This window comes from Ruegeria sp. G12 (genome assembly GCF_056533565.1).
Genome location: NZ_JBQFOO010000002.1, coordinates 615,108 through 672,778 on the forward strand (window position 1 = coordinate 615,108; position 57,671 = coordinate 672,778).

Annotated in this window: 54 protein-coding genes and 1 pseudogene (2 of these 55 cut by a window edge); 24 read left to right on the forward strand and 31 right to left on the reverse strand. The window is 60.8% G+C overall.

Going from position 1 to position 57,671, the window contains the following annotated elements:
* The 3 genes from topA to ACR0JN_RS06910 all read left to right on the forward strand — a co-directional run.
* Positions 1-2,534: the 3' portion of a type I DNA topoisomerase gene (gene topA, locus ACR0JN_RS06900; RefSeq protein ID WP_480884881.1), read on the forward strand. 85 nt of this gene lie to the left of the window's left edge; 2,534 of the gene's 2,619 nt are visible here — the last part of the coding sequence; the start codon falls outside the window, past its left edge; the stop codon is at positions 2,532-2,534.
* 92 nt (positions 2,535-2,626) lie between these two features.
* Complete coding sequence (locus ACR0JN_RS06905; RefSeq protein WP_480884882.1) at positions 2,627-3,331, forward strand: CoA transferase subunit A; 705 nt, start codon at positions 2,627-2,629, stop codon at positions 3,329-3,331.
* On the forward strand, positions 3,331-3,957 hold the full coding sequence (locus ACR0JN_RS06910; RefSeq protein ID WP_480884883.1) for a 3-oxoacid CoA-transferase subunit B: 627 nt from the start codon (positions 3,331-3,333) through the stop codon (positions 3,955-3,957). The genes ACR0JN_RS06905 and ACR0JN_RS06910 overlap by 1 nt, the downstream gene beginning before the upstream one ends.
* Before the next feature lie 34 nt (positions 3,958-3,991).
* On the opposite strand, the gene ACR0JN_RS06915 is transcribed toward ACR0JN_RS06910, so the two are convergent.
* The gene (locus ACR0JN_RS06915; protein WP_480884884.1) at positions 3,992-4,858 is read right to left on the reverse strand and encodes a lytic transglycosylase domain-containing protein; all 867 of its coding nucleotides are present in this window, start codon (positions 4,856-4,858) and stop codon (positions 3,992-3,994) included.
* A 353-nt stretch (positions 4,859-5,211) separates the two neighbouring features.
* Between ACR0JN_RS06915 and ACR0JN_RS06920 the strand changes: the two genes are divergently transcribed.
* The 15 genes from ACR0JN_RS06920 (at position 5,212) to pdeM (ending at position 20,882) form a co-directional block, all read left to right on the forward strand.
* On the forward strand, positions 5,212-5,448 hold the full coding sequence (locus ACR0JN_RS06920) for a Flp family type IVb pilin (protein ID WP_480884885.1): 237 nt from the start codon (positions 5,212-5,214) through the stop codon (positions 5,446-5,448).
* A gap of 332 nt (positions 5,449-5,780) precedes the next feature.
* On the forward strand, positions 5,781-6,017 hold the full coding sequence (locus ACR0JN_RS06925) for a hypothetical protein (RefSeq protein ID WP_480884886.1): 237 nt from the start codon (positions 5,781-5,783) through the stop codon (positions 6,015-6,017).
* 252 nt (positions 6,018-6,269) lie between these two features.
* Complete coding sequence (cpaB, locus tag ACR0JN_RS06930) at positions 6,270-7,166, forward strand: Flp pilus assembly protein CpaB (RefSeq protein WP_480817234.1); 897 nt, start codon at positions 6,270-6,272, stop codon at positions 7,164-7,166.
* A 193-nt stretch (positions 7,167-7,359) separates the two neighbouring features.
* On the forward strand, positions 7,360-8,766 hold the full coding sequence (locus ACR0JN_RS06935) for a type II and III secretion system protein family protein (protein WP_480884887.1): 1,407 nt from the start codon (positions 7,360-7,362) through the stop codon (positions 8,764-8,766).
* A 17-nt stretch (positions 8,767-8,783) separates the two neighbouring features.
* Positions 8,784-9,413 (forward strand): OmpA family protein, encoded by a 630-nt coding sequence (locus tag ACR0JN_RS06940; RefSeq protein ID WP_480817232.1) that lies wholly within the window; start codon positions 8,784-8,786, stop codon positions 9,411-9,413.
* A gap of 200 nt (positions 9,414-9,613) precedes the next feature.
* Positions 9,614-10,849 carry a CpaE/TadZ family protein gene (locus ACR0JN_RS06945; protein WP_480817231.1) on the forward strand — a complete coding sequence of 412 codons (1,236 nt, stop codon included), beginning with the start codon at positions 9,614-9,616 and terminating at the stop codon, positions 10,847-10,849.
* A gap of 24 nt (positions 10,850-10,873) precedes the next feature.
* On the forward strand, positions 10,874-12,313 hold the full coding sequence (locus ACR0JN_RS06950) for a TadA family conjugal transfer-associated ATPase (RefSeq protein WP_480817230.1): 1,440 nt from the start codon (positions 10,874-10,876) through the stop codon (positions 12,311-12,313).
* 11 nt (positions 12,314-12,324) lie between these two features.
* A complete protein-coding gene (locus tag ACR0JN_RS06955) occupies positions 12,325-13,293 on the forward strand; it encodes a type II secretion system F family protein (protein ID WP_480817229.1) in 969 nt (322 codons plus the stop codon).
* A 10-nt stretch (positions 13,294-13,303) separates the two neighbouring features.
* A complete protein-coding gene (locus tag ACR0JN_RS06960) occupies positions 13,304-14,278 on the forward strand; it encodes a type II secretion system F family protein (RefSeq protein ID WP_480884888.1) in 975 nt (324 codons plus the stop codon).
* A 69-nt stretch (positions 14,279-14,347) separates the two neighbouring features.
* On the forward strand, positions 14,348-14,872 hold the full coding sequence (locus ACR0JN_RS06965) for a tetratricopeptide repeat protein (RefSeq protein ID WP_480817341.1): 525 nt from the start codon (positions 14,348-14,350) through the stop codon (positions 14,870-14,872).
* A 29-nt stretch (positions 14,873-14,901) separates the two neighbouring features.
* Positions 14,902-15,753 carry a tetratricopeptide repeat protein gene (locus tag ACR0JN_RS06970; RefSeq protein ID WP_480817227.1) on the forward strand — a complete coding sequence of 284 codons (852 nt, stop codon included), beginning with the start codon at positions 14,902-14,904 and terminating at the stop codon, positions 15,751-15,753.
* A 3-nt stretch (positions 15,754-15,756) separates the two neighbouring features.
* Positions 15,757-16,302: a prepilin peptidase gene (locus ACR0JN_RS06975; RefSeq protein WP_480884889.1), complete on the forward strand. Its 546-nt coding sequence runs from the start codon at positions 15,757-15,759 to the stop codon at positions 16,300-16,302.
* A gap of 116 nt (positions 16,303-16,418) precedes the next feature.
* Positions 16,419-17,726 (forward strand): ATPase, encoded by a 1,308-nt coding sequence (locus tag ACR0JN_RS06980; protein ID WP_480817225.1) that lies wholly within the window; start codon positions 16,419-16,421, stop codon positions 17,724-17,726.
* Positions 17,727-17,766: 40 nt separating this feature from the next.
* Positions 17,767-20,178: a ligase-associated DNA damage response DEXH box helicase gene (locus ACR0JN_RS06985; protein ID WP_480884890.1), complete on the forward strand. Its 2,412-nt coding sequence runs from the start codon at positions 17,767-17,769 to the stop codon at positions 20,176-20,178.
* Between the two features lie 41 nt (positions 20,179-20,219).
* Positions 20,220-20,882 (forward strand): ligase-associated DNA damage response endonuclease PdeM, encoded by a 663-nt coding sequence (pdeM, locus tag ACR0JN_RS06990; protein ID WP_480884891.1) that lies wholly within the window; start codon positions 20,220-20,222, stop codon positions 20,880-20,882.
* A gap of 2 nt (positions 20,883-20,884) precedes the next feature.
* Here pdeM and ACR0JN_RS06995 read toward each other — a convergent pair whose 3' ends face one another.
* The 18 genes from ACR0JN_RS06995 to ruvC all read right to left on the reverse strand — a co-directional run bounded on the left by ACR0JN_RS06995 (position 20,885) and on the right by ruvC (position 37,315).
* Entirely contained in the window at positions 20,885-21,625 is a 741-nt protein-coding gene (locus tag ACR0JN_RS06995; protein ID WP_480884892.1) for a LytTR family DNA-binding domain-containing protein, read from the reverse strand.
* A gap of 206 nt (positions 21,626-21,831) precedes the next feature.
* On the reverse strand, positions 21,832-22,722 hold the full coding sequence (gene folD, locus ACR0JN_RS07000) for a bifunctional methylenetetrahydrofolate dehydrogenase/methenyltetrahydrofolate cyclohydrolase FolD (protein ID WP_480884893.1): 891 nt from the start codon (positions 22,720-22,722) through the stop codon (positions 21,832-21,834).
* 52 nt (positions 22,723-22,774) lie between these two features.
* Positions 22,775-23,080, reverse strand: coding sequence for a chorismate mutase (locus tag ACR0JN_RS07005; protein ID WP_480817221.1), 306 nt, complete (start codon positions 23,078-23,080; stop codon positions 22,775-22,777).
* Between the two features lie 57 nt (positions 23,081-23,137).
* On the reverse strand, positions 23,138-24,814 hold the full coding sequence (locus ACR0JN_RS07010) for a formate--tetrahydrofolate ligase (RefSeq protein ID WP_480817220.1): 1,677 nt from the start codon (positions 24,812-24,814) through the stop codon (positions 23,138-23,140).
* A gap of 186 nt (positions 24,815-25,000) precedes the next feature.
* Positions 25,001-25,576, reverse strand: coding sequence for an MOSC domain-containing protein (locus ACR0JN_RS07015; protein WP_480817219.1), 576 nt, complete (start codon positions 25,574-25,576; stop codon positions 25,001-25,003).
* Positions 25,577-25,669: 93 nt separating this feature from the next.
* Positions 25,670-27,586 (reverse strand): ATP-dependent zinc metalloprotease FtsH, encoded by a 1,917-nt coding sequence (ftsH, locus tag ACR0JN_RS07020; RefSeq protein WP_480817218.1) that lies wholly within the window; start codon positions 27,584-27,586, stop codon positions 25,670-25,672.
* A gap of 75 nt (positions 27,587-27,661) precedes the next feature.
* Positions 27,662-28,921 (reverse strand): tRNA lysidine(34) synthetase TilS, encoded by a 1,260-nt coding sequence (gene tilS / locus ACR0JN_RS07025; RefSeq protein ID WP_480884894.1) that lies wholly within the window; start codon positions 28,919-28,921, stop codon positions 27,662-27,664.
* Positions 28,912-29,736, reverse strand: coding sequence for a tol-pal system protein YbgF (gene ybgF, locus ACR0JN_RS07030; protein WP_480817216.1), 825 nt, complete (start codon positions 29,734-29,736; stop codon positions 28,912-28,914). The genes tilS and ybgF overlap by 10 nt, the downstream gene beginning before the upstream one ends.
* Positions 29,737-29,740: 4 nt before the next feature.
* Entirely contained in the window at positions 29,741-30,247 is a 507-nt protein-coding gene (pal, locus tag ACR0JN_RS07035) for a peptidoglycan-associated lipoprotein Pal (RefSeq protein ID WP_480817215.1), read from the reverse strand.
* 84 nt (positions 30,248-30,331) lie between these two features.
* Positions 30,332-31,651, reverse strand: coding sequence for a Tol-Pal system beta propeller repeat protein TolB (gene tolB / locus ACR0JN_RS07040; RefSeq protein WP_480817214.1), 1,320 nt, complete (start codon positions 31,649-31,651; stop codon positions 30,332-30,334).
* The gene (locus tag ACR0JN_RS07045) at positions 31,648-32,760 is read right to left on the reverse strand and encodes an energy transducer TonB (RefSeq protein WP_480817213.1); all 1,113 of its coding nucleotides are present in this window, start codon (positions 32,758-32,760) and stop codon (positions 31,648-31,650) included. Before ACR0JN_RS07045 ends, tolB begins: the two co-directional genes overlap by 4 nt.
* A gap of 15 nt (positions 32,761-32,775) precedes the next feature.
* Positions 32,776-33,246, reverse strand: a complete 471-nt coding sequence (gene tolR, locus ACR0JN_RS07050; protein ID WP_480884895.1) for a protein TolR — start codon at positions 33,244-33,246, stop codon at positions 32,776-32,778.
* A gap of 3 nt (positions 33,247-33,249) precedes the next feature.
* The gene (gene tolQ, locus ACR0JN_RS07055; protein ID WP_480817211.1) at positions 33,250-33,945 is read right to left on the reverse strand and encodes a protein TolQ; all 696 of its coding nucleotides are present in this window, start codon (positions 33,943-33,945) and stop codon (positions 33,250-33,252) included.
* A 109-nt stretch (positions 33,946-34,054) separates the two neighbouring features.
* Complete coding sequence (gene ybgC, locus ACR0JN_RS07060) at positions 34,055-34,438, reverse strand: tol-pal system-associated acyl-CoA thioesterase (protein WP_480884896.1); 384 nt, start codon at positions 34,436-34,438, stop codon at positions 34,055-34,057.
* Positions 34,435-35,058 (reverse strand): hypothetical protein, encoded by a 624-nt coding sequence (locus ACR0JN_RS07065; protein WP_480884897.1) that lies wholly within the window; start codon positions 35,056-35,058, stop codon positions 34,435-34,437. The genes ybgC and ACR0JN_RS07065 overlap by 4 nt, the downstream gene beginning before the upstream one ends.
* Positions 35,059-35,122: 64 nt before the next feature.
* Positions 35,123-36,142, reverse strand: coding sequence for a Holliday junction branch migration DNA helicase RuvB (ruvB, locus tag ACR0JN_RS07070; RefSeq protein ID WP_480702675.1), 1,020 nt, complete (start codon positions 36,140-36,142; stop codon positions 35,123-35,125).
* A 4-nt stretch (positions 36,143-36,146) separates the two neighbouring features.
* A complete protein-coding gene (ruvA, locus tag ACR0JN_RS07075) occupies positions 36,147-36,821 on the reverse strand; it encodes a Holliday junction branch migration protein RuvA (protein WP_480884898.1) in 675 nt (224 codons plus the stop codon).
* Positions 36,818-37,315: a crossover junction endodeoxyribonuclease RuvC gene (gene ruvC, locus ACR0JN_RS07080; protein ID WP_480884899.1), complete on the reverse strand. Its 498-nt coding sequence runs from the start codon at positions 37,313-37,315 to the stop codon at positions 36,818-36,820. Before ruvC ends, ruvA begins: the two co-directional genes overlap by 4 nt.
* A gap of 332 nt (positions 37,316-37,647) precedes the next feature.
* Between ruvC and ACR0JN_RS07085 the strand changes: the two genes are divergently transcribed.
* A complete protein-coding gene (locus ACR0JN_RS07085; RefSeq protein WP_480884900.1) occupies positions 37,648-37,863 on the forward strand; it encodes a DUF1127 domain-containing protein in 216 nt (71 codons plus the stop codon).
* A 103-nt stretch (positions 37,864-37,966) separates the two neighbouring features.
* On the opposite strand, the gene ACR0JN_RS07090 is transcribed toward ACR0JN_RS07085, so the two are convergent.
* The 4 genes from ACR0JN_RS07090 to ACR0JN_RS07105 form a co-directional block, all read right to left on the reverse strand.
* Positions 37,967-38,311 carry a hypothetical protein gene (locus ACR0JN_RS07090; RefSeq protein ID WP_480817204.1) on the reverse strand — a complete coding sequence of 115 codons (345 nt, stop codon included), beginning with the start codon at positions 38,309-38,311 and terminating at the stop codon, positions 37,967-37,969.
* A 101-nt stretch (positions 38,312-38,412) separates the two neighbouring features.
* Positions 38,413-39,291, reverse strand: a complete 879-nt coding sequence (locus ACR0JN_RS07095) for a 50S ribosomal protein L11 methyltransferase (protein WP_480884901.1) — start codon at positions 39,289-39,291, stop codon at positions 38,413-38,415.
* A 66-nt stretch (positions 39,292-39,357) separates the two neighbouring features.
* The gene (locus tag ACR0JN_RS07100; RefSeq protein WP_480884902.1) at positions 39,358-40,590 is read right to left on the reverse strand and encodes an MFS transporter; all 1,233 of its coding nucleotides are present in this window, start codon (positions 40,588-40,590) and stop codon (positions 39,358-39,360) included.
* 80 nt (positions 40,591-40,670) lie between these two features.
* Positions 40,671-42,866: a primosomal protein N' gene (locus tag ACR0JN_RS07105; RefSeq protein WP_480884904.1), complete on the reverse strand. Its 2,196-nt coding sequence runs from the start codon at positions 42,864-42,866 to the stop codon at positions 40,671-40,673.
* A gap of 88 nt (positions 42,867-42,954) precedes the next feature.
* Here ACR0JN_RS07105 and fsa point away from each other — a divergent pair, with 88 nt between their 5' ends.
* From fsa to ACR0JN_RS07125, 4 genes are all read left to right on the forward strand, one after another.
* A complete protein-coding gene (fsa, locus tag ACR0JN_RS07110; protein WP_480884905.1) occupies positions 42,955-43,608 on the forward strand; it encodes a fructose-6-phosphate aldolase in 654 nt (217 codons plus the stop codon).
* Between the two features lie 194 nt (positions 43,609-43,802).
* On the forward strand, positions 43,803-44,510 hold the full coding sequence (locus tag ACR0JN_RS07115; RefSeq protein ID WP_480817200.1) for a DUF484 family protein: 708 nt from the start codon (positions 43,803-43,805) through the stop codon (positions 44,508-44,510).
* On the forward strand, positions 44,507-45,427 hold the full coding sequence (locus tag ACR0JN_RS07120) for a tyrosine recombinase XerC (protein WP_480884906.1): 921 nt from the start codon (positions 44,507-44,509) through the stop codon (positions 45,425-45,427). Before ACR0JN_RS07115 ends, ACR0JN_RS07120 begins: the two co-directional genes overlap by 4 nt.
* Positions 45,428-45,492: 65 nt before the next feature.
* Positions 45,493-46,185 (forward strand): CDP-alcohol phosphatidyltransferase family protein, encoded by a 693-nt coding sequence (locus ACR0JN_RS07125; RefSeq protein WP_480817198.1) that lies wholly within the window; start codon positions 45,493-45,495, stop codon positions 46,183-46,185.
* A 10-nt stretch (positions 46,186-46,195) separates the two neighbouring features.
* On the opposite strand, the gene ACR0JN_RS07130 is transcribed toward ACR0JN_RS07125, so the two are convergent.
* The gene (locus ACR0JN_RS07130) at positions 46,196-46,663 is read right to left on the reverse strand and encodes a hypothetical protein (RefSeq protein WP_480817197.1); all 468 of its coding nucleotides are present in this window, start codon (positions 46,661-46,663) and stop codon (positions 46,196-46,198) included.
* A 76-nt stretch (positions 46,664-46,739) separates the two neighbouring features.
* Positions 46,740-47,195: a methylated-DNA--[protein]-cysteine S-methyltransferase gene (locus ACR0JN_RS07135; RefSeq protein ID WP_480817196.1), complete on the reverse strand. Its 456-nt coding sequence runs from the start codon at positions 47,193-47,195 to the stop codon at positions 46,740-46,742.
* Between the two features lie 113 nt (positions 47,196-47,308).
* Between ACR0JN_RS07135 and ACR0JN_RS07140 the strand changes: the two genes are divergently transcribed.
* Positions 47,309-49,291 carry an alpha/beta hydrolase family protein gene (locus ACR0JN_RS07140; protein WP_480817195.1) on the forward strand — a complete coding sequence of 661 codons (1,983 nt, stop codon included), beginning with the start codon at positions 47,309-47,311 and terminating at the stop codon, positions 49,289-49,291.
* A gap of 30 nt (positions 49,292-49,321) precedes the next feature.
* On the opposite strand, the pseudogene ileS reads toward ACR0JN_RS07140, so the two are convergent.
* The 6 genes and pseudogenes from ileS to ACR0JN_RS07170 all read right to left on the reverse strand — a co-directional run.
* Positions 49,322-52,172, reverse strand: a pseudogene (gene ileS, locus ACR0JN_RS07145) (isoleucine--tRNA ligase).
* Positions 52,173-52,334: 162 nt separating this feature from the next.
* On the reverse strand, positions 52,335-55,037 hold the full coding sequence (locus ACR0JN_RS07150; RefSeq protein WP_480884907.1) for a DUF2339 domain-containing protein: 2,703 nt from the start codon (positions 55,035-55,037) through the stop codon (positions 52,335-52,337).
* 206 nt (positions 55,038-55,243) lie between these two features.
* Entirely contained in the window at positions 55,244-55,954 is a 711-nt protein-coding gene (locus tag ACR0JN_RS07155; RefSeq protein WP_480884908.1) for a VIT1/CCC1 transporter family protein, read from the reverse strand.
* Between the two features lie 59 nt (positions 55,955-56,013).
* Complete coding sequence (locus ACR0JN_RS07160) at positions 56,014-57,003, reverse strand: YcjF family protein (RefSeq protein WP_480884909.1); 990 nt, start codon at positions 57,001-57,003, stop codon at positions 56,014-56,016.
* A complete protein-coding gene (locus tag ACR0JN_RS07165) occupies positions 56,996-57,451 on the reverse strand; it encodes an N-acetyltransferase family protein (RefSeq protein WP_480884910.1) in 456 nt (151 codons plus the stop codon). Before ACR0JN_RS07165 ends, ACR0JN_RS07160 begins: the two co-directional genes overlap by 8 nt.
* A protein-coding gene (locus ACR0JN_RS07170) for a YcjX family GTP-binding protein (RefSeq protein WP_480884911.1) crosses the window boundary here: on the reverse strand, positions 57,448-57,671 show its 3' end. The gene runs 1,192 nt beyond the window's last position; only the last 224 of its 1,416 coding nucleotides appear in the window; its start codon lies beyond the right edge, outside the window; the stop codon is at positions 57,448-57,450. The genes ACR0JN_RS07165 and ACR0JN_RS07170 overlap by 4 nt, the downstream gene beginning before the upstream one ends.

Here is a 57,671-nt window from a genome sequence, read left to right on the forward strand (position 1 = left end):
ATGGCCATGTGCGAGACCTGCCGCCCAAGGACGGATCGGTTGATCCGGACCACGAATTCTCGATGAAATGGGAGGTCGGGAATGACAGCCGCAAGCATGTCAAAGCGATCGCCGACGCGCTGAAAGAGGACAACGCCCTGATCCTCGCCACTGACCCCGATCGCGAGGGTGAGGCGATCAGTTGGCACCTGCAGGAGGCGCTGACCAAACGACGGTCAATCAAAAAGGACACGCCGGTCAGCCGCGTGACCTTTAACGCGATCACCAAGGATGCCGTGACCGAGGCGATGCAGAACCCGCGCGAGGTCGACATGCCTCTGGTCGAGGCCTATCTGGCCCGCCGGGCGCTGGACTATCTGGTGGGGTTCAACCTGTCGCCGGTACTGTGGCGCAAGCTGCCCGGCGCGCGGTCTGCGGGTCGCGTGCAATCGGTCTGCCTGCGCCTGATCGTCGAACGCGAGATGGAGATCGAGGCGTTCAAACCGGTCGAATACTGGTCGGTCAGGGCGCTGTTCGAAACCCCGCGCGGCCAAACCTATGAAGCACGGCTTGTCACTCTGGCGGGCAAAAAGCTGGACAAGCACGATCTGGCCAATGCAACGCAGGCCGAGCTGGCGGTGCAGGCCATCACCAGCCGCGCGCTGAGCGTCACCTCGGTCGAGGCCAAGCCCGCCGCGCGGAACCCCTCTGCCCCGTTCATGACCTCGACCCTGCAGCAAGAGGCCAGCCGCAAGTTCGGCATGGGCGCGCGCCATGCGATGCAGGTGGCGCAGCGGCTGTATGAGGCGGGCTACATTACTTATATGCGGACCGACGGCATCGACATGGCTCCCGAGGCTGTCGCGGCCACCCGCGATGCGATCTCGGACCGGTATGGCGCGGAATACGTGCCCGGCAGCCCGCGTATCTATAAGAACAAGGCTAAGAATGCGCAGGAAGCGCATGAATGTATCCGCCCCACGGATATGACGCGCGACGCCAAGGCGCTGAAGGTGACGGATGAGGACCAGCGCAAGCTGTACGATCTGATTTGGAAGCGCACCATCGCGTGCCAGATGGCCGCCGCACGGTTGGAGCGCACGACGGTCGAGATCGGCAGCGATGACGGTCAGGTCGGCCTGCGCGCCACCGGTCAGGTGGTGCTGTTTGACGGGTTCATGCGTGTCTATGAGGAAGGCCGCGATGACGTGGCTGATGACGACGAAAAGCGCCTGCCGCAGATTATGCAGGGCGATCCGGCGCGCTTTGCCAAGACCTCGCTGAAGGATCAGTTTGCAAAGGCCGAGGACAAGGCCGCGATCCTGTCCGAAAACGAAGCCGTACTGGCCCTGCAACACCACACCCAACCACCGCCACGTTATACCGAGGCCACGCTGGTCAAGCGGATGGAGGAGTTGGGGATCGGGCGACCCTCGACCTATGCCTCGATCGTGACCACGATTCAGGACCGCGAATATGTGCGCAAGGACAAGAACCGGCTGATCCCCGAGGAAAAGGGCCGGATCGTCACGATCTTTCTGCTGAATTTCTTCCGGCAGTACGTGGGCTATGAGTTCACCGCCAATCTGGAGGAAGAACTGGACGATGTCAGTGCAGGCGACCGGGACTATAAGGACCTGCTGGGCAAGTTCTGGCGCGATTTCTCTGCGGCGATTGGCGAGACCTCGGAACTGCGCATCTCGGAAGTGCTGGACAAGCTGGATGAGGCGCTGGCCCCGCAGCTTTATCCGCCGCGCGAGGATGGGTCAGACCCGCGCATCTGCCCGAAATGCGGCGTCGGACAGTTGCACCTGAAGACCTCGCGCACCGGCGGGTTTGTGGGCTGTGGCAACTACCCCGAATGCACCTATACCCGCCCCATCGCGGGCGAAGGGGCTGAAGGCGACGAACGTCTGCTGGGCGAAGATGCTGGCGATGAGATCTGGCTGAAATCCGGTCGCTTCGGGCCTTACGTTCAGCGCGGCGAGCCTACGCCCGAGAACAAGAAGCCACCGCGTGCCTCTTTGCCCCGGGGGTGGAGCAAGGATGACATGGATCTGGACAAGGCCCTGACGCTCTTGTCGCTGCCCCGCCAGATCGGTGAACATCCCGACGGCGGCATGATCACCTCGAACTTCGGGCGGTTCGGCCCCTATCTGATGCATCAACTGGCTGATGAGGCCAAACCGGTCTACGCCAACCTCAAGGACCCCAACGATGTGTTCGAGATCGGCATGAACCGCGCCGTGGAACTGCTGGCCGAAAAGCGCGCCAACCCGGGACGCGGACGGCGGGCAGCCGCGAAACCGCTGAAAGAGCTGGGCGAACACCCCGATGGCGGCGCGATTCAGGTTCTGGATGGTCGGTATGGGCCTTATGTGAAATGGGAGAAGGTCAACGCTACCCTGCCCAAGGACATCAAACCCGAGGACGTGACGCTGGAAATGGCGGTCGAACTGGCCAACGAGAAGGCGGCCAAGAAGGGCGCCAAACGGAAAGCGGCCCCCAAGAAGAAGGCCGCCGCGAAGAAGACCACCAAGAAAGCGGCCAGTTAGGTAGAAATACCACTGACCCTCTGGTTTCATTGACTTCCCCGTGACGTGGCGGCACAAATCGGCCCAACACCATGTCATTGGGGGAGTTTTCCATGAAAAAAGTCTATGCCAATGCCACCGAAGCGCTGGATGGCGTGCTGTCGGATGGCATGTTGATTGCCGCGGGCGGGTTCGGCCTGTGCGGCATACCGGAACTGCTGCTTGAGGCGATCCGGGAATCGGGTGTGCAGGACCTGACCTTTGCATCGAACAACGCCGGCGTGGATGATTTCGGTATCGGCATCCTGCTGCAGACCAAACAGGTCAAAAAAATGATCAGCTCATATGTCGGCGAGAATGCGGAGTTCATGCGCCAGTACCTGAGCGGCGAGCTTGAGCTGGAATTCACCCCGCAAGGCACGCTGGCCGAACGGATGCGCGCCGGTGGCGCGGGCATCCCCGGCTTCTACACCAAAACCGGCATGGGCACCGTGATCGCCGAAGGCAAGGAACACAAGGACTTCAACGGCGAAACCTACATCATGGAGGAAGGCATCTTTGCCGATCTCTCCATCGTCAAGGCGTGGAAGGCCGACGACACCGGCAACCTGATTTTCCGCAAGACTGCCCGCAACTTCAACGTACCTGCCGCGACCTGCGGTAAGATCTGCATCGCCGAAGTTGAAGAGATTGTCCCGCGCGGCTCGCTGGATCCCGACGGCATCCACCTTCCCGGCATCTATGTGCATCGCATCATTCAGGGCGACCACGAAAAGCGCATCGAACAGCGCACCACCCGCCAGAAGGAGACCGCATAATGCCCTGGGACCGCAATCAGATGGCCGCCCGCGCGGCGCAGGAACTGGAAGACGGCATGTATGTGAACCTCGGCATCGGTATTCCGACGCTGGTGGCGAACTATGTGGGCGACAAGGATATCACTCTGCAATCGGAAAACGGCATGCTCGGCATGGGCCCCTTTCCTTTCGAGGGTGAAGAAGATGCCGACCTGATCAACGCAGGCAAGCAGACGATCACCGAATTGTCCCGCACGTCGTATTTCGACAGCGCAACCTCGTTCGCGATGATCCGGGGCGGCAAGATCGCTGCCGCCGTGCTGGGCGCGATGGAAGTGGATGAAGAGGGCGATCTGGCCAACTGGATGATCCCCGGCGTGCTGGTCAAAGGCATGGGCGGTGCGATGGATCTGGTGGCCGGTGTGGGCCGCGTGATCGTGGTGATGGATCACACCAACAAGCACGGCAAGTCCAAGCTGCTGAAGAAATGCACCCTGCCGCTAACCGGCAAGCAGGTGGTGAATCGCATCATCACCAATCTGGGGGTGCTGGACGTGGTCGAAGGTGGCCTGAAGATCATCGAGGTCGCCGAGGGCGTGACCGAAGACGAAATCCGCGGCGCGACCGAGGCCAATATCGTCAACTGATCCAACGAAAAGCCCGCCAAATCGGCGGGCTTTTTCAGTTCAGGGCCTGAAACACGCATCCATCCGAGACAAGATCGGGTGGCGTGGTGCACAGCGCTCGCGCCACCTGAAAGGCCGCCAGCACTTTGGGGACATAGTCACGGGTCTCGGCATAAGGCGGCACGCCACTATGTTTGCGCACGGCCCCCTCGCCCGCGTTGTACCCGGCCAGAACCAGAATCGGGTCGTTGCCGAACTCTCCCATCAGCCAGTTCAGGTATTTCACGCCGCCCGCGATGTTCTGCGACGGTTTGAAACTGTCTTGGACCCCAAAACGGGCGGCTGTGGCGGGCATCAACTGCATCAGCCCCTGCGCGCCCGCAGAGCTGACGGCATCTGCTCGACCGGCCGATTCTACCGAGATCACGGCCAGAACCAGTGCGGGCGACACATTGGTGCCGACGGTCGAGCGCAAAATCTCGACCCCCTGTTCCTGCGCGATGGTCTGCAGCGTCTGCAGGCGCGGCGACCTTACGCTGGTTGCGGCCAGAGCCTTGATCGCATCATCCAGCCGCCACGCCCCGGCTTGTGCAAGTTCGGGTGATATCTTCTCCCAAAAGGCTTTGTAGGCTCCTTTGGGCTTGTTCTTACCGTTGTTATCGGGCGCGACCGGTGGCGCGACTTTGGTGCGAGCGATGATTTCCGGCACAACAATCGCCGTCCCCGTGCTGGGGGCCGAGGGGCGGGTTGCATGCTCTTCGGGCGTGATCTGAATGGTCACGCGCGGGCGCTCACCCGGTTTTGGGGGTTTGATTCTCTTGTAAACGCCGCGTGGCTCAACCTCGGTGGCGACGGCGGGCGCGATGCCTGACGTCAGAAACGCCAACACACCGGCGCATTTAAGTGCGTCCCGGAGATTCATTTTTGCCTGCCTCATGCTTTCGTTTTAGGTGATTTGAACCTCGAATCTTCCCGCAAAGCCAGAAAAACAAAGCGAAATGGGGCAATTTCGCCTCATTTGGCGCAATTTTACATCGCCCCGGATCGTTGCAAACACATTGATTGATTTTTTTACCATTATTTTTCATAGGGTTACGTAAAATGTCACCAAAAAGTTAAGCGATCCGGAAAAAAATCTGCGTTTGGCCCAATTCCTGCCACGCGTAACCGTCAAACATTAGGTCATACCGAGACGGTCGGGAGCGGACTGAGAGAGAAAGCTCTGGAAGACGCCAAGGTTTAATTGACTTTTAGATCCTTTAGGAGGGACGTAACATGATCAAGTTCATCAAGAACTTCCGCAAAGACGAAGACGGCGCCGTAACAGTTGACTGGGTTGTTCTGACCGCAGCAGTCATCGGCCTGGGCACCGTGGCATACCAGCAGATCGCAGATGGCGCATCGGGTCTGGCGGCAGACGTGAACACCGCTCTGTCCTCGGCAACCCTGAGCACCGGCACCAGCGACGGCACCGTTGCAGGCGGTATCACCGGCGCCGGCACCAGCAACTAAGTTACCACTTCCATTCGGAAGCGAAGCCGCGCCAGGTTTGGCGCGGCTTTTTTTTGGTTACGAGAAGCAAACCAGAAAATCTTGGGGTTAATCGCTTTCTCCAGCCGGGTCCTATCCTGCGCGCAATGCCCCCAGCTTAGCTCGGGCAAATCTTTGCCCGACAGACCCAGCTACCAATATTCAACAAAAAAAATTAGTGATTTTGGCGTGATAATCTATGTTTGGCCTAATTTCCGCCATGCAAACAGGTCAAATTCATTGCAACAGATATTAGTTGCGGAAGATCGGAAGAAACCGGCCCGCCAGAAAAATTGCGGTTGAAGGGGTGACGAATGATCAGGTTCTTTAAGGACTTTAGGCAAAAGGAAGACGGGGCGATCACCGTCGACTGGGTTGTCCTGGTCGCTTTGATACTTGCACTGGGTGCAGCTTTGGTCGCCGCGATCCAATCCGCAACCGACAATGTTGGTGGCAATGTGAACACGACGCTCAGCTCGGCGACGATCAGCACCGGTACAACCACCGGGGATGCCGGCGGGATTACCGCAGCCGGAACGGTCAGCAACTAGCGGGCCAGCGGGCAACAATACAGCCAACGGACAAAGACAAGGATCGCCGCAACGCCAGGTTGCGGCGATTTTTCGTTCGCTCAACTGAAGCTGCCCGGATCAATTGGGCACAAACGCAATAGAGCCTGACAAATCTTTGCAAAAAACAGATTTGTCCCACATTTCGACACAATTCAGATTTAGAAAATATGCTGTTTCAAAGTGGTTCATTGGCTGTCGAGCCGTCGGCCAATCCAAATAAGAGGTGAATGTATGCGAGCGGTATTCGGACTTGTCCTGATTGTCGGGGTGGCTCTGGCCGGGGGGGCCGTCTATATGGCGCGCAACTACATCTCGGCTTACCAGCAAGAGCTTGCCCGCCAAAAGCAAGCAGCGGCGGAAGCCTTGGCAAATGCCAACAAACAGGTTGAGGTCATCCCCACCGTTGGCGTCCTCGTTTCCAACCGGACGCTAAAGTACGGTGAAAAACTGGCCGAAGAAGATGTTCGCATCGTCGAGTGGCCTGAAACCGCAATCCCCGAGGGGACCTTTACCGAAATGACTGCCCTGTTCCCGGAAACCGGCAACCGGGATCGTTTCGTCCTGCGGACGATGGAAAAAGACGAAGCCCTGATGGCAGTGAAAGTTACCGAACCGGGCGGGAAGGCTGGCCTGACCTCGCGCCTGGAAAAAGGAATGCGGGCCTTTGCGATCAGCGTCGATGTCGCCTCGGGCGTTTCGGGTTTTCTGCGGCCGGGTGACAATGTTGATATCTATTGGACCGGGTCCAGCGGAACCACCGAAGGTGCGAGCGGAGGTATTACGCGTCTGATTCAAACAAGCATCGAACTGATCGCTGTCGATCAGACTACCGGCTCGGACGTCACCGGGACCACAATCGCCCGGACCGTGACGGTCGCGGCAACCCCGGAACAAGTCGCAGCTCTGGCGCAGGCGCAAAACACCGGTCGACTGTCGCTTGCCTTGGTCGGCATCCAGCAAGACGAAGAAATTGCAGCGGCGGTCGAGGTCATCGAAGTGGACCAGAGAACCCTGCTGGGCATCGAAGAGGTCGCACCGGCACCTCAGGCCGCCCCCAAGCAGATCTGCACTACGCGAATCAGAAAAGGGGCCGACATTATCGAAGCCCCGATTCCTTGCACAAACTGACGGGATTTCAATTCGTTACAGGCACAGGGCCGCGCGAACAGCGCGGCCCTTTCTTATGGCATTGTTGCGCATTATCCACATAAGGAAAATTCCAGAAACCATTGATTATTGCAATAAATTCGGTTTTCGCGCAGTCTTTCTCATCATAGGGCAAAAGACCCAAAAACGAGGCGTGATCGGAGAGGCAGGTCACATGACAATACGTTCCTGGATCAGCGCAACCCTGCTGGGGTTGTCGCTTGTTATGGGCCCGGTCGGCGATGCCGCCTGGGCTGAAACCCTTCGCGTGGTGAAAAAGGGCACGGTGGAAACACTGGATGTGCCCATGAATCGCGCGATCGTCGTGGAAAGCGAAGAACCCTTCGCGGAACTCAGCATTGCCAATGCCGGTATCGCTGATATCTCATCGCTTTCTGATCGCACCATCTACATTCTGGGTAAGGCCCCTGGCCTGACAACCCTGACCCTGTTTGACGGTGTCGGCAACCTGATCGCCAACGTGCGCGTGCGCGTTGCACCGGATGTGACCGAGTTCAAAGAGCGGCTGCGTCAGATTCTGCCCAACGAACCGGTCGAGGTTCGCACGGCAAATGATGGCATCGTGCTGTCGGGCACCATTTCAAGCTCGGCCAAGCTGGCCCGCGCGCTTGAACTGGCGGAACGCTACGCGCCCGAGCGTGTATCGAATCTGATGTCAGTGGGCGGCGTTCAGCAGGTGATGCTGAAAGTCCGCTTTGCCGAGATGAACCGGTCGGTGGCCAAAAGCCTGTCCGCGTCACTGGGCTTTGCCGGAACCGACGTAACTGCGGGCTTCAACACTCTGAACAACCAGGGGGCTCTGACCAATGCGCTGAACGGCGGTATTCCGTTTGTTCAAGAGAACAACGGTGCCATCCTGTTCGGGTTTGGTGCAGGATCGACGCAGATTCGCCTGTTGCTGGAAGCCCTTGAAACAAAGGGGCTGGCGCGCAATCTGGCCGAGCCGAACCTGTCGGCCCTGTCTGGACAGGAAGCTACCTTCCTGGCTGGTGGCGAGGTTCCGATCCCGGTTCCGCAAGATGACGGCGTCGTGGCCATCGAATACAAAGCGTTCGGCGTTGAGATGGCCTTTGTTCCCCGCGTGGTGGACGGCGACCTGATCAACCTTGAAATGGCAACAGCTGTGTCGGCAATCGACTCAAGCTCGGACTTCACCATCAACGGTGACACGGTTCCAAGCTTCATCACCCGCCGCGCCAAGACGACGGTCGAACTGCGGGACGGGGAAAGCTTTGCTATCGCCGGATTGCTGCAGGACGATTTCGCTGACCTGAGCAGCCAAGTGCCGTGGTTGGGTGATGTCCCAGTTCTGGGCGCGCTGTTCCGTAGCGCGGAATATCAGCGTGAGCAAAGCGAATTGATCATCATCATAACCGCCCATCTTGTGTCCCCCGTCCGTGGCGAGGCCCTAGCCCTGCCGACCGACCGGGTCAAACCGCCCAGCGAATTTGATCTGTTCGTGAATGGCCGGGTCTCGCGCACGGCACGTTCCGGCGCAGGTGGCGCATCGGAAGTCGCAAGACAGGACTTCGGCAACTCTTACGGCTACGTCCTAGATTGATCAGGAGGATCGGACCAATGCAGAAGTGGATCATCACACTCGGTCTGACGGTCGCTGTCGCCGCATGCACGCGAGAGGCCGGATACGAGATCGACCAGGGCACCTTCGGAAATGCCGCCCTGAACAACACCCAGGTCATGACCGGAGAACTGACCTATGCACAAATTCTGGGACGGCGCTTTGCCTCTGAGGTGCCGAGCCAGGTGAACTTTGCCTTCAACAGCTCTCAGTTGGATGCGTCCGCCCAGCGGATACTCTTGCAGCAGGCGGACTGGATCAAACAGTTCCCCGAAGCACGGTTCCGGGTTTACGGGCATACGGATGCGGTCGGCTCGGACGGGTACAACAAAAGTCTGGGTCTGAGGCGCGCTCAAGCTGTCGTGAATTTCTTCTCGCAGCAGGGTATCTCGCGCTCACGGCTTGAAGCGGTTGTCTCGTTCGGCAAAACGCAGCCGTTGGTGGCAACGCCGAATCGGGACCGCCGGAATCGCCGCACCGTGACCGAGGTCGCAGGCTTTGTTGACAGCCGGTCGCAGACTCTGGACGGCAAATATGCCGAGGTCATCTACCGCGAGTACATCGACAGCGCGACGACCGTCAGCGCGATCCAGGAAGTCAAAGCCACCGAGGGCGCCGAAGGTGGATAATACTTGTGGAATGGGCGACATCGTCGCCCATTTCCCTACAATTGGTTCTTTTGCGCCAAATTCTCGCCCAACTTCAAAGTGACATTGTGAACAATAGGGTGACCTGCGGCTTGAATTGACCGCATCGGGGCGACAGCAAATCAACCTGAACGACCGACGTTCGCACGAGATGCTGGGCCCTCACGACGAGGATTGTGTTTATGACCAGCGCTACGCCGCAAGATGACAATACCGCCATTCTGGCCTGCACGATCAGCAGGGACGTGCAGAATTTTGACCTGCTGATCGAAGACATGGAGGCGGTTCTGGGCGAGCGTTGGGGAGACCTTGGTTTCGCCGAAGCGCTCGCGTTCTTCACCCAGCCCGAAGCCGATTCGCTGCAATTCGTTGCCTTGGCCATTGATGGCGAAGATGAAGATAACCTGACGCTGATGGGTGAAATCATCGCTCAGGCCAAAGATAAGAAAATAAAAGTTGTGCTGATTGCCGAGGACGTGACCCCCGCCTCGTTGCATCAGTTGCTGCGCAAAGGCGCGGATGAATTTGTCCCCTACCCTCTTCCCGAAGGCGAACTGGCGGAAGCCATCGAGCGGATGAACCAGCCCGACCCGGTTGCCGTTGCCCCTACAGCAGCAGCCACTCTGACGGATGGCGCATCGAAAGAAGGCGCGTTGTTCGTGGCCCACGGGCTTGCTGGCGGCGTGGGATCGACCACGTTGGCCGTCAATCTGGCCTGGGAACTTGCCAGCGTATCCGACAAAGAGGCCCCCTCGGTCTGCCTGATCGATCTGGACCTGCAATATGGCACGGTTTCGACTTACCTCGACCTGCCGCGGCGCGAGACGGTGTTCGAGATGCTGTCGGACACCGATTCGATGGATGATGAAGTTTTCTCGCAAGCGCTTCAAACCTATGAAGAAAAGCTGCAGGTTCTCACCGCACCTTCCGACATGGTACCGCTGGATCTGATCACGCCCGAAGACATCCAACGGGTGATCGATTTGGCGCGGAAGCACTTCGATTACGTGATCGTCGACATGCCCAAAACGCTGGTTCTGTGGTCGGAAACGATTCTGCAGGCTGCGCATGTGTATTTCGCCGTGATCGAACTGGATATGCGGTCGGCACAGAACGCCCTGCGTCTGAAACGCGCGCTGCAAGCCGAAGAACTGCCATTCAACAAGCTGCGCTTTGCCCTGAACCGTGCGCCCAAGTTCACCGACCTGAACGGCAAAAGCCGCGTGAAACGCATGGGCGAAAGCCTGGGCATTTCGATTGACCTGCAACTACCTGATGGCGGCAAACCCGTCATGCAAAGTGGCGATCATGGTCTGCCGCTTGCCAACTCGGCCGCGAAAAACCCGCTGCGCCGGGAAATCGCGAAGCTGGCGAAGTCTCTGCACAGCCTTGGCAGCAACGACGCAGAAGCCGCGTAACATCATCCCAAGGGGGGAGCCGCCGTGTTTTCAAGATACAAGAAGCAACCTGCCGCTCAGCCGGTACAAACGCCCGACAAAACCCCCGAGGCCGCATCAGCCCCGGCGGCAGCCTCTGCCGCCACCGCGATTGTGCGCAAGCCCATCCAGAAAAAAACGGCCGAAGTCGTCGGGTCCGATCGTGAGCGCAAGCGCAAAGAACGGTTGGGCGAGATCAAGATCGAACTGCACCGGGAATTGCTGGAAAACCTGAACCTTGCCGCGCTGGAAAACGCAGGTGAGGCTGAATTGCGCTCGGAAATCAGCGCCATCGCCAGCGAGGTGCTTGAGGCCAAGAATATCGTTCTGAACCGGGACGACCGGTCTCAGTTGAACAAGGAACTCTATGACGAGGTCACCGGCCTTGGTCCGCTGGAAACGCTGCTGCAGGACGAATCGGTTAACGATATTCTGGTAAACGGCCCGCAACAGATTTTCGTGGAACGCGCCGGTAAGCTGGAACTCAGCGACATTACGTTCAAAGACGAAAAGCACCTGATGCGGATCATCGACAAGATCGTGTCAGCCGTGGGTCGTCGTGTTGATGAATCAAACCCTTACGTTGACGCCCGTCTGGCAGATGGGTCGCGTTTCAACGCCATGGTGCCGCCGATCGCGGTGGACGGTTCGCTGGTTTCGATTCGTAAATTCAAGAAAGACAAGCTGGGCATCGACGATCTGGTCAATTTCGGCGCGTTCACCGAGGAAATGGCCGCCTATCTGCAGGCCGCCGTCTCGACCCGTCTGAACATCATCGTCTCGGGCGGTACCGGTTCGGGTAAAACGACCACGCTCAACGCCCTGTCCAGTTTCATCGACGACGCCGAGCGCATCCTGACCATCGAGGATACGGCGGAACTACAACTCCAGCAGACTCACGTAGGCCGGATGGAAAGCCGCCCGCCCAACGTTGAAGGCAAAGGTGAGGTCAGCCCCCGCGACTGTCTGAAAAACGCCCTGCGTATGCGCCCCGACCGCATCATCGTCGGCGAAACGCGTGGCGCCGAGGTGATCGACATGCTGCAGGCCATGAACACCGGCCACGACGGCTCGATGACCACGATTCACGCCAACTCGGCCCGGGATGGTATCTCGCGTCTGGAAAACATGATCGCAATGGCCGGGATCGAGATGCCGATCAAGGCGGTCCGCAGCCAGATTTCCTCGGCTGTGAACCTGCTGGTTCAGGCCAGCCGTTTGCAGGACGGCTCGCGCCGCATGACCTCGATCACCGAGATTACGGGCATGGAAGGCGACGTGATCTCGATGCAAGAAATCTTTCGGTTTCAACGTGTTGGCCTGACGCCGGACAACAAGATCATCGGTCACTTCACTGCAACAGGTGTGCGCAGCCACTATTCGGAACGCTTCCGCCTGTGGGGCTTTGACCTGCCTGCGTCGATCTACGACCCCACCACAATGTAGGAGATCTGGGTATGCAACTTCCTATGGAGGCCCTTATCTATATCGCCATCTTCGTGGGGGTCCTGGCCCTGGTCGAAGGTATCTATCTGGTCGCATTCGGCAAATCCATCAGCCTGAACAGCCGGGTCAACCGCCGTCTGGACATGCTCGACAAGGGCGTCGGGCGCGAACAGGTTCTGGAACAGCTGCGCAAGGAAATGCAGCAGCATATGAAAACGCAGAGCATCCCTCTGTATTCATTGCTGGCAGACAAGGCGCAAAAGGCGGCGATTGCGTTCACGCCCCGCCAGTTGATTATGATCATGGGCCTTGTGTCTGCGGTGGCCTTTATGGGGCTCAGCATTGGCACGCCAACCGACCTGCCGCTGCGGATTGCAATCTCGGTCGCGATTGGCGTGGGCGCTGTTTATGCCTGGGTCAACCACAAAGCCAAAAAGCGCATGTCGATGATCGAGGAACAACTGCCTGACGCGGTTGAACTGATGGTACGGTCGCTGCGCGTTGGTAACCCGTTCGTGTCCTCGGTCCAGATCGTCGCGAATGAGGTGCAGGACCCGCTAGCAACCGAATTTGGCGTTATTGCCGACGAATGCGCCTATGGCCGCGACGTGGGTGAGGCGCTGAAAGACATGGCAGAGCGCCTGGATATGCAGGATTTGCGTTTTCTGGCCGTGGCCGTGGGCATCCAGCAGCAATCCGGTGGTAACCTGGCCGAGATTCTGGCTGGTTTGGCGCAGGTCATTCGCGCCCGGTTCCGCCTTTTCCGCCGCGTGAAAGCCATCACTGCCGAGGCGCAGTGGTCCGGCAAATTCCTATCCGGCTTCCCGCTGGCCTGTCTTGCGTTCATTCTGGTGAAGGACCCCGGCTATTATGACGAGGTTCTGGACCACCCCTACTTCATTCCGATGTGCTTCTTTGTCGGCATCATGCTGACCCTGAACCTGATCGTCATGAAGATCATCACCAACATCAAGGTCTGAGGGCAGCACGATGGAATTCCTGACCAACATCAACGACCTGTTGACCCAGCACCTGGGAGAGTTTGGCCCCCTGATCGTTGTCGGCGTTCTGGGGATGGTCATGATCCTTGTGGCCGTTTCGCTGATGATGAATCAGCCCGAAGACCCCCTGAAGAAACTGCAACGCTCGAACACGCAGCCGAAGAAAAGCAAGAAGGACAAGAAAGAACAGCTTCGCAATGCTGGCCGCAACGAGCAGCTTGAAAAGTTCGCGACCTTTCTTGAGCCGAAGAACGAAGAAGAGCTTTCGGCCATTCAGCTCAAGATGCGGCAGGCGGGATACCAGTCCAAGGACTCGGTCCGGTTTTACCACTTCGCTCAGTTTGCCCTAGGGATCATCGGCATCGTCGTCGGCGTTTTGATGGTCACCGTCTTTGCCGGCGACCAGGAATTTACCGGCCAGCAAATCCTGATCCGGGTCCTCGTCCCTGGCGGCATTGGCTATATGCTGCCCAGGTACTGGATCACCCGCCGCGTGGAAGAACGCAAAGAGGCGATCATCGCCGCCTTCCCCGACACGCTAGACCTGATGCTTGTCTGCGTTGAAGCCGGGCAGTCGCTGGATCAGGCCATCGTCCGTGTGGCCGCGGAAATGAAAAGCTCGTACCCCGAGATTTCTCAGGAATTCGAAGTCGTCGCCTATGAGATGAAGGCCGGTAAGGACAAAGACACCGTTCTGCGGGATTTCGGAACCAGATGCGGCGTTCAGGACGTCAACGCTTTTGTGACCGTGATGATCCAGTCGGCAACTTTCGGTACATCCATTGCCGAAGCTCTGCGGGTTTACGCCTCGGAAATGCGGGACAAGCGGGTTATGCGCGCGGAAGAGGCCGCAAACAAGTTGCCCACCAAGATGACACTGGTCACAATGGGCCTGACCGTTCCGCCGCTTCTTGTTATTCTGGTCGGACCATCTTTCAACGTCATCTCGACCTTCGGACGCTGAGGTTGCAGCCAAATGAGACCACTCCGCCGGTGTGACCTTTCAGGGTTTCGCCAAGTGCTTAAGGCCATCATGGTGTTTACCGTGATGGCCTCTTGCACTGAAAGCACCCAGTCCAACGGGCTGGATGCGCCGGGGGTGGACCCCAAAGGACAAGCTGCGGACAATATCACCGTCGGAAATCGCCTGATGGCGGCAGGGGAATATGAACTTGCGCTGGAAACCTTTACTCGGGCAGCACTTGAGGAGGGGCTGACCACTCAGATCCTCACATCCATGGGCACCGCCAACCTTGGCCTGCGCCGGTTGGGACAGGCCGAAACCCTGCTGCGCCGCGCGGTTGAGGAGGACACGGATTGGCCTGTAGCCTGGAACAATCTCGGCGTTCTTCTGATGGAAACCGGAGAATACCCCGAGGCCGCGCAGGTCTTTCGCCGCGCCTTTGCGCTGGACAATGGCGAAAGTGACGCAATCCGTGACAATCTGCGCTTAGCACTCGCAAAAATGGAAAATCCTGTTAATAATACCGCACAAGAACAAGAATATACGCTGGAACAGCTTGGCGACGGGCAATTTTCGCTGCGCAAAATCCAGTAACCGAGGCAAGAGCAGTAAAGGACGCAAAAATGCGCCAACAATTCTTGATTCCATCCATCATTCTTGGCGGGCTGGTTCTGGCTGGCTGCGCAAAAGAGACTGAAGAGGAAAAAGTCGAACGCACATTTCAGGAAGTGAACGTCATTGACGAAACCAACCTGAATGACGTTCTGCTCAGCGCGGCCGACCCGAACGAGGCCGTGACCTATTTCCATGGTGCGGCCAGCAAGAACCCTGACCGGATCGATCTGCAACGGGGGCTGGCCATATCGCTGGCCCGTGCCAAGCGCACTACCGAAGCCGCTGCCGCATGGAAGCGGGTGACAACCATGAAGGGCACCAATAGCGCCGACAAGGTTGAATATGCCGACGCGCTGGTGCGTAACGGGGACTGGAAAAAGGCCAAAACCGTTCTGGACTCGGTCCCTCCTACCTATGAGACTTTCAAGCGGTATCGGCTCGAGGCGCTGGTAGCGGATTCCCAGAAAGACTGGAAGCGTGCGGATCACTTCTATGAAACCGCCGTCGGGCTGACGACTCGCCCGGGCAGTGTCATGAACAACTGGGGCTACTCTAAACTGAGCCGCGGTCAATATGACGAGGCCGAGCGGCTGTTTAACGACGCGATCCGTCAGGACAATTCGCTGTTCACCGCCAAGAACAACCTGGTTCTGGCACGTGCGGCGCAGGGCAATTACAGCATGCCGGTTGTCCCCATGTCGCAGGTCGAACGCGCCAGGTTGTTGAACACAATGGGAATTTCTGCGGTCAAACAAGGGGATGTGAACACGGCCAAGAACCTGTTCCGCGAGGCGATTGCCACCCACCCGCAGCATTTTGACGAGGCGGTCCGGTCGCTTCGCGCGCTCGAGGCAAGCTGATCCATGCAAATCCCAGCGGCTGCCGCGCTCTGGTTCCTGCCTTTCGTGTTGCCGATCTGCTTTTATGTCGCCTTCACTGACATGCGTGAGATGCGGATCAAGAACCACGCGGTTGTGACGCTGGCCTTGGTGTTTGTCGTTATCGGTTTGATAGCGCTTCCGCCCTGGTCCACCGGGGCGGTCAGCGGAAACATCGGGCCACTTTCCCTGACGCTGCCGATCTATTTCTGGCAGCTTTTGCACATCGTCATTGTCCTGATTGTCGGCATAATCCTGAACGCCGCAGGGACGATGGGCGCGGGGGATGCGAAGTTTCTGGCGGCGGCCTCGCCCTTTGTCTGGACGGGGGATATCCTTGTGTTTTTGCCCGTCATGATCGCCTGCCTGCTGGCGGCTGTCGCGACCCATCGCATTGCGAAACACAGCCGTTTGCGCACCATCGCCCCCCATTGGGACAGCTGGGACACGGGCAAGAAATTCCCGATGGGCCTCGCCCTTGCGGGCTCACTTGCCATGTATTTGATATTGGGCACTGTTCTCGGATCGTAAACTATCATCAGCGCGCCTTTTCGCTGCCTTGGTCCCGCCACAAAGCTGGGCCAGATTTCACCGTGGTTGCCCGGTAAAGGGCTTTTGCGTGACATTTGAATAAACGGGCAACGCTTATGAATATGCAGACCTCATCCGTTATGGCCCCCCCTGCCCCCAAGGGGTTGGGCGAAATGAAGCTTCCGCTGGTGATGATGCGGGACATTATGCTGAAAACCGTTTTCCGCAAAAACGTTGACACGGTTTCCGAAGTCGCCGCCGCCATATGCCTGCCCGGTTCGGTCACACAGGAGCTCATCGACATCGCGCGCGAGCAAAAGCTGCTCGAGGCGACCGGGACGCTAAACGCCAACAGCGGCAATGAGATGGGATACCAACTGACCGACGCCGGAAAAGCCCGCGCGCTGGACGCGCTAAGCCAGTCGGAGTACTTCGGCGCGATGCCGGTGCCGCTGGATGTCTACCGCGAGCAGGTCAAGCGGCAATCGATCCGTAACATTCAGGTCACGCGCGAACAGTTGACGGGTGCCATGGGCCATCTGGTTCTGCCCGACATGCTGCTGGATCAGCTTGGCCCTGCGGTTAGCGCCGGCCGTTCGGTCCTGATGTATGGCCCTCCGGGCAACGGTAAATCCTCGATCTCGAACGGGATCAGGGATGCGCTGGGGGATAATGTCTATGTCCCGCGCGCCATCGAATATGCCGGTCAGGTGATCACCGTTTACGACCCGATCGTGCATACCGCGATTGAACAGGAAGAAGACGACCCAAACAGCCTGCGCCGCCGTAAGCGGTTCGACACGCGCTACGTTCAATGCGAACGCCCGACCGTGGTAACAGGTGGTGAACTGTCGCTCAGCATGCTAGATCTGGTCTATAACCCCACCGCGCGGACCTACCAGGCCCCGCTGCAATTGAAATCCACCGGCGGCATCTTCATTGTGGACGACCTTGGACGTCAGGCCGAACCCCCTCAGGCCCTGATCAACCGCTGGATCGTTCCGCTGGAGGAAAGCAAGGATATCCTTGGCCTCCAATCGGGTGAGAAGTTCGAGGTGCCGTTTGACACTCTGGTCATCTTCTCGACCAACTTCCACCCGAACGAAATCTTCGACCAAGCCGCCCTGCGCCGGATCTTCTTCAAGATCAAGATCGATGGCCCAAATCAGGAGAACTTCCTGAAAATCTTCGCCATGGTGGCCCGCAAACGCGGCATGCCGCTGGACGAAGCCGCACTGGTGCATCTGCTTAAGGTCAAATACCCGACCATCAACAATATCTACGCGAACTATCAGCCGATCTTCCTGATCGACCAGATGATCTCGATCTGCGAGTTCGAGGGCATTCCCTATCAGATGAGCCCCGATTTGATCGACCGCGCCTGGGCGAACATGTTCGTCAAAGACGAAACAATCGTCAAATAACGCCGTGCCATTCCCACGCTGAGGCGGGTAGTCTGCGTCCATGACGCAGATTCCCGCACGGATTGAGGCCTGGTTCACAGCCAAAGGCTGGTCCATCCACCCCCATCAGCAACAGATGTTTGACCGGGCCAATGACCCGGCCAATCTGCTGATTGCCCCGACCGGCGGCGGCAAGACGATGGCGGGGTTTCTGCCTTCTCTGGCTGAACTTGCCGACGGCGCGCATGCGGGGTTGCACACGATTTATGTCTCGCCACTCAAGGCTCTGGCGGCAGATATCAAGCGCAACCTGCGCACGCCCGTGGATGAAATCGGCCTGCCCATCCGTATCGAGGACCGCACCGGCGACACCTCGGCCACGCAAAAGAAACGCCAGCGCGTCGACCCGCCCCATATCCTGCTGACCACGCCGGAAAGCCTCGCTTTGCTGACGTCGTACGAAGACGCGCCGCATATGTTCCAAGGAGTTCAGCGCGTTGTCGTGGATGAAATTCACGCTCTGGCCGAAAGCAAGCGCGGGGATCAGTTGATGCTGGCGCTGGCCCGTCTGCAGCGCCTTTGCCCAGACATGCGCCGCGTTGGCCTGTCGGCCACGGTCGAGGACCCCGACGCTATTGCCCGCTTTCTGGCCCGCCACCCGGATCCCTGCCGGATCATACAAGCCGACCCCGGCCCCGATCCGGATATCCGGATGCTTGAGACCGAAGAAATGCCCCCCTGGTCCGGCGGCGGCGCGGCTTACGCGATCCCGGCGGTGCTGGAGCAAATCCGGCAGCACAAGACGACGCTGATCTTTCACAACACCCGCGCGCAGGCCGAGATTTTCTTTCACAATCTGTGGCTTGCCAATGATGAGGGCCTGCCCATCGGCATCCACCACGGCAGCCTTGACCGGCAACAACGCGAAAGAGTCGAGGCCGCCATGGTGCGCGGCGATCTGCGCGCCATCGTCTGCACCGGCTCTCTGGATCTGGGCATCGACTGGGGGGATGTGGATCTGGTGATCCAGATCGGCGCGCCCAAGAATGTTAAACGTCTGGTCCAGCGGATCGGGCGTGCGAACCACCGCTACAACGCCCCGTCCAAGGCCTTGCTGGTGCCCGCAAACCGCTTTGAAGTGGTGGAATGCGTCGCAGCACTTGAGGCCGCAAAGGCGCATGAGCTTGACGGCGAACCGCGCGGTCCCGGCCCGCGCGACGTGCTGTGCCAGCACATCCTGATCGCCGCCGCTGCCGGGCCTTTTGAGGCGGATGCGTTGTTTCAGGAGATGACTTCAGCCGGACCATACGCGCGGCTGACGCGCGATGAATTCGATGCCTGTCTCGATTTCTGCGCCACCGGCGGCTACGCCCTGCGCGCCTATGACCGCTGGCAACGGCTGCAGCAGCGCCCTGACGGGCTGTGGCAGTTGCGCGATCCCCGCGCGCCGCAGCGTATCCGTATGAATCTGGGGACAATTCAGGACACAGACACATTGAAAGTGCGGCTGAAGCGCAACCGGGGCGGCAAACCCTTGGGTGAGGTCGAGGAAGGCTTCGCGGCCTCGCTTACCCCCGGTGACACTTTCCTGATCGGCGGTCAGATCGTGCGCTATGAAGGCCTGCGCGAAATGGTGGTCGAGGTCAGCCGCCGCGCCGACAAAAAACCCAAGGTCGCCGTGTTTTCGGGCACGAAATTCGCGACTTCCACGCAACTGAGCGACCGCATCCTGCGCATGTTTTCGCGGGACAACTGGCCGCAACTGCCGACCCACACCGCCGACTGGCTGGCCCTGCAGCGCGAGATTTCCCACCTGCCCCAACGCGACCGTCTGCTGATCGAAAGCTTTCCCAATGACGGGCGTGAAAACCTGTGCGTCTACGGCTTCGCCGGACGCAACGCGCAGCAAACGCTGGGGCTGCTGCTGACCAAACGGATGGAGGAAACCGGGCTGGCCCCGCTGGGATTTGTCGCAACAGATTACGCGACCCTGATCTGGGGGCTGGACGCCGTAACCGACCCGCGCCCCCTGTTCCAACTGGATGCGCTGCGCGAGGGGCTGGACACCTGGCTGGCGGGGAATGCCGTGATGAAGCGTACCTTTCGCGCCTCGGCCACCATTGCCGGGCTGATCGAACGCAACACCGGCGGTCAGCGCAAAAGCGGGCGGCAGGCGACGTTTTCCTCGGACATCCTGTATGACACGCTGCTGAAATATGATCCCGATCACCTGCTGATGCAGATCACCCGCGAAGAGGCCATGCGCGGCTTGGTCGATTTCGGGCGGATCGAAGCCATGGTCGCCCGCATCGGCGACCGGATCGACCTGTTGCGCCTGGACCGCGTATCCCCGCTGGCCGCGCCGCTGTTTCTGGAGGTCGGCAAGGTTCCGGTCAAAGGCGCTGCCGAGGAACGGTTGCTGGCCGAAGAAAGCGCGCGGCTGTTGCAGAAGGCCGGATTAGAGCCCTCGTGATTCACCTTGCGTAGCGGGGCGAAACCGGCAAAGAACGTATCATGAACGGACTAGAGTTTTCATTTGCCGGTCAGCGCCTGTCCGCCCTTGCCTCGGGTGCGCTGTGGTGGCCGGATCAGCGCTTGCTGTGCGTCTCGGACCTGCATCTGGGTAAATCCGAGCGGCTGGCCCGGCTCGGCGGCCCCGCGCTGCCGCCTTATGATAGCCGCGACACGCTGGATCGGCTGGCCGCAGATTTGGACCGGACAGGGGCCGAGACGGTTCTGTGCCTCGGTGACAGTTTTGACGATCTGCTCGCCTCGACCTCGCTGGCAGCATCCGAGACGCTTCGGATCGCCGCGATGCAGGCAGGTCGGGACTGGATCTGGATTGAGGGCAACCACGACCCCGGCCCCATTGAGTTGGGCGGCACGCATCGGGCCGACTGGTCTTGTCAATCACTACACTTTCGGCACATCGCCGAACCCGGCGCGCAGGGTGAGGTCTCGGGGCATTATCACCCCAAGGCGACATTGCGAGCGAGGGGGCGGGCAATCACCCGTCCGGCCTTTTTGTTGGACAGCAACCGCCTCATCTTGCCCGCCTACGGGGCCTATACCGGCGGGTTGCGCAGCTCGGATCAGGCATTGACGGGGCTTATGGGCACGGATGCTCGGGCCATCCTGACCGGACCTACCCCGCAGATGATCCCGATGCCGCGATAGGCTCAGATCAGGCCATCCTGCTCAAGCCTTGGTCGGTACTTCCGACTGACCGGAACCAGATCGCCATTCACCAGCCGCAGCCAGATTTTGCCATCCGTTCTCTTGGCAGCAATGATGGCGTCATCACTCACCCAGTGGGACCTATGCGCACAATGTCCGGGCACAGGTTCCATCTCGGCGATGGCGTCGGTCAGGCGGGACCGGATGGTAAAGGTGCCCTCGGAGGTGACGACATCAACATAGTGGTCGCGTACAGTCAGGTGAAAAATCCGCCCGGTGAAAGAGGCCGGAAGCCGCCGTATCAGGCGCGGCGTAGCGGGCAAAACCTGCTCCGCTACATCCCGTTCATTTCGGCGCACCAGAAACAACCCGGCGGAAAACAGAATTCCATAGTTCGCGACAGTGGTCAGCGCGGGGGTCATATGACCGCCGAAGGTGAACAGAACCCAGGCCAGAAGCCATAGCGACGGGGTCAGCAAGGCAAGCACCAGCGCCGCAAATGCCAGGTCACGCAGGTGAAGATTGGCCTCGGCCAGTTTGTCCCCCACCAGCCTGCGCGCCACCCAAGTCGCCGCCAGCGCCAGCGCCATCACTCCGGTCCAAAACAGCAGCCGCAAGATGAATGGCAGGTCTGCCACCAGAAACGGCGGAAAAGCATAGGCCAACACTGGAAGGAATATTGCTGCAGCAACCACCCGCTGGGGCGTACACAGGCTGCGAACCAGAACCAACTTCGACGTCATACCAACTAAACGATCCACTCCCTATCCCGATCAGCCGGCGCAGGGCGGCAAGCGCCTTCACCTCGTAACTGACTGGGAACGCAGAAATATCACGATCCTAGACGTGTTAAAAGTTAATTCACTGGGAATAATCCGGCGCGCGCATCAGTTTGAGCGTCGCAGGAAAATGCCGGTCGGACCGAAATGAACGGCCCGACCGTCGGATATCAGGCCGTCAGCCCTTCGGGCTCGGGCAGGCCGTTGGAGCGGCAGCACGCGGTCAGAGTGTTGGCCAGCAGGCATGCAATTGTCATAGGTCCCACGCCGCCCGGAACCGGGGTGATCGCGCCCGCATGCTCGGCCGCGCTGGCATAGTCGACATCTCCGACCAGCTTGTTCTTGCCGTCGCGTTCAATCCGGTTGATGCCCACATCGATCACGGTCGCGCCTTCCTTGATCCAATCGCCGGGCACCATTTCGGGGCGGCCAACCGCGGCCACCACGATATCAGCGCGGCGCACCACATCCGGCAGGTCCTTGGTGCGCGAATGCGCGATGGTGACGGTACAGCTGTCGCCCAGCAAAAGCTGTGCCATCGGCTTGCCCACGATGTTCGAGCGGCCGATGACAACCGCATCCATGCCCGACAGCGAGCCGTGATGGTCGCGCAACATCATCAGACAGCCCAGCGGCGTGCAGGGCACCATCGATTTCTGACCGGTACCCAGCAGACCCACGTTCGAGATGTGGAAGCCATCCACATCCTTGGCCGGATCAATCGCGTTGATCACCAGATCTTCGTTCAGATGCTTGGGCAGAGGCAGTTGCACCAGAATACCATGCACAGCCGGATCGTTGTTCAGCTTATCGATCAGCGCCAGCAGGTCCGCTTCGGATGTATCGGCGTCCAGCTTGTGCTCATACGAGTTCATGCCAACCTCGATGGTCATCTTGCCTTTCGAGCGGACATAGACCTGACTGGCCGGGTCTTCGCCCACCAGAACCACGGCCAGACCGGGAGTGATGCCGTTTTCCTCTTTCAGCTTTGCGACCTGATCGGCCACCTGCGCGCGCACTTTGGCCGCAAAAGCCTTACCGTCGATGACTTGAGCTACCATCCTGTGATCCCTTCTTCCCAATAACATCTCGGGCGCATGGGCACCCGATCATTCAGTCAGGTCCGAGCACGCGCTCTTCTCGTGCAATCGACCAATCAATCAATATGCGCCACAGCTGTTCGGCCAGATCCGGATCCAGTCCCAGATCATCCGAATGGGCGCGTACGTTTTGCACCACTTCTTCGACCCGTTCCAGTATGCGAGCCGGAAGGCCCTCGCCCGGTTTCAGCTCGGACGCGCGGTCGATATACCCCGCCCGCGTCACCAACAACTCGATCAGTTGGCGGTCCAGCTTGTCGATCTGAACCCGCAACTCCTGCATAGATCGGCAGTCTTGCGGCGGTGTCAGAGTGGGCATCGTGATCTCCTCATGGCCCGGGGATTCCCCGGACCACGAGATGTCCTATTCGGCGGCTTAGAACAAGCCCTCGATCTCACCTGCGTCGTTAAGGCAGATGGTTTCCGCAGCCGGTTTGCGCGGCAGACCGGGCATGGTCATGATCTCTCCGCAGACAACCACGATGAAACCAGCACCTGCGGACAGGCGAACCTCGCGCACGGGAACCGAGTGGCCGGTCGGCGCACCGCGCAGGGTCGGATCGGTCGAGAACGAGTATTGGGTTTTCGCCATGCAGACCGGAAGGTTGCCATAGCCCGCATCTTCCCACTCGCGCAGTTGGTTGCGGATCTTGTTGTCGGCCAGCACTTCGTCAGCACGGTAGATGCGCTTGGCGATGGTTTCGATCTTCTCGAACAAAGGCATATCATCGGGGTAGATCGGCGCAAAGTTCGCAGAGCCACCTTCGACGATTTCGACAACCTTTTCCGCCAGCGGAGCCGAGCCGTCCGAGCCCAGTTCCCAGTGACGCGACAGAACGGCTTCGACGCCATGATCGGCGCAATAGTTTCTGACCGCTTCCACCTCGTCATCGGTATCGGTGACGAAGTGGTTGATGGCGACAACGACGGGCACGCCGAACGATTTGACGTTTTCGATGTGGCGACCAAGGTTGGCGCAGCCGGATTGAACCGCGTCGACGTTCTCCGCGCCCAGATCGGCCTTGGCGACGCCGCCGTTCATCTTCATCGCGCGAACGGTGGCAACCAGCACCACAGCCGACGGAGCAATCCCCGCCTTGCGGCACTTGATGTTCATGAATTTCTCGGCCCCCAGATCGGCCCCGAAACCCGCTTCGGTGACGACATAATCAGCCACTTTCAGCGCGGTCTTGGTTGCGATGACCGAGTTACAGCCATGCGCGATGTTCGCGAACGGGCCACCGTGAACAAAGGCCGGGTTGTTTTCCAGCGTCTGCACCAGGTTCGGCTGCATCGCGTCTTTCAGCAGAACGGTCATAGCACCTTCGGCCTTGATGTCGCGGCAATAGACCGGGGTCTTGTCACGGCGGTAAGCCACGATGATATCGCCCAGACGCTTTTCCAGGTCCTTCAGGTCATTGGCCAGGCACAGGATCGCCATAACCTCGGACGCCACGGTGATGTCGAAACCAGCCTCACGCGGGTAGCCGTTCGACACACCGCCCAAGGACGCCGTGATCTGACGCAGCGCGCGGTCGTTCATGTCGACCACGCGACGCCATGCAACGCGGCGTGTGTCGATTTCCTGCTCGTTGCCCCAATAGATGTGGTTGTCGATCATCGCCGACAGCAGCGAGTGGGCGCTTGTGATGGCGTGGAAGTCCCCGGTGAAGTGCAGGTTCATTTCCTCCATCGGGACAACCTGCGCGTAACCGCCCCCTGCAGCGCCGCCTTTCATACCGAAGTTCGGGCCCAGCGAGGCTTCGCGGATACAAATCATCGCGTTTTTGCCGATGCGGTTCAGACCGTCCCCCAGACCCACGGTGGTGGTGGTTTTGCCCTCACCCGCCGGGGTCGGGTTGATCGCGGTCACAAGGATCAGCTTGCCGTCTTCGCGATCCTGCACCGAATTGATGAAGTCCTGACTGACCTTCGCCTTGTCATGGCCGTAAGGCAGCAGATCGTCGCTGGAGATGCCCAGCTTGGCACCGATTTCCTGGATCGGCTTCTTGTTCGCCTCGCGGGCGATTTCGATGTCGGATTTATAGCTCATTGGGCAGGGTCCCTGATTGAATGCCGTGCGAAACCGACGCAAAGCGTCAGCGCTGAGAAATCCATACCGTTGTGCACAATCGCAGTGGATATAGATTCCGACATATTCATGCCGTGAAACGGCGTAGCGTCAATTACAGGGTGGCGTCACGCAACTTTGATCGTTTCTGATCGGAAAACCTGTGTCTTAAGTTGCCCAGGCGCGCTGATCGGGAACGAACAGCTTCATCCGGTCACCCAGTTCTAACTCTCCGGGCCGTTCGACCCACGCCGTCACACCACGCCGCCCCTTCGCCGCCGGTTTGAACGCGGCACCGTGGCCGGGCAGATCAGCTTCGACCTCGCGACCGGGAATCACGCAGGGGCGGTTCTCCATATCTACCGTGATCGTCACGCCGTCGGGTCCCTGCAGCCGTGACGAGGGCGGGACGTGGGTAAAATCCGGAATGCCGCGCAACAGGATGCTGACCCCCAGATAGGACGGGTCCAGCCCGTCCAGCCCCATCTCGGCCGCCGTCGCCTGCATCTCTTCTTCGGACAGCACCGATAGTTGCCGCACGTTGCGGATTTCGGTGCCCTTGGGGTAGATGTTCTGCATCCGCACGCAGGAGGCGCGGTTGACGCCTTCGTGCCGCTCTCCCCGGCTGCCGGAAAAATCAAGGGACAAGGAATTGACAGCATCAGCCCGTATGCTTTTTCCCGCCGGGACATGGCCCAGCCAGACGACCTCGCCCGTAAATTCCGTTTCGCGCAAAACCGGCATGATCGTCCCTTTCCGAAGCCCTTTTCAAGCGGCCACTAGAATTCAAACCGGGCGAAAAGAAAAGACCCGGGATAGGGCCCGGGTCTGGTTTGGTTATGCCGTTGGTTCCGGCTCCATCCCGCCATCCGGCGGAGACTTCTTGACCTTGGTCTTGGGAATGGCGGTCACGCTGGGCGCGCTGCCCTGGTCGGGGTTATCGCCTTCGTCGTCGCCCTCGGTCGGAGATTCGCCGTTCATGACGCGCTTGATCTCGTCGCCCGTCAGGGTTTCGTACTCCAGCAGACCTTGCGCCAGACGCTCCCATTCCTCGTTCTTTTCCGTTAGAATCTGGTGCGCGCGCTCATATCCCTGCTGGATCAGGCGCTTCACCTCTTCCTCGATCAGTTCCTTGGTGTGGGCCGAGACCGAGAAGCCTGCGGTGTTGCCCGAATACCCCTCATGCGCTTCGGCATAGTCGATATTGCCGACTTTGTCCGACATGCCCCAACGCATCACCATCGCACGCGACAACTGGCTGGCCTGCATGATGTCACCGGCGGGGCCGTTGGACACATGATCCTCACCGTATTTGATGACCTCGGCGGCCTTACCGGCCATGGTCATGGCCAGTTTCTGCTCACACTCATCACGGTGATAGTTCAACTGATCCATCTCGGGCAGGCTGACCACCATGCCCAAAGCACCACCACGCGGGATAATCGTCGCCTTGTAGACCGGATCGCATAGCGGCAGCGTCATGCCGACAACGGCATGGCCAGCCTCGTGATAGGCGGTCTTTTCCTTCTGGTCCTGCGTCAACACCATCGAGCGGCGCTCGGCCCCCATCATCACCTTGTCCTTGGCGTTTTCAAAGTCTTCCATGGTGACAAAGCGACGGCCCACGCGGGCAGCCATCAGCGCGGCCTCGTTCACGAGGTTCGCCAGATCGGCACCTGAGAAACCCGGTGTTCCGCGCGCAATGATGCGCAGATCGACATCGGGACCCAGAGGCGTTTTGCGCGCGTGCACGCCCAAAATCTTCTCGCGCCCTTTAATATCGGGGTTGCCGACGGTCACGTTCCGGTCAAATCGGCCCGGTCGCAGCAGCGCGGGGTCCAGAACATCCTTTCGGTTGGTGGCCGCGAGGATGATCACGCCTTCATTGGCCTCGAACCCGTCCATCTCGACCAGCAACTGGTTGAGCGTTTGCTCGCGTTCATCGTTACCGCCGCCATAACCGGCACCACGATGGCGACCGACGGCATCGATCTCGTCAATGAAGACAATACAAGGTGCGTTCTTCTTGGCCTGTTCGAACATGTCGCGCACACGAGAGGCACCGACACCCACGAACATTTCCACGAAGTCAGAACCCGAAATGGTGAAAAACGGCACACCCGCCTCACCCGCAATCGCGCGCGCCAGCAGCGTCTTACCGGTGCCCGGAGGACCAACCAGCAGCGCGCCTTTGGGAATCTTGCCGCCCAGACGCGAGAATTTCTGCGGGTTGCGCAGGAATTCGACGATCTCTTCCAGCTCTTCCTTGGCCTCGTCGATGCCCGCGACATCGTCAAAGGTCACGCGGCCATGTTTTTCGGTCAGCATCTTGGCCTTGGACTTGCCAAAGCCCATCGCACCGCCTTTGCCACCGCCCTGCATCCGGTTCATGAAATAGACCCAGACACCGATCAGCAGCAGGAAAGGCAGCAGCGTGATCAGGAACGACTGGAATCCCGACTGCTGCTGCTTCTCAGCCCGCACCGGGATGTTTTCGTCAATCAGCAGCTTCGTGACCTCGGCATCGCCCGGTTTGATGGTTACGTAAGTACCGCCGCTTTGGGTGGTGTAGCGAATTTGCTCACCATCCAGGGTCACATTCTTGACCTCACCGCCCTGCACGGCGCTGACAAAGTCGGAATAGGTTCTTTCATTGCTCTGAAGCGTTCCGCCCGGTCCGCTGAACAGATTGAACAGTGCAAGGATCAGCAGAAACAGAACGACCCAGAAGGCGATGTTACGAGCGTTGCCCAAGGAAAATCTCCCAAAAGATTTCGGCAGATGGGGACCTGCCGCTTGTCTCTTAAAATAGAGATGATTGTGGCAGGTTCAATGCGATAAAAACGAAGCGTGGAACTCGGGCCATTCAGGGCTCAATTTAGCACGCCAGCCGTTTTCAAACCCGGCCAGAGGGGCGGACAGCAGCGTATCCCCCTGCCAGAGCGCCGGAGTGGATTGCAGCGCAAGGCGCGGCCGCCCCGTTGCGCGCCAATCCGGCAACAACAGCAGCCCCTTTTCACCAAGGGCGCGAATTTCAGCCCCTTCGGTTTCAGGGCCGGTCAACAGCCACCGTCCATCCCACTGCTGCCCGATGGTGGTTTTAATCCCCTCGACCACCTTAAACTCCCTGCAAATCCGCGTTTTTTCGGCCTCTGGAACCAACAGGCAGCCCCCAATGGACCCTGCTTGCCCGCTTTCCAGCGCGGATATCGCCTGATCGACCGCGGACTGTCGGGGCGGGTAGCCCGGCCCTGCGATCCACCCAATACAGCCCAGCATCACCCGGCGGCGAATCTCGGCGGGCAAGGCCGCGAAGCCGGCGCGGTCCACTAGGACGTCCCCGGCCTCGACCAAGGCGACTTTGCGGGCGGATTCCTGCGTATAAATGGCCAAAGCATCACGGGCTTGTGCTAAATTTTCAGCTATCCGAGAAAGGATTTCCGCCGAAATTCCCAGCGGTTTCAACCCATCCAGTGCCTGACGCGCCTTGATACGGTCAAAGCGGGTGTCGTGATTCGAGGGGTCCTCGATCCAACTGACGCCGATATTGACAAGGTAGTCCCGCAATTGCTGGCGAGTGATGCCCAGCATCGGGCGCAGTATCTCGATCCCGTCCCGGTTATGTGAGACCGGCATGGCCGACAGCCCGGTCACACCTGCGGCCCGGCTCAGCCGCATCAGAACCGTCTCAGCCTGATCATCTGCCGTGTGGCCCAGCGCAATCGCGTTGATCCCGTTGTCGCGCGCCCAGTCCGTTAGCAAAGCATACCGCGCCTGCCGCGCCTGATCCTGCAGGTTGCCTGCGCCATCCCATCCCTGCCAGCGTAGGGTTTCGTGCGGAATACCCAGACGCGCGGCCTGCTCCGCGACTGTCTCCGCCTCTCCCTCGGATTCCGGGCGCAAGCCGTGATCTACGGTGGCGGCGAAAACCTCTACCCGTTCGCTCTGCGCAATCTCGTGCAGCAAGTGCATCAATGCGACGGAATCACCCCCGCCCGACACAGCGACGCCCAGATGCTTCGGCAGCCGGTCAGGCAGCCGTGCGCGCAGTTCGGACAGTAAGCTGGCGGCCTGTTCGCTCAAGTACACCCCAGCGACGTCATTTCCTGCGTGGCCTGAGATACGGTGGCCGAAGCAGGGAAGCGCACCCCGACCTCGCCCAGAGTGATGCAGGCCTGATCCGTCTGCCCCAACCGGCCCAGCGCGGCCCCCAATTCATAGAGCGCCTCGGGCGCAAACGCCCCTTCGGAATCGCCGGTGAAGCTGGCCAAAAACGCGCGCGCGGCCTCGCGGGTGTCGCCCAAACCCTCCAACGCCTGCCCGCGTTTCAGATGTGCCTCGGGCGCAAGCGGGCTGCCGGGATAGGAGGTATCGAACTGCGCGAACAGAGCCGCCGCGTTCTGGAAGTCACCATCCGCCAAAGCCTGCGAGGCTGTGTCGAAATCAGCTTGTTCGCCGACGGCCAACTCACCCTGATCCGAGGTTGACGGTTCGGTTGGCGTCGGAAGAACGGCGGTCGCCGTCTGTTCTTCACCCCCCAGAGTCGATGTTTCGCCCAACGTCGATAAATCGCCACCCTCAAGCTCGACCAACCGAAACTCCAGATCGCCAATCCGGTTGGTCCCATCGGAGACAATGTTCTGCACCCGCTGATTCAACTGCTCGGTCTGGCTGGTCAGGCGCTGCAGTTCGGCCTCAATAGCATCGACGCGTTCCAGAATGGAACTGCCGGACAGGTTCGGCGCGGGAGAGCCGGTGGTGGAAAACTCACGCTTCAGGCGCTGGATTTCCACATGCAATACCGTCAGTTCCTGACGAATATCCGCCAGCGTCTGCTGATCCTGCGCCTTTGCCACGCCAGCGGTTGCGACAACTGCTGCCAGAACCCATCCAACAAGTCTCATCGTCTTACCCCAAGGTTGAACCGGTCAGCACCGTCACCGCGCGGCGGTTCTTGGAATAGCATTCCTCGGTGCTGCAAATCTCGATCGGGCGTTCCTTGCCATAGCTGACCGTGGTCAGGCGGTTACCCGCAACCCCGCGCGAGATTAGGAACTCCTTCGCCGCATTGGCCCGGCGCGCGCCCAGCGCAAGGTTGTATTCCCGTGTGCCTTGCTCATCCGCGTGGCCTTCTATGGTGGCTACATAATCCGGGTTCGCCAGCAGCCAGTCCGCCTGCCCCTGCAGGATCGTCTGCGCCTGCGGAGAAATGGTCGACTGATCCACCGCGAACAGCACCCGATCCCCGACCGTCTGTTGGAAATACGCAGGCGAGCGTGGATCACTGGGCGAACCCGGCAGGATCGAGCCACTGCCGCCCGCGCCCCCGCCGCCCAATGCCGAAGGATCGTTGCTTGTGCAGGCGGCCATCGCACCCAGCGCGCCCACTGCAAGAATTCTGCCCAATACGTTCATCTCATGTGCCTCGTGTTTTGTTTTATTGCCGCCTGTCTATCACAAGGGCGGTTTCTTGTGAACTTTGCCGCGCCCGCGCGGCGATCAATTCTGCAACGGCCCCCAGGACGGATCGCTGCCGCCATCGGGCGTGCGCACAGGCCGCAGGTTCCGGCCTGAGATATCCACAGAATAGAGCGTCGCCCGACCGCTTGCGCCCTGCGTTTCGCGGGTGAACATGATGACCCGCCCGTTCGGAGACCATGTCGGGCCTTCGTCCAGGAAGGATGAGGTCAACAGCCGTTCTTCGCTGCCGTCGGTACGCATCACGCCGATGTGGAACCGGCCCTTGTTCTGCTTGGTGAACGCCACCAGATCGCCGCGTGGCGACCAGACCGGCGTGCCATAGCGGCCCTGTCCAAAGCTGATCCGTGTAGCCTCGCCCCCGTTTGAGGGCATGATGTACAACTGCGGCGTGCCCGAGCGGTCGCTTTCGAACACGATCTGGCTGCCATCCGGCGAATAGCTGGGCGCGGTCTCGATCGCGGGCGTGTTAGTCAGCCGCGTGCTCTGGCCCGAGGCCAGGTCCATCTTCCAAAGGTCCGTGTTTCCGCCCTGAATCAGCGAATAGACAATCGACCGGCCATCCGGCGAAAAGCGCGGCGAAAAGCTCATCGTGCCATCGGGCGTGTTCAGCACCTGCCGTTTCACGCGGTCCACGTCCAGAACATAGATACGCGGGCTGCCGGTTTCATAGCTGGTATACAGCAGCCGGTCGCCGGTGGGGGAAAAGCGCGGCGCAAGCACGATTGCGGCACTGTCAGTCAGATATTGCACATTTGCGCCGTCATAATCCATGATCGCCAGCCGCTTAAGCCGCTGGTTCTTCGGCCCGCTTTCCGAGACAAAAGCGACCCGGCTGTCAAAATACCCGCCCTCACCCGTTACCCGGCTGTAGACCTGATCGGCTACCTTATGCGCCATGCGCCGCCAACCCTCGGTCGTGCCCGCAAATTGCAGACCATTGCCCAGTTCCTGACCCGAGAACACATCCCACACCCGGAACCGCACCGTCAGGCGATTGCCCGAGACATTGACGGCCCCGGTCACAAGCGCCTCGGCATTGATCGCTTTCCAGTCGGCAAACTGCACCGGAGCGTCGAAACTGCTGACCCGGCTGATAAACGCCTCCGATGAGATTTCGCGGAACAGTCCCGTCCCGGTCAGGTCCGACGCAACCACACGCGAGATATCGATGGCATATTGCGCCGCAGCCGGGCCGTCGGGCACGAAGTTCGGCACCGCAAAGGGCAAAGGCTCGATAATCCCCTGGTCCAGTTCCAGACGCAGTGGTCCGCTTTGCGCGTAGACCGGTGCGGCCATCAGGGTCAGGCCAACAAAGAGGCTGGTCAGAAGTTTCATCATTTGATCCGCATCCTCTCGGGATTGAATGTAATCTCAATATCCTGCCATTGCGCGTATTTGTCAGCAGGCAGATCGTATCCTTTCGCGCCACAGCGCAGGATTGCGCGGCGGGCGGCCTCATAGGCTTGTTTTGCGGCACCGGCAGACCCGCCAGAGCTGTCGATCATACGCAGGCTGCCGCCAACAACCTTGCCTTCGGGCGTCAGGGAAAACCCGACAACCACCACAACGTTCAGCGCATCAGTTGACAGCGACCCTACGTTCCAACACTGCGAAACCGCCAGCCGCATTGCGTCCTTTTCGCCGCTGGTCAGCGGCGGACCCGAGGGTTCGCTGTTGCCGCCCAATGCCTCGGCCAGCGCATCGTTGATAGCGGCCTCGTCGGTTGGCGCAGGGGTCTCCGGCTCTTGCGCCTCAGGCTCAGGGGTTACCTCTGCCTCTTGTACGGGCGGCGGGTTAGGCCGATTTGGCCGCACGCGCGGGCGGGGCGAGGTCAGGGGGGATTGCTCATCAGTTTCCTCCGCCTCTGTCACGATCTCGGGCGCGGCTTCCTCGGGCGCAGTCTGATCCTGCTGTTCCTGCTGAACCTCGGCCCCTTCGTCCAGGGACACCGGCGGCGTTTCCACCTCATCCGGCTTGGCCTCGGGCGGCGGGGGTGCAATCGGCTCGGGCGCGACCCGGTCCGAAGGGCTTGGCTGCGCCTCGGGTCCGGGCGGGACCGGCAAGGCGGCAATCTCTGGCTCGGGCTCGGTCAGAACCGGAGGTTCCTCGGGCAATTCCGGTTCAGGCGGGGCTTCAACCGTTTCCGGCACGACTTCGGGCTCGGGTTCTGCCGGGGTCACGGGCTCGGGCTGAGGCTCGACCTCTTGTGATTGCTCGGGCCTACCGGATTCGGTTTCCGGCTCCGGCGGCTGCTGCAAAGCCGAGGGCGTCACCGGCACCTCGGGCGCGTTGGTTTGCGCGGTCATAGCGGTAAATTGCTCAGCGGAAATCACGGACACATCCTGCACGGCCATCGGCAGCGGTTCGGACCGGAACGCGCCGCCAAACAGCGCCCAGCCGATCAGGCCGACATGCGCAATCGCCGAAATCCTGGTGCCGGTATCCACCGCGCCACCTCACCTTTACCCATCATCCAGCGTTGGCCCGCCGGTATCCGTCACAAGACCCACATTGGAAAACCCGCCCGCATTCAGCGCACCCATGACCTGCATGACCTGAGCGTAAGGAATCGCCCCATCCGCACGCAGGAATACACGATCACTGCTGCGCTCAGCCGCGATGGCGCGCAGTTTGCCGATCAATTCTTCGCGCACGACATCCGTGGTCTGGATCTGCACCCGGCCATCGGCGGTCAGAGTCACGGTCAGGGGTTCCTCGCTATCCCCCGGCAACGCACTAGCCGCCGTCTTCGGCAGGTCCACCGGCACGCCAACCGTCAACAAAGGCGCGGCCACCATGAAGATGATCAGCAGCACCAGCATCACGTCCACAAAGGGCGTCACGTTGATCTCGGCCATCGGCTGCGCACGGCCACGCCGCCGCCCACGCCTGCGCCCATTCCCGGTCGAGGGTTGCTGAACCGCCGCCCCCATCGCTCAGCTGTCCAACTGGCGCGACAGGATGGTGGCGAACTCATCGGCAAACGCCTCATACCCGCCGACGATGCGGTCGCTATCCGCGCTGAGCTTGTTATAGAAAATCACCGCCGGTATCGCTGCCAGCAAGCCCAAACCGGTGGCCAGCAGCGCCTCAGCAATACCCGGAGCCACAACGGCAAGGTTGGTGTTCTGCTGCTCGGCAATCTCGATGAACGCGTTCATGATGCCCCAGACGGTGCCGAACAGCCCGATGAACGGGGCGGTCGAGCCAACGGTCGCCAAAACCGGCAGCCCCTTTTGCAGCGTCTCAGACTCTTTAGCGATGGCCACATCCATCGACCGGTCGATCCGGGCAGTCGCCCCGGCTATCAGCCCCCCATCATTGCGATGAGACCTGCGCCATTCGATCATCCCGGCGGCAAAAATCTTCTCAGAACTGCCATCGGGCTGGGTTCCGATCTGCTCGAACAACTCGTCCAAAGGGTTGCCCGACCAGAAGCTTTCGTCAAACACCTGCGCCTCGCGCCGCGCGGCCCGGTAGTTGATGAGTTTCTGAATGATAATCGCCCAGGACCAGAAGGATGCGGCGACCAGCATCAGCATCACCAGTTTGACGATAAAGGTCGCACGGGCATAAAGCCCCCACAGAGAGAAATCGATCTCCTGCGCCAGAACCAGCGTTTCAGCTTCCATGAACCTGCTCTTTGTTTTGCCTGACAGCCATTCGTTTGGCCTTGTTTTGCCAAACGCTAACGCAGTTGGGGGCGAAAAGCCAACAGAACCACTCCGGCCCTGCAAATTGTTACATCAATGCGCGAATCTCTGCCGGAAGGCGCACTGGCTTGCCATCCGCATTCATGCAGACAGCCGTCACCTCGGCACGGAAGATTTCTGTCTCACCGCGTTTGACCAGTTGCAACATCGTCAGCCGCGCCCCAGACAGCGAAACCATCTCGGTTTCTACCACCAACTCATCCTCGAAACGGGCGGCGGCCAGATAGTCCGCCTCAATCCGCCGAACGACCCAGACAATGCCTGCATCGCGCATCGCGTTCTGATCGTTGCCCAGCTTGCGCACCCAATCTGACCGGGCGCGCTCGATGAATTTCAGATAGTTCGCATGATAAACAACCCCACCCATATCGGTGTCCTCGTAATACACACGAACCGGGTACAAGTGCTTCATTGCGGGGCCTCCAGCCGGGCAAACAATCGCAACGCGTGGGACGGGTCACGCGCCGCTCTGGGCAAAACCGGATCATAGGCCGCGCGGATCAGAGCCGCAATCTCGGGACGCAGGATCGTCGCCTCGCCCGCAATCGCCAGCGGGGATTTACTGCGAAAGGCAGCATCCGACCACAGCAAGATCGTCTGCACCACCTGGCTCAGCGCAAGGGTTTCTGCCGGAACCTTGGACATCTCCCGATCCATCCGCAAAAACACAAAGGCCGCGCGGATCGCGCCGTCTTCTTCGAACCGAAAAATACGGTACTGATTGGCATCCGCCGCTACCAGCCGCTCGACCAGAGGGGCCAGATCGGGGATCAGCCGATCCAGATCAGGCACCTCAAGCAATTCCTGCCAGTCGCGACAGAAGAAGACCATGCAATTGGCCCCCAACTCCGGATCGGTCTCGGCCATCTTGTGACCAGCCAGAGTCACAACGGCTTCGAACGCGCCTTTGACGGTGGCCAGAGTCTCATCCTCAACGCCAAACACAATCGGCGCAATAGGCCGCCCCCAACGCGCAAACAGAAACTCACCGCTTTCGCGGGTGAACAGCGCCTCGATTTCATCGGGTGTCACGCCCCGTCCCTTCTTCTTGTTTCAAATACGGCCGCCGGAGGCATAAAATCTAAAGCGCGCCGCATCAACCAAACAGATCGCTCTGCCCCTTGGGGGCCGCCATCCCCAGATGCGTCCACGCCTTCTGCGCCAGCATCCGCCCGCGCGGCGTGCGCTGGATCAGCCCCTGCTGCAACAGATAGGGCTCGATCACCTCTTCCAGCGAATCCCGGCTTTCCGACAAAGCCGCCGAGAGTGTCTCAATCCCCACAGGTCCGCCCGCATAATTCTCGGCGATCAGCTTCAGATACCGCCGGTCAGCACCGTCCAGCCCCAGATTGTCGACGCCCAGCCGGGTCAATGCGCCATCGGCCAATTCACGGGTGATCCGCCCATCGCCCTCGACAATGGCAAAATCCACCACCCGGCGCAGCAACCGCCCGGCAATCCGGGGCGTCCCGCGTGACCGCCGGGCAATCTCGCGCGCGCCCTCATCATCTGCGGGCGCGCCCAGCTTGCGGGCGTTGCGCGTGACGATCTCGTGCAACTCATCGACCGTATAGAACTGCAACCGCGTCGGAATACCGAACCGGTCGCGCAGAGGCGTGGTCAGCAGACCCATCCGCGTGGTGGCCCCGACCAGCGTAAAGGGCTGCAATTCGATCCGCACCGTCCGAGCCGCCGGGCCTTCGCCGATCACCAGATCCAGCTCGAAATCCTCCATTGCCGGATACAGCACCTCTTCCACCGCCGGGTTCAGACGATGAATTTCGTCGATGAACAGCACATCCCGCGATTCCAGATTGGTCAGGATCGCCGCCAAATCCCCCGCCTTGGCCAAAACCGGCCCCGAGGTCATGCGGAAATTCACCCCCAACTCGCGCGCCATGATCTGCGCCAGCGTCGTCTTCCCCAACCCCGGAGGGCCATGGAACAGCGTATGATCCATCGCCTCACCCCGCTGCCGGGCCGATTGGATGAAGATGCGCAAATTGGCACGCGCTTCGGCCTGACCAATGAACTCATCCAGCCCCTGCGGGCGCAGGGCGCGGTCATTGTCCTCGGGCATTGGCTCGGGGCGCAGGGTGGGATCGGCGTCTACCATTCACTCAGCCTTTCGGAGCCAGTAGTTTCAACGCGGCGCGGATCAGCTCAGCCTCGCCTGCATCCGGCAGGCTGGCCGCCGCCTCAGCCACCGCCGAGGCCGCATCCGACGGGCCATAGCCCAGATTGCCCAGCGCCGACAATGCCCCGGCCGATGCCGCCGCCGCACCCGAGGCCGGCTTCGGAGCGCGCCGCGGCACAGGTGCGGGTTCGGCCTCAACCACCTCCAACGCTGGTCCATCCATCGCCTCGGTCACGGTGCCGCCCATGGCCATCACGCCGGGGGCCTTGTCTTTGAGGTCCAGCACAATGCGCTGCGCCGTCTTGGGTCCGACCCCTTTGGCGGCTTTGACCGCGCCCCAATCGCCCAAGGCAATCGCGCGGCTCACGCCATCCGGCCCCAACGCGCTGAGAATGGCCAGCGACACCTTGGCCCCAACGCCTTGCACCGAACACAGCAGGCGATGCCATTCTTTCTCGACCAGCGATAGAAAGCCGTAAAGCTGCATCAGATCCTCACGCACGACCATGTCGGTATAGATCGAGACCGCCTCCCCCACACCCGGCAACGCCGCCATGGTCCGGTCCGAGCAATAGACGAGATAGCCCACCCCGCGCACATCGATCAGAACATGGTCCGCCGCGCGGTAATCCAGCCGTCCGGTGAGTTTGCCAATCATGCGCGCACCTCTTTCATCCGCGCCTGCGGGGCGGCTCCGTAGTAGGAATGACAGATCGCAATCGCCAGCGCATCCGCCGCGTCCGCGCCTTTGGGCTGGCATCCCGGCAGTTGCAGCTTTACCATATGCAGAACCTGCTCTTTTTCGGCATGACCGACGCCCACGACCGTTTTCTTGACCCGGTTGGGCGCATATTCCCCCACCGGCAACCCGGCCTGCGCCAGCGTCAGCAAGGCCACGCCGCGCGCCTGGCCCAGTTTTAGCGTCCCGGCCCCGTCTTTGTTCACAAAGGTCTGCTCGATCGCCGCCTGATCCGGCTGGTGGTCGGCAATCACTTCGACGATCTGGTTATGCAGCGACAATAGCCGTTCCCCCAGATCGTCCCCATCTGATTTACACAACCCATTGGCCACATGGCTGAGGCGGCTGCCATTCGATTCGATGACGCCCCATCCCAGGGTTCTCAGCCCCGGATCAATGCCCAGAATTCGCATGTTTTGCCTCGGCCTGCTCGGGTTATGTGATCTTTTTCCAACGCCTAGCACGAAGCGTGAACATTTTCCAAGCTAATTGACCAGAAGCCGGAAAACGACAGGCCTGTCCCAGCCGCGACAGAAAGAACAGATCGCGACATCACATGGCCTAAATTCGACGTGTTTATGAGCGCAAATTCACCAATTATTTAAAGGCATTACAGCTTCGTGAAGCATTGCAAGAAATGCATAGGACACATGCAAAAACTGATCTTGCACCGGTGAAATGACACCACTAGATGCCGCGAAGATCGAAACACTGAACGTAAACACAAACCAGAAGGAAACAGGATATGGCTGCACTGGACACCAACCGCTTTGCCACCACTGGCTCGTTCGGCCTCGTTGGCCGTATCGGCGCCTATTTCGCATCGGCCGTGATGGCCACTGTGGACTGGAATGACGCCCGCGTCACCCGCAACGCGCTGGGCGGTCTGAGCGACCGCGAACTGGACGATATCGGCCTGTGCCGCGGCGACATCGACACCATCGCCGAAGGCCGTCGGTAAGACACATCCCTTAAACTTGCCCTTTCCTCCTCCCTTTGGGGCAAAACAGAAAACACCGCGCGCCCGGATGGCACGCGGTGTTTTTGTTTGGATCAGCAAGAACTCAGTACAGGACTTTGTTCAACTGGACCGAGAGAAACTGTGACAGCGGGTCGATCTGCATCACCCAGGCCCCGGCCTGTTCGACCGAGGTGCCTTCTTTCAGGGCGTCGACCCTGTATTCATATCCGGTTGGCCCGAGGCTGGACAGCAGGAAGGTTTTGAAGGCGAAGAACCCCAACAGGCTGAAAAGCAGCACCCTGGCCGGAACGCCCGAGCGCACGCGTTGTGGCTTCATCACCACCAGCCCATCCTTGCGCATGGTCGCACGATAGCCGTGGCTTAGTTTCTGATGCTTTTTGTTCAGGCGATGTACGCGCTGATTAAACTCCAGTTGCTTTCCAGTCATGGCAGCCTCCAACAAACCGCCCCCCTCGACTTAGTCAAAAAAGGCTAGAAAGAGATTGCGACAAAAGCGTGGCGAAAATCCATAAAACTCCAGCAAATGGCCTAATTTAAGCCCTGTTTCGTTAAGATTAGCGTCGTCCATTCACCAATCTCATCCCTGGCGGCCAGATTGAAGCCGTTTTGGGAATAAACCGAGACCACGTCATCGGCCTGTTCATTGAGGATTCCCGACAGAATCGCATGACCTCCCGCCCGCAGATTCGCTGCGATTTCCGGTGACAGGGCAACCAGCGGGCCCTTGAGAATATTGGCAAAAATCAGATCAAAGGGCGCTGCGGATTTCAGTTCGGGATGATCGAATCCAGCCGCCTCGACGCAGCGCACAACGCCGGACATGCCGTTTGCTTTCAGGTTGGCCTCGGCCACATCAACGGCGACCTGATCGATGTCACTGGCCAGAATCTCGCCCTCCCAGATGCGCGCGGCGGCCATCGCCAGAACTGCCGTGCCGCAGCCGATATCGGCGACTTTTTTTGCCGTGAACCCGTCGTCCAGCAGCCGGTCCAGCGCCTTGAGGCAGCCCAGAGTGGTACCGTGATGCCCGGTGCCAAAGGCCATCGCGGCCTCGATCAGCAGGGGGATTCGCCCCTCGGGCAGCTTGTCGGCGTCATGGCTGCCGTAGACGAAAAAGCGCCCTGCCTCGACTGGGGCGAGTTCGCGGCGCACATGAGCAACCCAGTCGGTTTCGGGCAGCTCCGAGACCACGAAGGGCTTGGCTTCGAACGCGGCGGCCAGAACGGCAAGCGCGGTTTCATCCGGGGCTTCGGTGAAATAGCCGCCCACTTCCCACAGGCCAGAACCATCCTCGACCTCGAACACCCCAACGCCGGTTGGTTCGGGGTCCAAACGCTCCATCGCTTCGCCCAGACCTTCGGCGGTAGTCTTGCCGGTCAGGGTGGTCAGCGCGGTGAATGTGGGCATGGGGGCCTCCTGTCAAAACTGCACCTGCGCCTAGGGCGGCGGGGCGGCAAGGTCAAGCGTTTGCGCTTATTCCGCAGGGGCCGGGGCGTATTTCGTCAGGATGGTCTCATTCCCTTGCTCCGGATGGCGCGGGATCAGCAGCGACAGCGCCAATGAGATCAGGGCCATCGCCGCCGCCATGCCAAATACCGCCCCCGGAGATACCACCCAGAGCAACCCAAGAAGCGCGGGCAGGAACACGGCGGCGATGTGGTTAATGGTAAAGGCCACAGCGGCGGTAGGCGCGATATCCGCAGGATCGGCGATCTTCTGGAAATAGGTTTTCAGCGCCAGCGCCAGTGCGAACAGCACGTGGTCGATCACATAGAGGATCGCCGCAAGCACCACACCCCAGCCGAACCAGTAGATGCCACCATAGGCCGCGAAAACGATGGCGAGGCCGGTGTATTCGAAGATCAGGGTGCGGCGCTCGCCGAACTTCGCCACGGCTTTGCCCAGTAACGGGGCGGCCATCATGTTGATCACTAGGTTGATCAGGTACAGGCTGGTGAGTTCATGGACCTCGAACCCGAACTTCTCGACCATCATGAAGCCTGCAAACACGATGAAAATCTGCCGTCGCGCGCCTGCCATGAATTGCAGCGCGTAGTACAGCCAATAGCGTTTGCGCAGGACCAGTTTCTTGGTCTGCGGCGTGGGCGCATCGAATTGCGGATAGGCGAGCAGGCAGAACAGCGCCAGCAGGGCCGTGACGCCTCCGGTCGCCATGAAAACCGTGTTGTATGACAGATCGAACCGGTCCCATGTCAACACGATCAGGCCATAAACCACCGCCGTCGCGGCCGAGCCCATCGCCACCAGCCAGCCCAATACCTGAGGCGCGCGGTCTTTGGGCAGCCATTGCAGTTGCAGCGACTGGTTCACGGTCTCGTAGTAGTGAAACCCGATCGAACTGAACAGGGTAACGAACAGCAAGCCACCAAGGCTGGGGAACCATGCGGTGACAGCCGTCGCCACGCCCAGCATCATAAGCGAGATCATCGCCAGAACCTGCTCGCGGATGAACAGGATTACGGCGATCACGCCCACGGCTAGGAACCCCGGAATCTCGCGTACTGTGTGCAAAAGACCGATGTCGGCCCCGTCGAAATTTGCCACCTCGATAACGAAATTGTTCAGCAGCGCGCTCCACCCATTGAACGCAATTGGCATCGTCAGCGCCATCACGAACAAGAGCGTGATCGGGCGGCGCCAGAACGGAAGGCTCTGCGCCTCAGACAGGGGCATGGGTTTCAGCATGGGACTCCCTCTACGCCTATTTTCGCGATTTGGCGAGGGCGAAGCAGGCGGTGCACATCGGCTCTGCGGTAATGCAGAGATCAGTAAAAACTCTGCGGGTCGATATCGACGGTCAGACGGATGTCGCCTTTCAGCCGCAATGGCGCGATCCAGCGGGCGATGGCGTCCTGAATCGGCGCGCCCTTGGGGGCCTTGACCAACAGGCGCACGCGGTGCCTGCCGCGAATGCGAGCAATCGGCGCAGGCGCGGGGCCAAAGACCTGCGCATCAATCGCGCGCAGGGGCGCATCGTTCCGTGCCATCGCGTTGCCGATGTCAAAGACCGGGCCGACCTCTGGCCCGGACAGGACGATTCCGGCCATGCGCCCATAGGGAGGGACGCCCGCAGCCTGCCGCCCCGCCGCTTCGGCCTTCCAGAACCCTTCTTCGTCGCCCGACAGAATGGCCCGGATCACGGGATGTTCCGGCTGAAAGGTCTGTAACAACGCCTGACCCGGCTTGTCCGCTCGGCCCGCACGACCCGCAACCTGCCGCATCAGTTGGAACGTCCGCTCCGCCGCCCGCAGGTCCGCGCCATGCAGTGAGAGGTCTGCGTCGATCACCCCCACCAGTGTCAGCTTGGGAAAGTTATGCCCCTTGGCCACAAGCTGAGTGCCGATGACGATATCGGCATCGCCTTCGGCAATCTCTTCGATCTTGGCTTTCAGCGCCCGGGCCGAGCCGAACAGATCGGAACTGAGCATGGCGATCTTGGCCTCAGGGAAGGTCGCCTCGGCCTCTTCCGCCAGCCGTTCGATCCCCGGCCCGACCGGAGCCAGCTTGCCTTCGACCCCGCAGGACGGACAGGCGTCGGGCATCGGCTTGGTCTCGCCGCATTGATGGCACATCAGGCGTTTGAGGAAACGGTGTTCCACCATCCGCGCATCGCAGTGATCACAAGCGATCTGTTCCCCGCACGCCCGGCATAGCGTCACTGGCGCGTAGCCCCGGCGGTTGATGAACAGCAGCGACTGTTCCCCGCGTTCGATCCGCTGCCGCACCGCCTGCCGCAGCGAGGGGGAAATCCACGTCCCCGGCTGCATCTGCTCGGCGCGCATGTCGATGGGCTTCATCTCGGGCAGCACCGCCGCGCCAAAGCGGGCCGTCAGGTCGAGCCGATCGTATTTCCCCGCCTCGGCATTCGCCCAACTTTCCAGCGACGGCGTTGCGCTGGCCAACACCACCCGCGCGCCGCAAATGGCTGCCCGCAGCACCGCCATATCTCGGGCGCTGTAATGCACGCCATCCTCTTGTTTGTAAGACGTGTCGTGTTCCTCATCGACCACCACCAACCCAAGATCACGGAACGGCAGGAACAAAGCCGACCGGGCCCCCACGACCAGTTGCGCCTCGCCCTGCCCGACCATACGCCAAACCCGGCGGCGCTCGGTCATGGTCGCGCCCGAGTGCCACTCGGCAGGCCGCGCACCAAACCGCGCCTCGACCCGGGTCAGGAATTCCGCGGTCAAAGCGATCTCGGGTAGCAAAACCAACGCCTGCCGTCCCATGCGCAGCGCCTCAGCAACGGCTTCCAAATAAACCTCAGTCTTGCCCGAACCCGTCACGCCCTTCAGCAGCGTCGTGCCATAATCCCCCGTCCGCTGCCCCGCCTGTAGCCGCGCAACCGCAGCCTCCTGATCCTCAGTCAGCGCTTTCCCCGGCAGATCGGGGTCCAGACGCGGATAGGGCAAATCGCGCGGGCTGTCCTCTTCCCGCACCGCGCCTTGCTTGACCAAGCCTTTGACCACCGAGGAGGTCACCCCGGCCTGCTCGGCCAGTTCTTTCAGCGTGAAAGCCAACCCGCCATAATCCCGCAAAACCTCCAGCACCCGCGTCCGCGCGTCGGTCATGCGATCCGGCTGAGCCTCGCCCAGCCGGTAAACCTTGCGCATCGACCGCGGGTCGCCCAGCCCCGGGGCGCGGGTCGCCAAACGCAGCATCGCAGGCATCGGCGTCAGCGTGTAATCGGCCACCTTTCCCAGAAACAGACGCATTTCCTCGCGCATCGGCGCGACCTCAAGCACCCGGATCACCGACCGCGCCTTGCTCAGATCGAAACCACCCTGCCCCGGCCCCCAAACCACACCCAGAACCTTGCGCGGGCCCAGCGGCACCTCGACAAACGCGCCCAGAAAGCACCCGCCTTCGGGCGCTTTGTAGTCCAGCGTCCGGTCCAGCGGCTGGGTTGTCAGCACCGCAACCAGCTCTCCTTCGTCGAAAAATCCGTTAGCGCTCACAGCATATCCTATGCAGGGGGTTCCAGCGTGGGTCTCTTTGAGGTAAAGCCATCCGCAACCAAGGCCAACCCATCAAAGGACTGCCCGCATGAAATTCTTCGTAGACACCGCCGAGATCGACGCCATCGCCGAACTGAACGATCTGGGCATGGTGGACGGCGTGACCACCAACCCCTCGCTGATCCTGAAATCGGGCCGCGACATTCTGGAAGTCACCAAAGAGATCTGCGATCTGGTCGACGGCCCCGTCTCGGCCGAGGTTGTCGCAACCGAAGCCGACGCCATGATCGCCGAAGGCCGCAAGCTGGCCAAGATCGCGCCGAACATCGCCGTGAAGGTGCCGCTGACATGGGCCGGCCTGAAAACCTGCAAAACGCTCAGCGACGAAGGCCAAATGGTCAACGTGACCCTGTGCTTCTCGACCAATCAGGCGATTCTGGCCGCCAAAGCCGGCGCGACCTTCATCTCGCCCTTCATCGGACGTCTGGATGACATCAACCTCGACGGCATGGACCTGATCGCCGATATCCGTCAGGTTTATGACAATTACGGGTTCGAAACCGAAATCCTGGCGGCCTCGATCCGCACCGTAAACCATGTAACCGAAAGCGCCCGTATTGGCGCTGATGTGATCACCGCCCCTCCGGGCGTGATCAAGAAACTGGCCGATCACCCGCTGACCGACAAAGGCCTAGAAACCTTCCTGGCGGACTGGGCCAAGACAGGTCAGAAAATCCTCTGATCATCTGCACGACCGCGCGGTGCCGACAGGCACCGCGCCCGGCCCAACGGCCAAAGCTGATCTTTGATCAGGGCATGGGCGGCGGGAGCCCCCGACACACCCCCTCTATAATCGCGCAAAACGTGCATTTTTCCCGAGTCAAACCCGGCAGGCTATGTTATAAGCCCCTCAATCAAAAAAAGACCGGGCAGGACATGAGCAGCAACCCAAAACTCGAGGATAACCTCCGCGCGGCGATTCTGGCAGAGCCGGACGCCTTGCTGGACGACAAGGACCTGATGCAGGCGCTGGTCTCGGCCAACGAACAGGCCCGCGGGGACAATGTGATCGACCTGCGCGGCATCGCCATGCAGCGGCTTGAAGAGCGGTTGGACCGGCTTGAGGACACCCATCGCTCGGTCATCGCGGCGGCTTACGAGAATTTGGCAGGCACCAATCAGGTGCACCGCGCCATCCTGCGCCTTCTGGAACCGGTCGAGTTCGAAGACTTCCTGCGCACGCTGGGCACCGAAGTGGCCGAGATACTGCGGGTCGACAAGATCACGTTGGTTTTGGAAACCACCGTGGTGCAGGACGACCCTGCCATCGACAAGCTGGGCGGCGTTCTGACCATTGTTGAGCCCGGTTTCATCGAGAACTACCTGACCTATGACCGCAGCAGCCCGGCGCGCGAGGTAACGCTGCGAGAGGTACACCAGCCCAACCGGCGGATATACGGCACGCAAAGCGATCTGTTGCGGTCCGAGGCCTGTTTGAAACTTGATCTGGGCACAGGCCGACTGCCGGGCATGATTGTGATGGGGGCCAAGGACGCACGGCACTTTACACCCCAGCTTGGAACCGATCTTCTGACCTTTTTTGCCGGCGTGTTCGAACGCTCGATGCGCCACTGGCTGTCGTGAGCCTGATCTCTCCAGCCTGCCGCGATGCGTTGCAGCACTGGCTGGACAGTCTGGGGGCGCTGGCAGGACGGTCCCAAAACACGCAGACTGCGTATCGCGGCGATGTGACCGAGTTTCTGTCCTTCATGACCCTGCACCATGCCGAGCGTCAGGGGCTAGCCGCGCTGGAGCGAATAACGATCGCGGATATGCGGGCCTGGATGGCGGATCAGCGGGGCTCGGGCGTCGGCGCGCGGTCGCTGGCTCGCAAGCTTTCCGCCGTGAAAAGCTTCTATCGCTGGCTGGCTGAGCGGGAAGGCTTTGAACCAACCGCCGTCCTGTCCATCCGCGCACCCAAGTTCACCAAGAAACTCCCCCGCCCACTGGCCGAGGACGCCGCCCGCGCCATGATCGACACGGTCGAGTTGCAGTCCGGCTCGGACTGGGTCGCCGCCCGGGACGTGGCCGTTGTTACCCTGCTGTATGGATGCGGACTGCGGATATCCGAGGCGCTGTCGCTGACCGGCTCAGACGCGCCCTTGCCGCCGACCCTACGCATTGTCGGGAAAGGCAACAAGGAACGTGTGGTTCCGGTTCTGCCTGCAGCGCGCGAGGCGGTGGATCGCTATACCCGCCTCTGCCCGCACCCTCAGGCACCGGAAGCTGCCCTGTTTCGCGGCGTTCGCGGCGGCCCGCTGAACCCCGGCGCCATACAAGGCGTAATGGCCAAGGCGCGGATGCAACTGGGGCTGCCCGCAACCGCGACGCCCCACGCAATGCGCCACAGCTTTGCCACCCACCTGCTGTCTGCGGGCGGCGACCTGCGCGCGATTCAGGAGTTGCTGGGCCACGCCTCGCTATCGACGACACAGGCCTATACCGCCGTCGATACGGCCCGTCTGATGGAAGTCTACAACCGCGCCCATCCCAAAGCCTGACGATCAGGTCCACCTGACGGGGCTTTTGGTTTGCATCTCAGGGCTGGTTCGTACATGACACGACCATGACACTTAGATTCAAAGCATTAGCCGTTCATCTTTTCACCGCCACCGGAGCCGTTTTCGCCATGCTGGCCATGCTGGCAGCCGTCGAAGAGAAGTGGAGCCTGATGTATCTGTGGCTGGTCGTCTCGTTCATCGTGGATGGCATCGACGGCCCGCTGGCGCGGCACTATCAGGTCAAACACAACGCTCCGGAGTTTGACGGCGTGCTGCTGGATCTGATCATCGACTACCTGACCTATGTGTTTATTCCCGCCTTCGCTCTGTTCAAATCCGGGCTGATGGACGGCTGGACCGGCTGGTTCGCGATCATCGTCATCACCTTTGCCAGCGCGATGTACTTTGCCGACACTCGCATGAAGACCAAGGACAACTCCTTTTCCGGCTTTCCCGGATGCTGGAACATGTTCGTAATCGTGATCTTCGCGCTCGAGCCGAATTTCTGGTTGATCCTGCTGATGGTGTCGCTGCTGTCACTGGCGATGTTCCTACCACTGAAATTCGTCCACCCGGTGCGCACCGAACGCTGGCGCAGCATCACGCTGCCGATGGCTTTCGCCTGGACCTTTTTCGCGGGCTGGGCCGCATGGGTCGATTTCCACCCCGAAAGTTGGGCGCATTGGGGGCTGGTCATCACCAGCCTGTATCTGGTCTTTGCCGGGATCGCACAGCAGATCATCCCGCAACGCGGCTAGCGGGGGCGGGTCACAGGACCTCCTGCACCTCGAACTCGGTCCCGTTATGGGTGAACAGATCGCCCTCTTGCAGGCCGACCATGGCCAGATAAATCGGGCTTTGGGTTGAAATACCCATATAGGTCTTGCCGTCCACATCGAACCGGGTGGTGGACACGCAGACCACAAAACGCCGGTTGTTGAACTTGATCACCGCGCCTGGTTGAACCGTGTCGGTCAGGCCGAAATCGGTGTTCTCAATGACGTCGATCTTGGCGTGATGGGCATGGACCGGAGCATCAAAGGCCGCCGCCAGATCCGCATTCTCGCGCGAGGCGGCAATGTCATCCTTGTCATGCCCTTCGCGGTCATCCAGTTGGGCGTCCTTCATGAACGCGTCGTAATGTGCCTGCGCGGTCGCCAGTTCCTGTTCTTCCAGCGACATCAGATGATCAATGATGGCCTTCTTACGGGCGGCGCGGTCTGCTTCGGTAGTCATTCAATCCGGTCCTTCACATTCACTATGAGACATAAGTTGTGCCCGAGGCCCCGGGATTGCAACAGATTTCCGACACTCAGATCAACAGCCCGGCAGCCCGTTCGTGGCGCAACAGGGCCACCTTGGTCTCAATCCCGCCGTCGCCCGAAAACCCACCCAGACCGCTGGCGGCCAGCACCCGGTGGCAGGCAATGATGACCGGAATGGGATTGGCCCCGCAGGCCTGCCCCACCGGCTGCGCGGGCTGGCCCAGCTCTTTCGCGATGTCGCCGTAGGTACGCGTTTCCCCCAGCGGGATGGCAAACATCAGATCACAGACCTGTCTCTGAAACTCCGAGCCTTCGACGTGATAAGGCAGATCAAACCGCTGCAGTTGCCCGGTATCATACGCTCGCATCTGAGCCGCAGCCTCGTGCAGCAGAGGGGTCGCCTCGCCCTCATCTCTGCCGTTCCAGACAAGCCGCGTGATCGCGCCATCACTTTCTTCAATCCCGAGCCGCCCGAACTGCGTATCCACTGCAATCATCGCCATGCGCCAAGAGTTCCAGATCACCCGCCTCGGCGCAAGCGCGGAAAGCCACCGTTAGGCGCTGGATGACCTCTATGCTAATCTCCTCACATAGATTGAGAAATTCGGAGGCTGGAATGGGGCGGCATTTAATCCTTACCGTTCATGGGATTGGTGAGCAAAAGCCCGGCGAGACCGTCGATCAGGTGGCAGGCGCGGCCACGACCTGGCTGGACGGGCACCCTCAGCCGCCGGTCGAGATCGACCGCCAGATGATCGAACTCGCCGAGACGCCCTTTGATGGCCGCAGCCGCAATGCCAGCCTGTACAAGGTGCACCTGCGCAAGGTGACCAAGCCGCAGGACAGCACCGATCAGGCGCTGTTTGCCGAGGTATATTGGGCCGACCGGTCCCCCAAACCCAAGGGGGCCATCAAAACGCTGATCGACCTGATCTGGGTGGTTTTGGCGCTGGGCTATCTGGCGATGGACAATGTCGAACAGACCCATGCGCGCAAAGGGGTCGATCCGTCGGACGCCAACGGTCGGAACACTTTCGCCGCCCAGATCGTGCATCTGTTCACCTGGATTTTCTTCGGTGCGGTTGCGCCATTAAACGCCTTTTTGCTAGTCGGAGCCGCAGCCGTGATGATCGAACTGCTGCCCTTGGACTTTGCACAAACCCCAACCGCGCTGTTCAGTCTGTTACTGCTGATCTACCTGGGCATGGCCGGTTTCGGGTCCAAGCGGCAGAAAACCGCCCCAACCTACCTGAGGCGCGTCTTCTGGCGCGGCGCGGCCCCGATGGGCGCGGTTCTGGCGCTGGCGCTTGTGACCGGGCCGCTTGGCGCAGGGATGTGGGGGCATGTCTGCGACCCGGCCAACGTCAACTGCGCCAGCGGGTTGGAGCAGTTTGTCGTGTTTCAGATTCTGGTGCTCGCCGCCTTCTGGACCGCGCTGATTTTCATCACGATTGCGCTGTATCTGGTCGCGCTCACCCCGCTGCAAGTCAAAACTGCCTTACCAGGGCACCGGCGGCTCTACCCCAGCATCTGCGCGGGCATGCTGGTCTTCTGGATGTTCTTCATCGCCGGTCTCTGGCTGACATTCGAGCAACTGGTCAAAAGCGTGCCCAGCCTGTCCAGCCAAACGCTGATCAACCTGTTCGACAACAACTTGCGCGGCTCTCTCGACACGCTGGGGGTGGCCTTTGGCGCGGTCGTTTTGCTGGTTGTCGTCGGCATCGGCCTGTTCGTGGGGCGAAAGCTGGGCAAAGAGAAACTGTACAAGAAACACAGCTTCCTGAGCCGCGCAATCATCAACAGGCTGGCGCAAGGCGTGTTTCTGATCGCGGCGGTGGTGCTGGGTTTGGTTGCTCTGCGAGAGCTGACCCTGCAGGTTCTGGGCCTTGATCTACACTGCGACGCCACCTCTGGGTCAGAGGGGTCCGGACCCGATTGCAGCTTAACCGGCAGGGCGCTGAACCGACTGGCGGACGCGCAGGGGATGATCGGGATCGCTGTGCTGGGGGCGACGGCGATGCTGTATCGGTTTTCGGATTTCGTCGCTGCGGGGCTGGGCGTTGCCCGCGATATCGTGACCTACGCGATCCGGGACAAATGTGCGCTGCGCTGGGATCTGGCCGCCAGATGCCGGAACTACCCGGCGCGCCGGTTAATTGATGAGCGGTTCTACAGAACGCTCTACTACGCGTTGGATGTCTTTCCGGCGGATCAGATCACTGTGATCTCGCATTCGCAGGGCACAGTGATCGCGACCCAGATGCTGGCCGACAAGCGGGTGCAGCGCCGCATCAAGGGCCGACCGGTGACGCTGATCACCATGGGCTCTCCGGTGACGCATATCTATCAGCGCTATTTCCCCGAGATGTTCACGGTCGACCCCAAGGGCCTGAAAGCCGCTTGGTTCAACATATTCCGCGAGGACGACTTTGTCGGCACAAGGATCGAGGGCAAGCTGATCCCCAAAACACGCAACATCCCCGTCCCGCCCGGCGGGCATACGGGGTATTTCACCGATCATGAGGTCTGGCGCGTGCTGACAGGCGACGAGATCGGGTTCGACCTGTTCCACCCCAAGGCGCATGAGGCGCCGAAATAGCCCCCTCGGGTGGCCGAGGGGGCGGGCGGCTTAGCTTAGCGCCTCGTCGCAGCGGCCACAGACGCCCTCATGGGTGTGGCGGCCCACATCGGGCAGGATTTTCCAGCAGCGCTGGCATTTGTCGCCGTCGGCCTTTTCGAACAGAACCGCGATGCCTTCGATTTCGGGCACGCGGAACGCCTCCGCCGGAGCCGGATCGCCGCTCACGGTCAGGCCCGAAGTAATGCACAATCGGCGCAGCTTCGAGGCTGGAACCGATCACCTTGTCTTGCCGCTGTACTTCGAGCGCGGCAGTTACAGCGCGGCGGACGCGGCGGATTTTGGCCATGTTGGTTTCCAGTTCCGTATCGCGCCAATCGGCGGGCGTTTCCGGGAAGTCCACCAGATGGACCGAGCTGTCGTCCCCGCCAAAACGCTCTAGCCAGACCTCTTCCATGGTGAAGACCAGAACCGGGGCCAGCCATGTGGTCAGGCGGTGAAACAGGATATCCAGAACGGTGCGCGCCGCGCGGCGGCGCAGGCTGTCGCCATCGCAGTACAGAGCATCCTTGCGGACGTCGAAATAGAAGGACGACAGATCGACGGTGGCAAAGGTGAACACGGCGCTGAACACGCCCTGGAAATCGAACGCGGCACAGCCCTTGCGCACCTGCTCATCCAGTTCGGCCAGACGGCTGAGCACCCAGCGTTCCAGGCGCGGCATGTCTTCGGGCGCGACGCGATCCGCTTCGGTGAAATCGGCCAGCGATCCCAGCATGAACCGCATGGTGTTGCGCAACCGACGATAGCTGTCGGCAGTGCCTTTCAGAATCTCTGGCCCGATCCGCTGGTCAGCGGTGTAATCGGTCTGAGCAACCCACAGGCGTAGGATATCGGCGCCGTATTGCTTGACGACCTCCTCGGGCACGATGGTGTTGCCCAGCGACTTGGACATCTTGTTGCCCTTAGCATCCAGCGTGAAACCATGCGTGACGACGTTCCGATACGGCGCACGGCCCTAGGTTCCGCAGGCCTGCAGCATCGAGGAATGGAACCACCCGCGGTGCTGGTCGGTGCCCTCCATGTAGACGTCGGCGATCCCGTCCTCTGTCCCGTCCTCACGGTCCCGCAGAACAAAAGCGTGCGTCGAGCCCGAGTCGAACCACACGTCCAGCACGTCAAAGACCTGATCGTAATCATCCGGGTTGGCGATGCCGTCCAGCACCTGTTCCTTGAAACCATCGGTGTACCAGACATCCGCACCGTCCTTCTCAAACGCCGCCTTGATGCGGGCGTTCAGTTCCTCATTGCGCAGCAGGTAATCCGCGTCAGTGGGCAAAGCGCCTTTCTTGGTGAAACACGTCAGCGGCACACCCCATGCACGCTGGCGGGACAGAACCCAGTCCGGGCGTGCTTCGATCATCGAATACAGGCGGTTGCGACCGGTCTGCGGTGTCCATTTCACCAGCTCGTCGATCGAGCGCAGAGCACGTTCTCGAATGGTGTCGCCCATCTCACCCATGCCGTCGTCCAGCTTGCGGTCAACGGATGCAAACCACTGCGGCGTGTTGCGGTAGATGATCGGCGCTTTCGAGCGCCACGAATGCGGATAGCTGTGCTTGATCTTGCCGCGCGCCAGCAACCCGCCAACCTCGGCCAGCTTGTCGATGACGGTTTTGTTCGCGTCACCCTCGCCACCCTTGCGGGACAGGATGTACTTGCCACCAAAGAATGGCAGATCAGCGCGGAAAGAGCCATCGTCCATCACGTTATAGGTGATGACCTGTTCCAGCATCCCAAGATCACGATAAAGCTCGAATTCCTCCATCCCGTGCGACGGCGCACAGTGGACAAAGCCGGTTCCCTCGGTGTCGGTCACGAAGTCAGCGGCACGGAAATCACGGATGTCGTCCCATTCGCCATTGCCACCCTCTGCCCCGGCCAGCGGGTGGGTCAGCTGGATCTTGGCCAGATCCTCCTGCGTGACGTCACACAGGCGTCGATACATGGAATCGTCCAGACGCGCGCGCGCAAACACATCTGCCGCGCGATCATCGGCCAAAAGATAGCGTTCGCCAATCCGCGCCCAGCATTCCTCGGGGCGGCCCGTCACTTCATAGAGGCCATAGGAAATATCCTCGCCATACACCACCGCCTTGTTCGACGGCATAGTCCACGGCGTCGTCGTCCAGATCACCACATAGGCATTGTCCAGCGTGACGTCCCCGGTGTTCACGACCTTGAACTTCACCCAGATGGTGAAGCTTTCCTTGTCGTGATACTCGACCTCGGCCTCGGCCAGAGCCGTCTTCTCGATAGGCGACCACATCACGGGCTTTGAGCCCTGATACAGAGTCCCGTTCATCAGGAACTTCATGAACTCATCCGCAATCACGGCCTCGGCGTGATAGTCCATTGTGATATAGGGATCAGGCCAGTTGCCGGTGATGCCCAGGCGCTTGAACTCTTCGCGCTGGATGTCGATCCAGCCCTCGGCGAACTTGCGGCATTCCTGACGGAAGTCGACGATGTTCACCTCGTCCTTGTTCTTGCCCTTCTTGCGGTACTGTTCCTCGATCTTCCACTCGATCGGCAGGCCGTGGCAATCCCAGCCGGGCACGTAACGCGCGTCATGGCCCATCATCTGATGAGACCGCACGATCATGTCCTTGATGGTCTTGTTCAGCGCGTGGCCGATATGCAGGTGGCCGTTGGCATAGGGGGGGCCGTCATGCAGGGTAAAGGGCGTCCGGCCCTCTTTCTCGCGCAGGCGGTCATAGACGCCGATCTTTTCCCAGCGCTCCAGCCATGCGGGCTCGCGCTTGGGCAGGCCCGCGCGCATGGGGAAATCGGTTTTGGGCAGGTTCAGCGTGTCTTTGTAGTCAGGTGTCTCGGCGCACATTGGGGGCGTCCTCAGGATGGTCTTGTCGTGTGGATCGAAGCGGTCAGTGCGATATCTCAAGCACCTTTGCCCGGCGTCTCGTGGTATCAGAGCGCCGGGGATATAATTCGAATAATGATGGCCAAACGGTCATGCATGGCCGCGCTGATAAGGCGGCCACGCCTAATGGTCCAGAGGTTCCGACCCTTGCGGCAAATGGCGCAGCTTGGCCCAGCGGTTGAGCCACGCGAGCCCCGCCAAAGCCAACCCCAAAGCCAGCAGCGAAAACACCCGGATCAGCCCGCCCAGACCCGAGATGTCGATCAGAAACACCTTGGCCACCGCCAGCCCGATCACGGCCAGCCCAGCCTTGCGCATCAGGTCCGACCGCCCTGCGAGGGACTGGTAGAACAGCACAGCACCGATCAGCAGCAGTATCATGGTATAGGTGTAAAGCTCGGGTTGAGTGACGCCGTTGCCCTGATACATACCCTCGGCCCCCTGCCAGACATGGCGGATGGTCAGGCCCAGCCAGAACGCGGCCAAGGCGCTGGCGGCGGCGAAACTCGCCTGTCGCAGCATGACAGGCATCGTCTTGATCCGCCATGCGGAGAACCCGATGGCCAGCGCGGGCAGCAGATACGCCACCACAAGTGTGTTCAAGATGGGCGGGCCCAACACCGGATCGGCGTAAGGGGTGATCAGCGGGTTGCGCTCGGCCAACGCTTCGAACAACCGAAACAGGCCATGTGCCGCAAAGAAGACGGCCAGCGCGTATCGCGCATAATTCAGCTTGCCGCCCAGTTCGAACCTTTGAACTTGCGCGTAAGCCAGCAACAGCCAGATGACCGAGAGCAGCCCTAGGCCCCAATGGCTGTCTTCGGCACCGCCCTCGCCAAACCCTTCCAGCCAGCGCAGCAGCAGGAGGGACAGCAGAATGCCTCCGGTCGCCCAGGCGGCGCTTTCCAGCAACAGTTTGGCAACGGGGCGCTGCAGCGGGGTCAAAATCCGCCAGCCCGCCAGAAACCCGAGTGTCGCCGCGGCATAGACCAGCGTCATTTCCCATACCGGCGCAGTGTCGGCCCAGTCCAGCCCCGGGTTCAGAACCAGTCGCACCGTGACGGTGAACACGCCCGCCCAGATGAACCAGCTCATCGGTGGCAGAGTGAACTTCCGATCCAGCGCGGCGGCGACCACGACCGTCGCAACCAAAGCAATCGTCAGCGCGGCAGAGCTGAGCACGATGACGCAGGCAAAGGCCAGGCAGGACAAAGCGGACAAGGTAGCCAGCGCGGCACGCATCCGGTTCTCGCCATCGACGCGGGCGAACCGTTCGGCGAGGACGACCATCAGCGCGCCCAAGGCGATGGCGTGCAAAGCCCAGGGGTAAGCGCCTATAACGTCCGCCGGGTGCCAGCCGACCTCCAGCGCGATACCCATGAGTGGTGCAAACAGAGCCGCCGCTCCGGCCCAGACGACCGCGTATCGTCCGGCGGCAAAGGACCGGCGCGCCGCAAGCAGGGTGATCAGCGCCCCGAGCACGACGAGCACGCTCACGACCCAAGGATAATCCGCCTCAGCCGTCTCAAGGTAGGTCTCGGCAAAGCTGCGCTGAACGACACCGTGATCCAGACCGTGCACCAGCACGACCCAGATCAGCCCGATAGCGGGCAGCACGGTCATATCCTGCAGGGCGCGCGCATCTTTGGCCCACAGGATCAGGGCGGCCAGCAAGACAGATATCAAGCCGACAGCCAGCCAGAACTCATCGGACGTATCGGCCCAATGCAGCGAGAGGATGGCGGAACTGGCGGCGACAGCGCCGAATGCGAGCGTTGTAGGGAATTCTGGCCACGGTCGCCATTTGGTCCGCACCAGCATTTCCGTGACCATTGGCCCGGAATGGTTGGGCCAGATTCGACGCGCGGGAATGGCGATGACGATCAGTGCCATTGCGGTTGCGAAGACCAGGTAACCTGGCTCGGTCATGGGCGCACCCAGGATCACCAGCAGGCTGGCCGAATACGCTCCGAATAGGGTCAGAACCGAAATCCACGCCCATCGCCGTACCGTGTCGATGCCCAGACCCAGAACCGCGATGACGAAGATGTAACCATAGAGCCATGTGGGATCATCCGAAGACCCGCCGACTAAGAATGGCGCGGCAAAGGCTCCGATCAGCCCGACCGCCGCCAGCAGCGGGCCGTGGAACCAACCAAGAACCAGCCCTGCAAAGGCCACCAGAACCATGCCTGCCAAGGAGGCCTCGGGCCCGATTAGATCATACAGCTGGCGGGCGGCCAGAATGCCTCCGAACAAGGTCACGAGGCCCGCGCTTGAAAATACCGAAGGAAGATAGGCGGTGGCCGAGGCCTCATCATCGCCGAACCTCCGGCGCAGGTATTCCCCGGCCCCGATCAGGGCAACGCCAAAGGCCAGCGCGGCGGCAACGCGCGCGGTGGGGGGCAGAAGGCCGTTTTCGACGCCGTACTGGACAAGGAAGATACCGGCCAAGGCCAGCGACAGGGCTGAAACGGCATAGAACCAGTTCTCGCGCAGCCACGCGCCCAGCGAGGCGAAGCGATCCTCGCGGAAGACAACCGGGCCATGAGGATCGGGCAATTCTGGCGGTGCCTGCGTTTGCGGATCAGGCTGCGGCGTTTTGGCCGGGGCCCAAGGCGCTTTCTTAGGTTTTTCCTCGGGCGTTTCGACTGGTTTTCTGCGCTCGACGGGCTTTGATGTATCGCGATCCGCGGACAGAGTGCGCAGTTCCCGCTCCAACTGCTCGATACGGCGGCGCAAGCGCGTCTGCCCAACCAGCAGCACGATTATCGTCACCGGGATGGCCAGAACGATCAGACCTAAAAGGGCAAGCAGCGATTCCAAAGGCAACCTCCGGGTGAAACCTGTTGCAAAGGCTAACGCGGACATGCCGGGGGTAACAGGTCGAAAACCCGCAAAGATTCAGACCGTTGCGTCACGCCGGTCAGAATGCAACCTGGCTGGCTCAGACCCAGTACGCCGGAGAGCATTCAGAGCAGACTGGCTCCGGCATAGTTCAGCGACGTCACCGACGTGCCGGGTATTGCTGATTAAGGATGGAACAGGGACCCGACCAGATAGGCAATCGACGCGGCCAACCCGCCGATCAGCAAGGTCTCAAGCCCCGACCGCCACCACGGGGCCAGCGACCAACGGCTTTTCAGCGCGCCGATGGCGAAAAACACGCCCATCGTCATCCATGCCGACATGGGAAAAGCGCGATCAAACGACAGCAGAAATGGCAGCAAGGGGATCATACCGGCCACGAGGAAGGCAAAGAATGTCGCTAGCGCGGCTTTCATCGGATGCGGATCGACACTGCCCAGCCCGTATTCGCCCTCGATCATCAGGTTGATCCAGTTTTCGTGGTTTGCGGTGATTGCCAGCGTCGCCTCATCCAGAACGGGCCCCGACAGGCCCTTTTGCGCCAGAATTTCGCGCACCTCACTCCGCTCGCCCTCTGGATAGAGCGCGATGTGGCGTTCCTCGATCGTGCGGATGCGCCGGATATTGTCCAACTCGGCCTTGGTGCCCGAGTAGTTTCCCGCCGCCATCGAGAACCCGTCGGCGAGCACATTGGCCAGCCCCAGCGCGACGATTACGAAAGGCGACAGTCCCGCCCCGGCCACACCGGCGACAATCGCAAAGGTCGTCACCGACCCGTCGATCCCGCCATAAACCACGTCGCGCAACACGCCCCGGCCCGGCGGCGCGTTGATCCGGGCGGCGATTTCCTGCTGGCTGTGACCGTGCTCCGTCATGGCGTGCCCTCCGTCACATCAAGTGTGCCGGAGGGCGCGCGCCCTGACCTTGAGTTGGATCAACCCTTCGAGAACAGGCCCTGAAGCGCGCGTTTGATGATGCCGCGCGTGGACGGTTTGTGGCGGTCCGAGAATGGCAGAGGGCGGCAGACTTCCATCGCGGCCACACCAACGCGGGCGCTTAGGGCTCCGTTCACCAACCCCTCGCCGAACCGGCGCGACAATTTGCTGAGGACCGAGCCTCCCAGAACCGGTTCCAGCAGGTCGTCGCCCACGGCCACGGCCCCGGTAGCAACCAGATGCACAAAGACCGCGCGGGTCAGACGCCAACTGCCCAGAAACCCGGCCCGTCCGCCGTAGATTTCGGCAACCCGCCGGATCATCCGCAGCGACGCGGCCAACGCCGTTACCACATCCGCCAGCGCCAGAGGCACCAGCGCCGTCACCGTCGCGACCTGACGCGCGGCGGCCTCGACCTCGCGGCTGGCGGCGGCGTCGAGCGGGGCCAGTAGCTCATCCTCGGCCAGTTGCAACAGGCCCAAGGCGTCGAACTGATCCGCCATCCGTTCAGCCAGACGATCCCGACCCCAACGGGTTTCCTCGCGCGCTTTGTAGAACGTGATCAGCCGTGTCGTAACCGCGCGGGCCTGAGTCAAATCCTCCTCGGCTAGGGCCGCATCTGCGGCGCGGCGCATACCGTCCACCCGCGACAGGCGGCCAATCGCGGCCAGTTCGCGGATCGCGATGATCAGGGCAACCAGCACCAATGCTGCGAGCAGTCCGGTGACAATCCACCCCAGAATCGGCGCGCGCTGGACCAGCGACGTGGCAAAATCCCAGGCCGCGACCGAGACCGCCGCCCCGACAACGGCCAGCGCCAGCCCCCAGAACCACCGCGACAGCGCCGAGGGTTTGCGCGCCGCAAATCGCGCGACGCTCTGCATCGCCTGCCCCTGCGGCTGGGCGATATCCGGCACCGGAGGGGCCTGCGCGACATCTGCGGCAGGCTCATCCGCTTCGAGATCAATCAGAACCGGGCCTTTAGCCATCGCGTAACCCCTTGCTGCGCCAGACATATCTGATGTCCGGCAGGTTTTCGTCATTGTCCGCGCCATCGCTGCGGGCGACCTCGGCAAAGCCGTTGCGTTCGTAGAAGCGGCAGGCTGGGGTGTTGTCCTGAAAGGCATACAGGCTCAGGTGAGAATGCCCCGATTTGGCATGATCCAGCAATTGCCGCCCTATCCCCTGCCCGCGCGCCGGGGCCGCCAGATAGAGCGAGTGGATTTCCGCGCCGTTCAGCGCCAGAAAGCCGACAACGCCATCTTCGGTTTCAGCCACGGTCACCCAGTCATGATCGATCATGCGACCGCAAAAGGCGATGGTTTCGGCGCAGGTGTGCAGTTCCGGCATCCAGTCGTTTTCCCGCGCAAAACCATGCAGGATTGTACCGGTTGCACCCGCATCGGTGCTGCGGGCGGGGCGGAGGGTCACAGTCACAGCCGATCTCCGATCAGGAATTGCGCCGCGCGGTCCAGCCTTATATGCGGCGGACCGTCGCCGGGGCGCAGGGTCAGATGGGCCGGAGCGAAGGCCATGAAGCCGTAATCCTCGCCCAGCCACGCGTCCGCCCCGTTTCGTGCGGGACCGAGCAGATGCGCGGGGTCATCCGGCAGGTCTCCGGGGTAGAACGCGGCCTGTTTGCCGCTGTCCAGCAAGG

Coding starts and splice junctions, on each gene's coding strand:
- ACR0JN_RS06905 (WP_480884882.1), top strand. CDS start 2,627: ATGAAAAAAGTCTATGCCAATGCCACCGAAGCGCTGGATGGCGTGCTG.
- ACR0JN_RS06910 (WP_480884883.1), top strand. CDS start 3,331: ATGCCCTGGGACCGCAATCAGATGGCCGCCCGCGCGGCGCAGGAACTG.
- ACR0JN_RS06915 (WP_480884884.1), bottom strand. CDS start 4,858: ATGAATCTCCGGGACGCACTTAAATGCGCCGGTGTGTTGGCGTTTCTG.
- ACR0JN_RS06920 (WP_480884885.1), top strand. CDS start 5,212: ATGATCAAGTTCATCAAGAACTTCCGCAAAGACGAAGACGGCGCCGTA.
- ACR0JN_RS06925 (WP_480884886.1), top strand. CDS start 5,781: ATGATCAGGTTCTTTAAGGACTTTAGGCAAAAGGAAGACGGGGCGATC.
- cpaB (WP_480817234.1), top strand. CDS start 6,270: ATGCGAGCGGTATTCGGACTTGTCCTGATTGTCGGGGTGGCTCTGGCC.
- ACR0JN_RS06935 (WP_480884887.1), top strand. CDS start 7,360: ATGACAATACGTTCCTGGATCAGCGCAACCCTGCTGGGGTTGTCGCTT.
- ACR0JN_RS06940 (WP_480817232.1), top strand. CDS start 8,784: ATGCAGAAGTGGATCATCACACTCGGTCTGACGGTCGCTGTCGCCGCA.
- ACR0JN_RS06945 (WP_480817231.1), top strand. CDS start 9,614: ATGACCAGCGCTACGCCGCAAGATGACAATACCGCCATTCTGGCCTGC.
- ACR0JN_RS06955 (WP_480817229.1), top strand. CDS start 12,325: ATGCAACTTCCTATGGAGGCCCTTATCTATATCGCCATCTTCGTGGGG.
- ACR0JN_RS06960 (WP_480884888.1), top strand. CDS start 13,304: ATGGAATTCCTGACCAACATCAACGACCTGTTGACCCAGCACCTGGGA.
- ACR0JN_RS06965 (WP_480817341.1), top strand. CDS start 14,348: ATGGTGTTTACCGTGATGGCCTCTTGCACTGAAAGCACCCAGTCCAAC.
- ACR0JN_RS06970 (WP_480817227.1), top strand. CDS start 14,902: ATGCGCCAACAATTCTTGATTCCATCCATCATTCTTGGCGGGCTGGTT.
- ACR0JN_RS06975 (WP_480884889.1), top strand. CDS start 15,757: ATGCAAATCCCAGCGGCTGCCGCGCTCTGGTTCCTGCCTTTCGTGTTG.
- ACR0JN_RS06980 (WP_480817225.1), top strand. CDS start 16,419: ATGAATATGCAGACCTCATCCGTTATGGCCCCCCCTGCCCCCAAGGGG.
- ACR0JN_RS06985 (WP_480884890.1), top strand. CDS start 17,767: ATGACGCAGATTCCCGCACGGATTGAGGCCTGGTTCACAGCCAAAGGC.
- pdeM (WP_480884891.1), top strand. CDS start 20,220: ATGAACGGACTAGAGTTTTCATTTGCCGGTCAGCGCCTGTCCGCCCTT.
- ACR0JN_RS06995 (WP_480884892.1), bottom strand. CDS start 21,625: ATGACGTCGAAGTTGGTTCTGGTTCGCAGCCTGTGTACGCCCCAGCGG.
- folD (WP_480884893.1), bottom strand. CDS start 22,722: ATGGTAGCTCAAGTCATCGACGGTAAGGCTTTTGCGGCCAAAGTGCGC.
- ACR0JN_RS07005 (WP_480817221.1), bottom strand. CDS start 23,080: ATGCCCACTCTGACACCGCCGCAAGACTGCCGATCTATGCAGGAGTTG.
- ACR0JN_RS07010 (WP_480817220.1), bottom strand. CDS start 24,814: ATGAGCTATAAATCCGACATCGAAATCGCCCGCGAGGCGAACAAGAAG.
- ACR0JN_RS07015 (WP_480817219.1), bottom strand. CDS start 25,576: ATGCCGGTTTTGCGCGAAACGGAATTTACGGGCGAGGTCGTCTGGCTG.
- ybgF (WP_480817216.1), bottom strand. CDS start 29,736: ATGAGACTTGTTGGATGGGTTCTGGCAGCAGTTGTCGCAACCGCTGGC.
- pal (WP_480817215.1), bottom strand. CDS start 30,247: ATGAACGTATTGGGCAGAATTCTTGCAGTGGGCGCGCTGGGTGCGATG.
- tolB (WP_480817214.1), bottom strand. CDS start 31,651: ATGATGAAACTTCTGACCAGCCTCTTTGTTGGCCTGACCCTGATGGCC.
- tolR (WP_480884895.1), bottom strand. CDS start 33,246: ATGGGGGCGGCGGTTCAGCAACCCTCGACCGGGAATGGGCGCAGGCGT.
- tolQ (WP_480817211.1), bottom strand. CDS start 33,945: ATGGAAGCTGAAACGCTGGTTCTGGCGCAGGAGATCGATTTCTCTCTG.
- ybgC (WP_480884896.1), bottom strand. CDS start 34,438: ATGAAGCACTTGTACCCGGTTCGTGTGTATTACGAGGACACCGATATG.
- ruvB (WP_480702675.1), bottom strand. CDS start 36,142: ATGGTAGACGCCGATCCCACCCTGCGCCCCGAGCCAATGCCCGAGGAC.
- ruvA (WP_480884898.1), bottom strand. CDS start 36,821: ATGATTGGCAAACTCACCGGACGGCTGGATTACCGCGCGGCGGACCAT.
- ruvC (WP_480884899.1), bottom strand. CDS start 37,315: ATGCGAATTCTGGGCATTGATCCGGGGCTGAGAACCCTGGGATGGGGC.
- ACR0JN_RS07085 (WP_480884900.1), top strand. CDS start 37,648: ATGGCTGCACTGGACACCAACCGCTTTGCCACCACTGGCTCGTTCGGC.
- ACR0JN_RS07090 (WP_480817204.1), bottom strand. CDS start 38,311: ATGACTGGAAAGCAACTGGAGTTTAATCAGCGCGTACATCGCCTGAAC.
- ACR0JN_RS07095 (WP_480884901.1), bottom strand. CDS start 39,291: ATGCCCACATTCACCGCGCTGACCACCCTGACCGGCAAGACTACCGCC.
- ACR0JN_RS07100 (WP_480884902.1), bottom strand. CDS start 40,590: ATGCTGAAACCCATGCCCCTGTCTGAGGCGCAGAGCCTTCCGTTCTGG.
- fsa (WP_480884905.1), top strand. CDS start 42,955: ATGAAATTCTTCGTAGACACCGCCGAGATCGACGCCATCGCCGAACTG.
- ACR0JN_RS07115 (WP_480817200.1), top strand. CDS start 43,803: ATGAGCAGCAACCCAAAACTCGAGGATAACCTCCGCGCGGCGATTCTG.
- ACR0JN_RS07125 (WP_480817198.1), top strand. CDS start 45,493: ATGACACTTAGATTCAAAGCATTAGCCGTTCATCTTTTCACCGCCACC.
- ACR0JN_RS07130 (WP_480817197.1), bottom strand. CDS start 46,663: ATGACTACCGAAGCAGACCGCGCCGCCCGTAAGAAGGCCATCATTGAT.
- ACR0JN_RS07135 (WP_480817196.1), bottom strand. CDS start 47,195: ATGGCGATGATTGCAGTGGATACGCAGTTCGGGCGGCTCGGGATTGAA.
- ACR0JN_RS07140 (WP_480817195.1), top strand. CDS start 47,309: ATGGGGCGGCATTTAATCCTTACCGTTCATGGGATTGGTGAGCAAAAG.
- ACR0JN_RS07155 (WP_480884908.1), bottom strand. CDS start 55,954: ATGACGGAGCACGGTCACAGCCAGCAGGAAATCGCCGCCCGGATCAAC.
- ACR0JN_RS07160 (WP_480884909.1), bottom strand. CDS start 57,003: ATGGCTAAAGGCCCGGTTCTGATTGATCTCGAAGCGGATGAGCCTGCC.